Origin of the sequence: Halovibrio variabilis (assembly GCF_007991175.1) — a bacterium.
Classification (GTDB): domain Bacteria; phylum Pseudomonadota; class Gammaproteobacteria; order Pseudomonadales; family Halomonadaceae; genus Vreelandella; species Vreelandella variabilis.
Window position 1 is genome coordinate 344,447 of record NZ_BJXV01000001.1, and the last position, 57,671, is coordinate 402,117.

Sequence of the window (57,671 nt, forward strand, 5' to 3'; positions counted from 1 at the left end):
GCTTTACCGCTGAATAGGAGCGATTGATGTCTGACGCCCAGCAGGATTTCCGTGTTGCCCGCGATGACCTGGAGCGCTTTATGGCCGCGGTGCTCGCGGCGGCCGGTGCCGACGCTGCCTCGGTAGCGGCGGTTAACCGGGCCCTGGTGACCGCCTCGCGCATGGGCATCGACAGTCATTATGTCGACCCCGCGTAGGGTTGGGCATTTTTTCCTAGCCATGAAACCCGATGCGTTTGTAGACGAAGGTACCTTTGCGCGTGGGTTAGCGGACTATTTAGCCGACCTACGTTCCCAGCCAGCCGCCGAGGGAGCACAGGTAATGGCGCCAGGGGATAGGGAATGGCGCTGCCAGGCCAAACGCGATGCTGAAGGCATCCCACTTGATGCTGCCAATCAACAGGCCTATGCCGATATCGCTCGACAGTACCAAATAGCCCCGCTCACTCGGCTCGATTGAGGTCTGACTGAAGGCTTAGTTGAAGGCTGAGTTGAAGGATAATGGCGAAAAATGCAGTAAAATGGCGGCGAATTTCAGGTTAACCAGGGGTGACTGCCTATGAGCAGATACCGGATCGAGCGAAAAACGCTGTCCGAACAGGTCGCTGAACAGCTCGAGGCGGAAATTCTCGAGGGGCGGCTAAGTGAAAATGATCAACTGCCTTCAGAACGGGAGCTGATGGAGCAGTTTGGCGTGGGCAGACCCGCGGTACGTGAAGCGCTGTTTCACCTCCAGCAGCTGGGTTTAATTGCGATCAACAGCGGCACCCGTGCCAGGGTGATTCGTCCCACCGCCGAGGCGGTCATGGCCAGACTTTCCGGGGTCACCCGGCAACTGCTTTCCAAACCCGACGGCCAGCAGTACTTCCAGGAAGCGCGGGCCATGTTTGAAATATCGCTAGCCCGCTATGCCGCGCACAATGCCAGCGAGGAGGATTTGGGCAGGCTACGCGATGCGCTGGCCGATAATCGCGATGCGATTGGCGACGAAGCGCGTTTTAAGCGCTCCGATAACGCCTTTCACGGCGTGCTAGCCAGCATTGGCCGCAACCCGATCTTTGATGCCATTCACGTGGCGCTCTCCGAGTGGCTGGATGATCGTCGTGCACTGGTACTGCAGAAAAAAGATGAAGACATCGCCGCCACCGCTGCGCATAGCGAAATTATCGCGGCGATTGAATCCCGCGACCCGGATGCGGCCGAGGCCGCCATGCGGCGCCACCTCGACCGTCACTACGGCACTTATATGCAGCTTAAAAAGCGCCTCTCGGATGCCTCCTAAACAGTCCTAGCCCTCGCGTTTGCCGTCGACTAGCCGTGAAACGTTAAAAGGATTGTTGTCCTGCAACGCTTCAGGCAGTAGGCCCGCGGGTAGGTTCTGGTAGCAGACCGGGCGCAGGAAGCGATAAATCGCCGCGCTGCCCACCGAGGTGGTGCGTGAGTCTGACGTGGCGGGATACGGACCGCCGTGCACCATGGCGTGGCATACCTCGACGCCGGTAGGCCAGCCGTTAGCCAGAATACGTCCCGCCTTGCGCTCCAGCGTTGGCAGTAGCTGGCGGGCGCTTTCCAGGTCGCCGTCATCCATCTGCAGCGTAGCGGTTAGTTGGCCTTCCAAGTGCTCAGCAATACGCTGCATTTCATCGCTATCGCGACACTCGATCACCAGCGCTGTCGCGCCGAAGACTTCGCTTTGCAGGTCTTCATCGGTTAAGAAATCGCTAGCGCTAGCGACGAAAAGCCCTGGCTGGCAACCATGGGGGCTATCACCGGTTTGACCACGAGCGATCTCCTTGACGTTAGACTTGCTCGCCAGTGTTGATACGCCGTTTTGATAGGCGTCGTGAATGCCCGGCGTGAGCATGGTTTGGGCCGCGCTACCTTTAACGGCCTCGCCAGCCGCTGTCACAAACGCATCCAACTCGGCGCTTTTAATGCCAATCACCAGGCCCGGATTGGTACAGAACTGGCCCGCGCCCATGTTCAGCGATCCGACAAAGCCTTCTGCGATTTTGTCACCGCGTGCCTTGAGCGCTTCAGGCAGCAGGAACACCGGATTGATACTGCTCATCTCGGCGTAGACAGGAATGGGGTCCGGGCGAGCGTGGGCGGTGGCCATCAACGCTGTGCCGCCGCGACGTGAGCCCGTGAAGCCCACCGCTTTGATGTGCGGATTGGCGACCAATGCCTGGCCGATCTCATTGCCCGAGCCGAACAGTAGCGAAAATACCCCGTCAGGTAAGTCGCACTTGGCAACCGCGCGCTGAATGGCGCGTCCGACAAGCTCCGAGGTGCCGGGGTGCGCCGAGTGGCCCTTCACCACCACGGGGCAGCCTGCCGCTAATGCCGAGGCGGTATCACCCCCCGCGACGCTAAAGGCCAGCGGAAAGTTACTGGCGCCAAACACGGCGACCGGCCCTAACGCAATGTGGCGCTGGCGCAGATCAGTACGAGGTAGCGGCTGGCGTTCGGGCATTGCCGGGTCGTGGCGCAGGTCTAGCCATTCGCCCGCGCGTACTACCGAGGCGAACAGCCGCAGCTGACCGCAGGTACGCCCACGCTCACCTTCCAGGCGCGCCTGGGGCAGGCCGGTTTCGGCTACGCCGCGCTCGGTTAGCGCTTCACCAACGGCCTCTATTTCCTCGGCAATGGTTTCCAAAAAGCGGGCGCGGGTCTCCAGCGAAGTCTCGCGGTAGTGGTCAAACGCCGCTTCAGCAAGCTGGCAGGCTTTGTCCACCTCAACGTGGTTGCCGCCACGATAGTTCGGTGCCAGGGCTTCACCCGTGGCAGGGTTGATAGCATAAATCTCGGCTTCTGAGCCGGTGACGGCCTGTTGGCCGATTAGCAGTGAGCCTTGCAGTGTCATGATGGCCTCCCTTAAAGCGCGTTAACGTGCGTGGTTTCGAGTTCAGGTTGCACCTGTAGCGTATTGCGTAGTGGCCGACCAAAATCGCCAAGCGTGATTTCGAAGCGATCCCCTTCGCGTACCTTAATGCCGTCGGCGAAGCTTAAGGTGGCGGTACCGAAGAAGTGCACGTGGACATCGCCAGGACGACGAAAGCCCGGATATTTAAAGTGGTGGTATTCAAGGTTTGCGATGCTGTGGGCCATATTGGCTTCACCGGTCAGAAACGGCTTTTCCCACAGCGTTTGACCGTCGCGCACAATGCGGCTGGTGCCTTCTAAATGAGCGGGAAGGCTGCCGACCAGCAGTTCTGGGCCAACGCTGCACGCGCGTAGCTTGGAGTGCGCCAGCCATAGATAGTTGAAACGTTCGGTAACGTGATCGGAAAACTCGTTGCCGATGGCATAGCCGATCCGCCAAGGCGTGCCATCGGATGCGACAACATACAGCCCGGCCAGCTCGGGCTCTTCACCGGCATCCTCGGCGAAGGCGGGGCTGGGCATCTCTGCTTCCGGCGCGACGATGCAGTCACCATCGCCTTTATAGAACCACTCCGGCTGGGCGCCGACCGAGTCAGCGGCGGGTTTGCCGCCCTCGACACCGAGTTTGAACATGCGCATTGAATCCGTTAGCTCGGTCTCAGCGACTTGGGTTTTCGCGTGCATGGCTGAGCGGGTGTCGGCACTGCCTAAGTGGGTCAACCCGGTACCGGTTACCAGGCAGTGAGCAGGGTCGGGATGGGTAAGGGGTGGTAGCAAGCGGCGCTCATCAACCAGCTCTTGATAATCAATGAGCCTGTCTTCTAAGCGGGATGTAATGGCATCTTCAAGCGACTCCCCCGTGTTGATAGCCGCCTGAGCCAACGCGTAGGTGCCGCCGTCAATGGTAATGGGGCGAACTGCGTCGGCGCTTTCCACCAGGGCCACTCTCAGTCGGCGCTGGTCAAGGTACTGAATCAACCGCATCATGATCTCCTTGTTGTAGTGATAGTAAGGGTTGTCATTAATTGCCTCTCACGTCAGTGAGGTCAGGTAACCAAGTCACAATGCCGGGGAAGGCAATCAGGATGACCAGCACCACTAGCAAAGTAGCGTAGTAGGGCAGCATGGCCTTAACCAGCTGTTCCATAGAGACTTTGCCGACCCCGCAGCCGACATACAGGCAGGTGCCTACGGGCGGTGTCAAAAGACCGATGCCAAGAATAAACGCCATCAGCACGCCGAAGTAGACGGGGTCGACGCCTACTGAGGTGACAATGGGCGTTAGCATCGGTGCCATGATCACCATAGCGGGGGTCAGGTCCATCACAAACCCCACTAGCAGCAGTAAGCCCGCGACAATTAGCAGCAACAGGAAAGGATCTTGGGTGATCGCCTGGACTTGGGTAACCAGCGTCTGCGGCACCATATTAATGGTTAAAAACCACGCAATAACGGTCGCGAATGCCAGCAGTAGCAAGACCATGCCCGTCAAGCGGGCGGTGCGAATCAGCATGCCCCAGAGTGCCGTAATCTTGAATTCGCGGTAGACCACCAGCGAGATGAACAGCGAGTAAAGTAACGCCGCCACAGCGGCCTCGGTAGCAGTGAATATACCGCCAATAATGCCGCCGATGACGAGTACCGGCAGTACCAACGCCAGCCATGCCGCTTTGAACGCCTGCCATAAAACATCGAAACGGAATTTGCGCGTCTGCCCGGCGTGGCCGATGGTCGCCATGATGAAGGTTGTTGTCATTAAGCCAAAACCGATCAATATGCCCGGCACGATGCCCGCAATAAACAGCCGACTAATCGACGTTTCGGTCACAATGCCATAGAGAATCAGCGGAATAGAGGGCGGAATGATAATGCCGATCACCGACGAGACGGTGTTGATCGCCGTGGCTTGCGGGGCGGTGTAGCCCTGCTTGGTCATTGAGGGAATCATCATCGCGCCGGTCGCTGCGGTGTCGGCGACGGCAGAGCCGCTAATGCCGCCGAAGAACATTGAGCCGGTAATTGCTACCTGGCCGAGGCCGCCGCGCACAAAGCCGACCAGCGCTCCCGCAAGCTCCATCAGCCGGCGGGCGATGCCGCCGTTGCTCATCACCTCCCCGACCAGAATAAAGAACGGGATTGCCAGCAGCGGAAAGCTGTTAACGCCGCGAATCGACTGCTCAATCAATATCGAGAGCGGTATGTCAGAAAGTACCGCCATCACCACGGCGACGATGCCCAGGCCAAAGGCAATGGGCAGGCCTAGCGCTAGCGAAGCGAATAGAATGCCGAGAAAAATCCATAGCATGGTCTAGCGGCCTCCATCGGATGATGTCGTAACATCAGGCGAGCGTATCTGTTGAATACTTTGCCAAGCGCGCCAAATCGCCACCGCGCCGATAAAGATGGCGCAGAGCACGAGCGAGACGTTGACGAAGCTCCAGGGCACGTTGAGGATCGCAGTGCGACCGGAAGCGCGTGAAATCACCAAAAATCCTCCCCAGATGATGACCCCCATCAACCCGGTGATAATCAGGTGCTGGATCAGGTACAACGTATGGGCCGCACGCGGCTTTAGCCGCCGTACAAGGATATCCACGGCAATGTGTTCAAAACGGGCGAAGGCGGCAGCGGCACCGATAAAAATCAGCCAGATAAACAGCATGCGGGCCAGCTCATCGGCCCAGGGCACAGAATTATTAAGCAACGAGCGACCAATGACGTTGGCTGATACTGAGACGATCAGCGCCACCAGCAAGGCGGCGATAATGTGCTCCATGGCCAGCGTTAACCAACGAAATAGCGCAGGGCCCCGGCGCTCCTCAGTGTCGATCTCTAACGGTTTGCGCTGGGGATCGTCGAGAAATGCCGCGGTATCCGGAAGGGGGGTATTGGGAGTGTCCATAAGCGCTCCGAAGAGACGAATAAGATGGCAAGAGGCGCCTGCCTCTTGCCTGGTCTATTAATACGGCCTGTCGATGCAGCCTATTTAATAAAAGCGCGGCTACCGCAAGCCGCTTACTCTGCCATCGTCGATTCGACAATTTGCTGAATTTCAGCGACCAAATCTTCGCCAATGCGCGGGGCCCACTCGTCATAAACGGGCTGCACGGCTTCTTGGAAGGCGGCAATTTGGTCGTCATTAAGGCGGGTAATTTGCATACCGCGCTCTTCAAGCTGATTGCGTGCCCAGTCGTCGTATTCAGTGGCCAGCTGGATCTCGTAGGCGGCTGCCGCGCGGGCGGCTTCTTCCACGAGTTCCTGGTAGGCCGGATCAAGGCGATCCCAGGTACGTTCGGACATCATGATAATAAAGGGGGTATAAACGTGGCGTGTTTCGGAGCCGTAATCCTGCACTTCATGAAAATTGGAGGTCAGTATGGTGCTCCAAGGGTTTTCCTGGCCGTCGATAACCCCTTGCTCCATGGCCGAAAATACCTCGCCAAATGCCATCGGCGTTGGGTTGGCACCCAATGCTTCCCAGATGCTCAGCTGCACGGGGTTTTCCATGGTACGAATGGTCAGGCCGCCAACGTCTAATCCCGCCACATCCTCAGGCGACTCAACGGGTCGCACGCTATTGGTGAGTTGGCGGTAGCCGTTTTCATGATAGGCGAAGGCCTTAATACCGGTCCCGTCGAACTTGTCGAGCAGGTCCAGGGCAACATCGCTTTCTAGCACCGCCATGGCGGCTTCACGGGTAGGAAACAGGAACGGCAGGTCGAAAACGGCAAGCTCATCTACGTAGCTGGTCGCAGGCGAGGTAGAGGGAATGGTCATATCCAGGGTCCCCGTTTGTAGCATCTCCATCATTTGCGCATCGTCGCCCAGCTGACTGTTAGGAAATACATCAACCGTCAGCCGCCCTTCGGTGCGCTCGGAAAGGATGTCACCGAAATACTGAGTAGAGATATACAGCGGTGAGGACTCGGCTAAGCCAAGACCCACACGGATATTATGCGAACCAAGATCCTCGGTGATGACATCACCCTCGATCTCTGGTGGATCGGATAGATCAGGCGTTTGCGCGTAAACGGCCGTTGAGCTTAACAGTGTGGTGCCGGTCATTATCCCGGTCATTAACAGCGTATGCTTCCAACGATAATTCATAGTGATCGCTCTCCTGGCGTGCTGTAGATCGCTACGCTAAGGGTGTCTTCTCAGCGAACTACTCATTGAGCTACTCAGCGAACTACAGCAGGTCGTGTGTTGTTTTTGTATGTGTGCGGAACTGTCCTGTCGAGGAAAGTACCGCAATGCCCAGCTAAATGTCTAACGTTTCGGTCGTATGTTCAACATATACTTTTGTATGTGTCGACGTTGTCGAGAAGAAGGCGTACCGTTTTAGGACTGTCTTATGCGCAAAGCTCTATGCACAAAGCCCTATGCGCAATCAGTAGGCGATTAAAACGATAATGTTGGCGGCGTGGTTTTAGTGGTTGAGGCACGCCTTCTTTCCCTTGCATTTACTTTAGGCGTGGAGTGGCACCATGGCCAATTTTCAGCGAATAACTCCCGATCAGTTGCGTTCACGTTATTGGTTCGATAATCCTGATCACCCCGGTACGACGGCGCTATGCATTGAGCGCTACCTTAATTACGGCATCACCCTGGATGAACTAACCAGCGGTAAGCCGATTATCGGTATCTGCCAGTCAGGCTCTGATTTAACCCCGTGTAACCGCCACCATATTGAGCTGGTTAAACGGGTTAAAGACGGCATTCGCGCCGCGGGCGGCGTGCCGTTTGAATTCCCCATGCACCCTATTCACGAGAACGTACGCAGGCCCACCGCCGCACTGGACCGGAACCTGGCCTATTTGGGCATCGTGGAAGTGCTGCATGGCTACCCGTTAGACGGTGTGGTATTGACCACCGGCTGCGATAAAACCACCCCGGCGGCGCTGATGGCGGCGGCAACGGTGAATATTCCCGCTATCGTGCTGTCCGGGGGGCCGATGCTAAACGGCTGGCGCGGCGCTGAGCGAGTCGGCTCGGGCACGATTATCTGGGAGCTTCGTAAGCGCCTGGCGGCGGGGGATATCGACTACGCGGAGTTCCTCTCCCGTGCCAGTGATTCTGCGCCCTCAATTGGCCACTGCAACACCATGGGTACCGCTTCCACCATGAACTCCATGGCCGAAGTGCTGGGCATGAGCCTGCCGGGCTCGGCGGTGATTCCCGCACCCTATAAAGAGCGCGCGATGGTGGCCTACGACACCGGTACGCGGATCGTCGATATGGTCTGGGAGGATGTTAGGCCGCTGGATATTCTGACCCGTGAAGCGTTTGAGAACGCCATTGTGGCCTGCTCGGCGCTGGGCGGCTCCTCTAACGCGCCGGTACACATCAACGCCATTGCCCGCCATTCGGGCATTGAAATCGATAACGATGACTGGCAGCGCCTGGGTCATGAGATTCCGCTACTGGCCAACGTCATGCCCGCTGGGGCCTTCCTGTGTGAAGAGTTCTACCGCGCCGGGGGCGTGCCGGCGATCCTCCATGAGTTACAAACGGCGGGTAAGCTGCATAGCGATGCGTTGACGGTGAATGGACGCTCCATAGGCGATAACCTGCAAGGCCGTGAAACCCAGGATGCCGATGTGATTTGCCGCTATAACGATCCACTGGTGAACCACGCGGGCTTCCTCAATCTCAAGGGCAATCTATTCGATTCGGCGTTGATGAAAACCAGCGTGATCTCTCGGGACTTCCGCGAGCGCTTTCTGAACGATCCTGACGACCCGGAAGCGTTTGAAGGCAAGGTGGTGGTGTTTGATGGCTCGGAGGATTACCACGCGCGTATTGATGACCCGACGTTGAACATTGATGCACGCACCATCCTGGTAATGCGCGGAGCGGGCCCGGTAGGGCACCCCGGCGGTGCCGAAGTGGTCAATATGCAGCCACCGGAGGCGTTGATCAAACAGGGGATCGAATCGCTGCCGTGCCTGGGAGATGGCCGCCAATCGGGCACCTCCGGCTCGCCGTCGATTCTCAATGCATCGCCTGAAGCAGCGACGGGCGGCGGCTTGGCGCTGCTGGAGAGCGGCGACCGGCTGCGGGTCGATCTCAAACGGGGCGAGGTGAAACTACTGATTGATACCAGTGAGTTGGAGGCGCGTCGTGAGCGCTTGGCCCAGCAGGGTGGCTACCGCTACCCAGGCCACCAGACGCCCTGGCAGGAGATTCAGCGCACGATGGTTGAGCCGCTGGATCGTGGCATGACCTTGGAGCCCGCTACCAAGTACCGCGATGTGGCTCGCCAGCATCCGCCCAGGGACAATCACTAAGGACAGTCATTAAGGACAGCCTTTAAGAACAATCATTATAAAGGATAATCACTGATATGTCGGCGTTTGCATCCCTCTCGCATCGCCAGCAGGGCCTGCTGTTGACCGGTGGCGGCGCGCTGACCATGGCGCCGGATGCCTTGCTGATCAAGGTCGCCGACCTGCCCGATGCGGAAATCCTCATGTGGCGCGGTTTTCTCTCTGCGCTTGGTTTCCTGCTGATTGCCCTGCTGCGCTATGGCCGTGGCACCCTGGCGGCCTACCGGCGCTGTGGCTGGACAGGCATCGCCGTGGCGCTGCTGTTCAGTCTGACGACCTGCGGTTTTGTGCTGGGCAACCAGTACACCAAGGCGGGCAACGTGTTGATGATCCTGGCCAGCTCGCCGCTTATCGCCGCCGGGCTTTCCTGGGTAATACTTAAAGAGCGTTTGCCCAGGCGAACCTGGCTGGCGATTTGTTTCTGCATGGTGGGTATCGCCATGATAGCCCTCGATGACGCAGGCGCAGGCTCCTGGGTAGGCAACGGTTTTGCCTTAATGGCGGCGACGACCCTGGCGATTAACTTTACCCTGTGTCGCACCCGACCGGGGGTCGATATGAGCCCGATGCTGGTGTTCAACGGCCTTATTGTCGGCAGCGTCGCCGGGCTGTTTTGGCTGTCGGGGAGCGAGCCTTCCTTCCCAGCCGTCAACCAGCTTGCCGTGGTGATCCTACTCTGCCTGATCATTGTGCCCTGCGGTGTGACGCTGCTGCAGCGCGGGCCGCTGTACCTGCCGTCCGCTGAAGTAGGTTTGCTGATACTGCTGGAGGTCGTCGTTGGCACGCTGCTGGCCTGGTGGATACTCGGCGAGCAGCCCGCGCCGATGGCATTGGTCGGCGGCACCCTCGTCTTGGGTACGCTATTTGCCAAAGGACTCTATGAACGACGGTTGGAGCTCAGGCAGCGTGCCGTTACGGGCGCGGCGCTGCAGCACCCAGATGAGCGTGTGAAGACACTATGATGCCCCTTGGGTTTCGAGGTCGCTGTCGTCGAACTGATAGAGAAGTATGTCAATTTCTTGACTTAGTTGGCGGTTACGTTTGCGTCGAAAATGGTTATATCAAGTCGCTAGGCCCGTGAATCACATTAGCCAGTACTTGTGCGGCGGCGCCGCGGGCAGCAATGAACGTGGAGTCCTCAATGACGCGCAGGGGAACCTGGCGATGCGTACCAAGAAGGCGGTCCTGATGGGCTTTGAAATAGGCCAGAGCAGGGTCGAGAAGGGGAGCGCCAAGTTGGACCAGTGATCCGCCGAGAACGATTTCGGAGGGGTTCTGAGTGTGGTGGAGGTTGAGTAGCAAGGTGCCCAGCGCTTCACCTGCGCGGCGAAGTGTCAGCTGAACCTGCTCCTCATGCAGGCGTGGCAGTACGGCTTCGATAAGATTCTCTTCTTCGGCAATGCTGAGTGCTGCGCGGATAGACCAGCCGCTGACCAGCGTCTCGGCACAGCCGCGATTGCCGCAATGGCAGTAGAGCCCTCCAGGCTGCAATACCGTATGGCCGATCTCGCCAGCTAGCCCATGGAGACCGCGTGATATGAGCGGCGGATGGCTGCCCTCGACCATGCCACTGCCGATGCCGGTCCCGGCGCTGACATAGACCAGGGAGTCGGGAATCTGTCCCGTTCGGAAATAGATTTCGCCAAAGGCAGCTGATTTTGCTTCGTTATCCATCATCCAAATCCCGGTCATCTGGGGCAGAAGGGGGGATAATAATTTGAGGAAATTAATGTCGCGCCAGCCGAGATTAGGGGCGAGACGCAGTATGGGCGTGCCCGGGTCGATAGGGCCGGGCAGGGCGACGCCGATACCTAGGCAGTAACGTCCTGCTAGCGCAGACGATGCCATCAATTTGTGCAGCAGTTCAGCGAGCAGTTCGGCGGTCACTTCGGGTGTGGTCGGCACCAGGTGTTGATGATGTGAAGCCAGTAATTCCCCCGATAGCGAACAAGCAACCAGGCGTAGCCCATGTACACCGACCTCTGCGCCGAGCATGGCGTAGTGCTGATCATTCAGATACAGCGAGCGGCCCGGCCGACCGCCGTTGCTTTTTTGTAGTTCGCCTTCGCACAGCCATCCCTGCTTGAGCAGTGATTGCACGCCACCACCGACAGTCGCCTTGGTTAATTGAGCGTGAGTGGCAATATCGGCCCTCGTCAGCCCTGGCGTCCTGCGTATCAGCTCAAGAATGGCGCTGCGGTTGAGTCGTTTGAGGAAATGGAGATCGCCCGCCTTGTTCTGCTGATGATAGCTGGTTGGCATAGATGAATGGGGCCCTGAAGTCTGCACACCGGAGCGCAGTGGATTGATAGCTTGCCATGCACCCATAAAGCCTCTCAGCGAAGAGGACTGCCATGGCGGCCGGCACGAGCAAAAAAAACTTGGTTCCAAGCTTAAACGAATACCGCTCTATCGACTATGTCTGCGCGAGTCACAACAGGGTGTTACGCCAACGGCAATTGCGTCATTTTAAGCAATAAGTTTAAAGGTTGAACTAATGTCGCATTGCGGCTTCCCCACAGGAGTGTCCATTCTTACTTAGTAAATAGATAAAACTAAGTGGAGAGAGCATGAACAACGACGCGGCGGGTTACCCCAGCCTCGAACAGCAAGTGGTCTTCATTACCGGAGGGGGTAGTGGCATTGGGGCCGCTCTGACGCGAGCTTTTCATCTGCAGGGAGCTACGGTTGCGTTCGTCGATATCGATGATGCTGCCAGCAAAGCACTGGTGGAGACGCTGAAGGAGGAGACGGGACGGATGCCGCACTATCGGCATTGCGACATTCGCGATGTCGAAGACCTGCAGGCGGCGATTGCCGAGGTGGGGCGTGATTTAGGGGCGATACACACCCTGATCAATAACGCTGCCAACGACGACCGCCATACCTGGGAAGAGGTCGATGTTGCCTATTGGGATGAACGCATGGCCATCAATCTGAGGCCGATGTTCTTTGCCGCCCAGGCCGCGGCCCATCAGATGATCAAGGCCGGCGGGGGCTCAATCATCAATTTCGGTTCGATCAGCGTGAGAATGGCTATTGGCGACCTTTCCGCCTACATGACAGCGAAGGCGGCAGCACATGGCTTGACGCGCAGCCTGGCGCGGGATCTGGGTAAGCATAATATTCGTGTTAATACGCTGGTGCCCGGCTCGATCATGACCGAGCGCCAGTTGGAGAAGTGGATCGGTCCCGACGAGGAAGCTTCGATACAGGCACATCAATGCCTAAAGATACGCCTGGTCCCGGAACACGTGGCGCCGTTGGCACTGTTCCTGGCCAGCCAGCAAAGCCTGGCAATTTCCGGGCAGGAAATTGCCGTCGATGGCGGCTGGGGGTAACCGCCCACGCAAGGCAGTTAGCAGATATATAATAAGAGAGATGCGCCATGCTCTTACAATACAACAAGGAGTGCGCCATGAAACATTACATTAGCCACGCATACACACCAGCCTGCAAACGTGGATTAACGGCGGCCGTTGCCATTGCGGCAGCGCTGAGTTCCAGCATCGCCGCTGCGGATACCACCGTGAGCGTGCTGAGAGTCGAGATCAGCGATGTCGAGAAGCAGTATTACGACGATATCGTCGCCGAGTACGAGTCTCAGCATCCCGACGTCACTGTCGAGTTTGAGTACATCGCCAACGAGGCGTACAAAACGCGCCTGCCGACGCTACTGCAGTCCAGCCAGCGGCCCGATATCTTTTACAGCTGGGGTGGCGAGGGGCTGCGCGACCAGGTCGAGGCTGGCTTCGTGCGTGACCTTACCGAGGCGATGCAGGACGGCTGGCAGGACATCTACCCCGAATCAGCGGTGCGTGCCTTCACCCTTGATGAGCGTGTCTATGGCGCGCCGCTCTACGCCACCGTCGTCGGTTTTTGGGCCAACACCGCTCTGACCGAGCAGGCGGGCGTCGACATTGAAGCCATCGACACCTGGGAGGAGCTGGAGCAGGCGGTGATCGCTCTGCGTGAGAACGGCATTACGCCTGCCGTGGTGGGCGGCCAGGACGGTTGGCCGCTGCACTTCTACTGGGGTTACCTGGTGACGCGGCTGGCTGGCGGTGAGGGCATCGAAGCGGCCAAACAGGGCGAAAATGGCGGCTTTGAAGGCGAACCTTTCGTACGGGCCGGCGAGCTGTTGCAGTCTTTCGTTGAACTCGATCCCTTCCAGTCGGGCTTCATGGCTACCTCCTACGAGCGAGCCAGCGGCATGTTCGGCGACGGCGAAGCGGCCCTGCACCTGATGGGCGACTGGGACTATATCCCCTCTAAAGAGCGCTCCATGAGCGGGGAGGGCGTGCCGGACGAAGACCTTGAGTTTATTCGTTTCCCTCGTGTTGAAGGTGGTGCTGGGAATGACGACAGTTTCGGGGGGATGAACGGCTTTGCCGTCACGCGTGACGCCTCTGATGAAGCGGTGGACTTCCTGCGCTTCCTGCTCAACGAAGAGAATCAGCGCGAGGCCGCGCGGCTGGGTATCTTCGTGCCGGTGGCTGAAGGCTCCGAAGCAGAACTTACAACTCCTTACGCACGCAAAGTGGCAGAGATTCTCAACGCATCTAACTTCCATCAGGTGTTCCTTGACCAAGCGCTAGGTACGTCAGTGGGTGCTACGGTCAACGACATTAGCGGTGATCTGGCTCAGGACGCGATTACCCCCGAGGAGGCAGCCGCCCAGGTTGAAGAGGCCTGGATGTTCCGCTGAAGCCCTGACCCGCGCATGCCCGGTGCAGCGCTTTCGCTGCGCCGGATACTGACCCCTGAATGGAAGACGTCATGAGTACTCTGACCCGACCCGACGTGCAAAGGAGAAGCAACGCCGATCGCTTACGGCAATGGTTGGCCAGCGGCAAATTTACCGCTGTGCTGATCCTTTTGCCGCCAGCGCTGATTCTCTTCTCGCTGTTTGTCATCCTGCCGCTCGCCGATGCTGTCTACTATAGCGGTTTCTCATGGAACGGCTACGGTGCGCCTACCGACTTTGTCGGCACCCAGAACTACGAGCGACTGCTCGATCATTCGGTGTTCCATACCGCGCTGGGAAACACTGCCAAACTGATCCTCGTCTCGTTGATCATCCAGATGCCGCTGGCCCTGGGGCTGGCGCTGATGGTGTATCGCAAGACACCGACCAATACGCTATTTCGGCTGGTGTTTTTCCTGCCCTACATTCTCGCCGAGGTGGCCGCCGGGTTGATCTGGAGCTTTGTCTTCGACGGTGACTACGGCATCACCGCCATGATGTTCCAATCTCTGGGCCAGGAGTCGGTCTATGTGCTGGCCGATCGCCAGTGGGCCTTCCCGGCGATCATGACGGTGATCGTTTGGAAGTACTTTGGCTTCCACATGATGATCTATATTGCAGCGCTGCAGAGCGTGCCCAAAGATCTTATCGAGGCGGCCAAACTGGAAGGTGCCAAGCCGCGTCAGGTGGCACTGTTCGTGCAGGTCCCACTGATCAAGCACGCTATCGTGGTGAGCGGCTTCTTCGCCATCATCGGCTCGCTGCAAATCTTCGACATCATTATTCCGTTGACCAACGGCGGGCCGTCTAACTCGACCCATACCATCGTTACCTACTTGTATACCTTCGGTCTATCGCGGCTGAATATTGGCTTCGGTAGCGCCGCTGCCGTGGTGCTGTTTGTGCTCGCTATCGGCATTGCCATGTTCTACCAGCGGGCCACGAAGCAAGGGGAGCGCACATGACGACGACTACCCGAAACACGCTGCGTGTGATCGTACTGATCCTGGTCGCCAGTCTGGTTATCGGTCCGTTGCTCGCCTCCTTCTTCGGAGGTTTCAAGAGCAACGCCGAGTTGCGTACAAATCCGTTGTGGCTGCCGGCAAGCTGGAACCTGGAAAACTATATCGAGATCTTTCTCGATGGCAGCTTCTGGCGCTACATGGGTAACTCGTTCCTGATCTCGTCGATGACGGTGTTACTGACCCTGGTGGTGGGGGCTGCAGCGGCCTATGTGTTCTCGCAAATCCGCTTTTTCGGCTCGAAGATGATCCTCTCCTACCTGCTGCTGGGGCTGATGTTTCCCTTTGCGGCGGCGATCCTGCCGCTGTTTATCAAGGTGCGAGACCTGGGGCTGCTGGACACCTACTGGGCGGTCATCCTGCCGCAGACCGCCTTCGGTTTATCGCTGGCGATCCTGCTGTTCAAGGCGTTTTTCGACCAACTGCCTAAAGAGCTGTTCGAGGCCGCCTATGTCGATGGCTGCAGCTATTTGCGCTTTTTCTGGTCGTTCACCCTGCCGCTGTCAACGCCGATACTCGCTACCGTCGGTGTGTTCGTCTTCGTACAGAGCTGGAACAACTTCCTGCTGCCGTTGGTAGTGCTCAATGACCGCGACATCTATACCTGGCCACTCGGCATGATGCAGTTCCAGGGTGAGTATCTGACCCAGTGGAACATGATTCTGGCCTTCGTGACGCTGACCATCTTGCCGGCGGTGATTTTCTTCCTCGCCGCCCAGAAATACATTGTGGCCGGTCTTACCGGCGGCTCCGTCAAGGGATGAGGAACTACCGATGACCGACACCATCCGCAACCCGATACTCCCTGGTTTCAACCCCGACCCCTCGATCTGCCGGGTCGGCGAGGAGTACTACATTGCTAGCTCGACCTTCGAGTGGTATCCCGGCGTGCAGATCCACCGTTCCCGGGATCTGGCTAATTGGCAACTGGCCACTCGGCCGCTGGCCCGGGCCACCCAGTTGGATATGCGCGGCAACCCGGACTCCTGCGGTATCTGGGCGCCGTGCCTAACCCACGCTGATGGCCTGTTCTGGCTGATCTACACTGATATGAAGCGCTACGAGGGCAACTTCAAGGACGGCCACAACTACCTGGTCACCGCGCCTTCCATCGAGGGCCCCTGGAGCGACCCGGTGTATCTCAACGCCAGCGGCTTTGATCCCTCGCTATTCCACGACGAGGACGGCCGCAAGTGGCTGGTCAACCTCAAGTGGGACTATCGCCAACAGGAAGGTGGTGACCGCTTTGGCGGTATTCTGCTGCAGGAGTACGACGTCGAGCGCAAACGCCTCGTCGGGCCGATCCATAACGTTTTTACTGGCACCTGGATGAAGCTCACTGAGGGGCCACACCTTTACTGTCGTGACGGTTGGTACCACCTGCTGGTGGCCGAGGGCGGCACCGGCTACGACCACGCCGTGACCATGGCGCGCGCTCGCGAGATCACCGGCCCCTATGCAGTTCACCCCGACAACCCGGTGCTGACCACCCGCAATAATGCGGAGAACCCACTGCAGCGTGCCGGCCACGCTGACTTGGTCGATACGCCTGACGGCGAAACCTTCATGGTGCACCTGTGTAGCAGGCCGCTGCCCGGTACGCGCCGCTCGCCGTTGGGGCGTGAGACGGCGATCCAGCGGGCCGTATGGGGCGAGGATGGCTGGCTGCGACTGGCTCACGGCGGCAATACACCGGCTCTGGAGGTTTCCATGCCCGGCGTGGCGCAGCGTGCCCCGGCGGGCGAAGAAGTCTATGAGTTCAAGCCCGGCACACTGCCAGCGGACTTTCAGTGGCTGCGCACACCCTATCCCGAGCGGCTGTTCTCACTGAGCGAGCGGCCAGGCTTCCTGCGCCTTTATGGCCGCGAGTCGGTGGGCGCCTGGTTCGAGCAGGCGCTGGTGGCACGGCGCCAGGACAGTTGGATCTGCAGCGCCGATACCGAGCTCGAGTTCGAGCCGGACGAGATCCAACAGTTTGCCGGGCTGATCGCCTACTACAACCGCTTCAAGTTTCACTACCTCGCCGTGACCTTGAACGACAGCGGCGACAAGGTACTCAGCGTGATGAGCTGCCACGACGAGTGGCCCAGCGGGCGGCTCGATTTCGCCGCTAGCGGCGCTGTGGTGCTCGCTCCCGATCAACCGGTGCGTCTTGGCCTTGATATTCGCGAGCATGAACTGCAGTTCCGCTTCGCCCAGGGTGACGCGGATTGGCGGTCGGTCGGCCCGGTACTGGACGCTGGACTGCTATCGGACGAGGGCAGCGGTCGTGCGCATGGCTACTTCACCGGCAACTTCCTGGGTATGGCGGCCCACGACATCAGCGGGCGAGCGACGTCAGCGGATTTCGCTGAGTTTTGCTACCGGCGCCATATCCACTGAACCCAATTATCTGCGCATCAATAGCTACAACAAGCGCAAAAACGAGAGCACGCTATGGCTGAAGTGACACTGGTCGACATCGAAAAGACCTTCCCAGGCAATACCACGGTAATCCACAACCTCAACCTGCACGTCGAGGAGGGTTCCTTCACCGTACTGGTGGGGCCTTCTGGCTGTGGCAAGTCGACCCTACTGCGCATGATCGCCGGGTTGGAAACGGTGACGCGTGGTGCGATCTCCATCGGGGGAAACGACGTCACCACCGCTGAACCCAGCGATCGCAACATCGCCATGGTTTTCCAATCCTATGCGCTCTATCCGCATATGACGGTGGCGCGCAACATCGACTTCGGCATGCGCCTGGCCAAGGTGCCTGTTCAGGAGCGTAAGGACAAGGTGGCCGACGCGGCGCGCCTGCTCAACCTCGAGGATTTGCTCGAGCGCAAGCCTGCCGAGCTTTCCGGCGGGCAACGTCAGCGTGTCGCCATTGGCCGCGCCATCGTGCGTAATCCTGGCGTCTTTCTGTTCGACGAGCCGCTGTCCAATCTTGACGCGGCGCTGCGCAATCGCATGCGCGTGGAACTTGCCGAACTGCACCAGCGCCTCGCCGCGACCATGGTCTATGTCACTCATGATCAGGTCGAGGCGATGACCCTGGCCGACTGCATCGTGGTGATGAATGCCGGTCGCATTGAGCAGATGGGAACACCCATGGCGCTCTATCACCATCCCGAGACGCTGTTCGTGGCCGGCTTCATCGGCTCACCCAAGATGAACCTGATCGGGGGCGAGGTGGCCAAGGAGTACGGCGCCGCGACGATCGGCATACGCCCCGAGCATCTCGATGTGAGCCACGATGCAGGGGAGTGGCAGTGTCGGGTGCGGGTGGTGGAAATGCTTGGTGCCGATGCTTTCGCCTATGTCGACTGCGATGCCATTGGCCCGCTGACCGTGCGCCTGCCCGGCGATGCTGAGTTACGCAGTGGCGATACGCTCTACCTGACCCCGCGCCATGACCTGCTGCACGCCTTCGATGCTGATGGGGTGCGCCTGCCGAACGAGACGCTGGAATGGCCTCGGGCCAGCATGGCCTAAGCGGCACGCCATGTGTTTAGTCAATCCAGTTATATTTTTATCATTTTTTGTATAGCTGCCCTCGGCACCTTTTGTGCCGTGGTATCGGTGTTCTTTGTACTGCGTTTCGTCAATGAAAAGCGCGGCAAGGAGCTCGAAGCGATGGCTTACGAATGAGGGGATCAATCGCTCCAGCAACGCCACCGCTTCTCGGCCCTGAACGGAACCCATTTTTATGTATTGGAGTAAGTCGATATGACAGTTCTCTATAAAGATACAATGGCACCGCTTGATGAGCGGGTGCGCGACTTGTTAGCGCGCATGACACGGCAGGAAAAGCTGGCCCAGATCCATGCCCTATGGCTGCTGCTGGACCCCGAGGGGCAGCATCGACTGCGCGAAGATGGCTTTGCCGGAACGTCGAGCGAGGGCTGGCAGAGCCGCCTCGCCAACGGCCTTGGCCAGATCACTCGGCCCTTGGGCTCCCACGGGGTTGAGCCGCGACAGGGCGTCCAAGCGCTGAATGCCCTGCAGCGCTACCTGGTAGAGAACACCCGCCTCGGTATTCCGGCATTGCCCCATGAGGAGTGCCTAGTCGGGGTGATGTGTCGCGGCAGCACGCTGTTTCCGGGGCCGCTCAACCATGGGGCGACGTGGCAGCCTGAACTGGTGGAGGCCGTCGCCAGCGCCATCGGCAAGGAAGCCAGGAGCATCGGCTGTCGACAAGGATTGGCCCCGGTGCTGGACGTCTCGCGGGACGTGCGCTGGGGGCGTACTGAGGAGACCTTCGGTGAGGATCCCTACCTGGTCGGCGTCATGGGGACGCGCTATGTCCGCGGTCTGCAGGGCGAGGCGCGCGATATGCTGGCGACCCTGAAGCATTATGTCGGCCACTCGTTCAGCGAAGGGGCACGCAATCATGCACCGGTGCGTGTGGGCGAGTGCGAGCTTAACGATATCTTCCTGCTGCCGTTCGAGATGGCGATCAAGCAGGCTAACGCCGGCAGCGTCATGCCCGCCTACCATGATATCGATGGCCAGCCCGCTCATAGCGATCACCGGTTGCTGACACAGCTGCTGCGTCAGCAGTGGGGCTTCGATGGGCTGATCGTGGCGGACTATATCGGCGTGAGCCTGCTCTATCAGCATCACGGCACCGCTCGCGACGCCAAGGACGCCGCCGGTCAGGCCTTTGCCGCGGGGCTCGATGTCGAGCTTCCCGGGGATGACTGCGTCGGCAAGCTTGACGCCGAGGATCGCGAGGCTCTGCCCGATGCGACGCTGGACGCCATTGTTGCCCGGGTGCTGACCGAGAAGTTCCGGGTGGGACTCTTCGAGCGGCCCTATAGTGACGAAGACGCGGTCGACTTTCAGCGGCCGGAAACCCTTGAACTGGCGCGGCAGCTGGCCCGCCAGTCGCTGGTACTGCTGGAGAACGATGGTGTGCTGCCCCTGGAGGAGGAGCGCTATGGCAAGATCGCGGTGATTGGCCCAACAGCTGCCGACCCTTTGGCGCATCTCAGCGGTTACAGCTTCCCCGTCCACTCGCTGCATGAGGACACCCAGGAGAGCGCAGAGCAGGTTGTCACCCCGTTGCAGGCGCTGCAGCAGCGCTATGCCGGCAGGATCTCCTATGCCAAGGGGTGCGATATTCTCGCCTCGCCGCGATCCGGTGGCGCGGTATTCCCAGGGGACGTCGAGGATAGCGCTTCGCTGCAGATCGACTCCCCGATTAGCGAGGATCGCTCGGGCATCGAGGAGGCCGTGGTCTGCGCCACCCAGGCCGACATCGCCCTGGTCTTCCTGGGCGACCTGCCTGGCCTGTTCCAGAGCGGCACTGTGGGCGAAGGCTCAGACACGGATACCTTGGAGCTGCCCGGTGTGCAGCAGATGCTGCTCGCGGCGGTGGTCGCTAGTGGCACGCCCGTCGTGGTCATTCTCTCCGGCGGCAGGCCTTACTCCCTGGGTGGCCTGGAGGATAAGGTGGCCGCGCTGCTGTTCTCCTTTAGCGGTGGCCAGGAGATCGGCAATGCCCTGGTGGATGTTCTCAGCGGTGAGGTGAGCCCGTCGGGGCGGCTACCCATTTCGGTGCCCAAGAGCGCTGGGGCCATGCCCTATTTCTACAACCACAAGTTCAAGAGTAGCGGAACGCCGATCTCTCGCAGCTTCGGAGCCCGTTATCCCTTCGGCTATGGCCTTGGCTATAGCCGCTTTGCCTACCGCGAACTGAAAATCGAGACCCCAGAGGTGGCCATCACCGGCGAGATATCGATTGAGGTGACCATCGAGAATATCGGTCATCGCGATGGCGAGGAGGTGGTCCAGCTCTATGTACACGACCGCCTGGCCAAGCGAGTACGACCGGTCAAGGAGTTGAAGGCGTTCCGCAAGGTGGTGGTACCCGCTGGGGCCATCGCCACTGTGCGCTTTACGGTCCCGGTGGATATGCTCAACTACACGGACCGCCCCTGGGAGCGCATCGTCGAGCCGGGGGAGTTTGATATTGCGGTGGGCCCCTCCAGCAACGATCTGCCGCTCAAGGGCTGCATCAAGGTGGTGGGGGACGAGAGTCGCGTCCTGCCGACAACATGGAAAATGGAAAGCACCTCCACGGCTACCTTGTAGTTGGCGTGGTATTACCCCCTGGCGGTGATAAAACCACCCTGTGGTGCTTATCGCCAGCGGCGGTAGTCGCTAGCCCCGTGGGCTACTGTCGATGCTCGATAGGAGCAAGTACGTTATGATGAGTTTGAATCGAAACAGGGTCTCATCGCATTGACATCATCTCTCAGCAAACCCGTCGTTCGCCCTAGCGTCGCCGAATATCTCGCCGAAGAGATATTCGGTGGTCACTATCACCCCGGTGACTTTGTGCCGCGTGAAGTGGACCTGTGCGAGCGTTTCGGTATTAACCGTTCAGCGGTGCGTAGCGACCTGCGTCAACTGGTCGATGTCGGCATTATCGAGCGAATCTCTGGTCATGGCTCCAAGGTGCGTGAGTACTCGGAGTGGCATATTCTCGACGCCCAGGTGACCGACTGGTTGACCCGCTACGCCGCACCTAACCCGGATATTCAGCGTGAAATCCTCGCTTTCCGCCTGGATGTCGAGCCCTACGTGGCGATGACCGCCGCCAAGCGCGCCAAAGCACGTGATCTGGTGGCCATTGAAGAAGCCTTCGAAGGGCTAGGGCAGAATTTGCGCAATGCCACCTGTGAAGAGGAGCGACGGCTGCATAGCGAGTGCGATTTTGCCTTTCATGAAGCCATCTTCAAGGCGACCCATAATATCGTTTGGGCGCAGCTATCACATATTCTGCGCCCTTCGATTTATATGCTGATCTCCATGTCCAATGAGAGCGCGGCTGACCCGGAAGAAAGCCTTGAACGTCACCGTAGGCTGATGGAAAGTATCCGCCTGCGCCGTCCCAAAGAAGCTTTCTTGGCCGCCCAGGCGGTGCTGGCGGGTACGGCAGAGGCGTTAGGGCTTGAGCACAGTGCCAGTTCACTAGGGCGCAGTGTTGAGCTGCCACACACCGCCTCCTGAGCTTTTTTAATAGCCAATAATAAAGGTAAGCGTATGTCTGACTTCAACCTCGGCTTGGTAGGCGTGGGCAAAATCGTCCGCGACCAGCACCTCCCAGCAATCGCTGCCACCCCAAGCTGCCATCTGGTAGCCACTGCGGACCCTTACGCCTCGCTGCCGGATCTTCCTGCCTATCAAGGATTGGAGGCGATGCTGGATGCTCATCCTGACATTACCGCCGTCTCAATCTGCACGCCGACACACTTGCGCTACGCCCAAGCGCGGGCAGCGCTGATGCGTGGCAAGCACGTGCTGCTTGAAAAGCCGCCAGGGGCAACGTTAAGCGAAGTGGAGGACTTGATTGCCGTCGCTTCTCACCAGGGCGTTAGCCTGTTTGCCGCCTGGCACTCGCGGTTTGCCCCTGGCGTGGCCAGGGCTCAGCAGTGGTTAGCCCAGCGGCAGGTGCAGCGGGTGGAAATCGAGTGGAAGGAGGACGTGCGGGTGTGGCATCCCGGCCAGGCGTGGATCTGGCAGCCGGGTGGCATGGGCGTTTTTGATCCCGGCATCAATGCGCTTTCCATTGCGACTGAAATCCTGCCTCAGCCATTCTTTCTGCAACAGGCGCAGCTGCTGGTGCCGAGTAACGCGCAAACCCCGATTGCCGCCGAGCTTACGTTCACCGATCCGCAAGGCGCGTCGATTGAGGCAGCGTTCGACTTTCGTCAGAGCGGCCCGCCCACCTGGGATATGCATATCGACAGCGACGGCAGCCGTCTGAGTCTGACGCATGGCGGCTGCCGCCTGATGATTGATGACGAACTGATTATTGACGCCGAAGAGCGGGAGTATCAAGGCCTTTACGCGCGCTTTGCCGAGCTGATTGCCAGCAAACGTAGCGAGGTGGACATAGCCCCGCTGCGCCAGGTCGCCGATGCGTTTCTATACGGTCATCGTGAGGCTACCGAGGCGTTTATTGAGTAACGCCGGTGTCTCACTGGTCACCCTGGGCGATGAGTTCGCGCAGGGTGCTCATGAACGCGGCGGCCCCAGGCGAAAGCCGCTGGTGGCGTAAGCTCACCAGTCCATAGGGCTGCACACTAAGCGTTTCGCTGAAGGGCAACAGGTGAAAGCGCTGCGGGTTGCAGAGCAGGTTGGCGGCTTCACGCGTGGTCACCGTGATGGTGTCAGATTTATCCACCAACGCCAGCGACACCAGCAGATCGGCAGTATCAATTATCTGGCGGGGCGGTGCGACCTGATGGTGCAGGAACAGGCTATCCACTCGCTGGCGCATCAGCGCGCCGGCGGGCTGCAACGACCAGGGATAGACCGCCATATCCGCCAAGCTTAGCGACGCTTTATCCGCTAACGGGTGCCCCTCGCGACAGACAAAACACAGCTCCTCCTCGCCAATCTCCTCAAACACGAAGCGCTCTGCATCAACGCCTGCCGGTATTCGGGTAATGGCGAAATCCAGCTCGCCTTCGAGCAGGCGCGGTACCAGCACTTTGCTAACCGCCACCTCCACGCTGATTTTTAGTCCCGGCCGGTCGCGGTGCACCCGCTCTATCGCGCTGGTAATAAGCGTCACCGCCGGTGCCATCACCGTGCCAATTGTCACCGTTCCTGCATTACCCTCACGCAGTGCATTCAACTCCTCGCCGGTGTGGTGTAACGCCGAGAGCATGCTATGGGCATGGCGAATCATGATTTCGCCGTACCAGTTCGGCGTTAGCCCCCGCGGATGGCGATCAAAGAGCCGAATCCCCAGGTTAGCTTCCAAATCGCTGAGCAGTTTTGAGGCGGCGGGCTGACTCATATTGAGTTGCTCGGCGGCCCGGTGCAGATTACGTTGCTCGTCCAAGGCTAAAAATAGCTGAAAATGGCGCAACTTTAGTCGCACGTCTAAAAACCAGTTTTCGTCAAGAACGCCCATGGGATAGGCCTTGCGTTGTCATTGATAACTAAAAGCATATCGAAGCTAGTACGTTCGTATATTGGTTGGTTATGACGGAAGTGTCTACTGTAAGGGTCGTATACGCGGCGATGGCGTCGCTCTAATAACAACAAAGGAAGGAGCAAGTTCATGTCTCTCATGTACGCTCAAAGCGTCACTGCAGGACCAAAATTGCTGCTGAGTGCCGGTGTCGCGATGCTATTGCTTAGCGCGGCCCAGGCCCAGGCCCAGGGCGAACAAACGACCGCTGGAAATAGTGCCGGAAACAGTATCGAGAAATCGGTATTTGGCCACTTACCCGACGGCCGTCAGGTCGATGTCTATCGGTTTACCAACGCCAATGGCATCGAACTCCAGGTGACCAACTATGGCGGCATCATTCTGTCGCTGAAAACGCCTGATGTGGATGGCGAGTTTGACGATATCGCGCTGGGTTTCGACTCATTGGAAGCTTACCTCTCCGATACCTATCGTCAGGCCAATCCTTACTTCGGCGCGATTATCGGACGTTATGGCAACCGTATCGCTGGCGGTCAGTTCTCCCTCAACGGAGAAACCTATTCATTAGCGACCAACGATGGCAGCAACCATCTGCACGGCGGCCAACAGGGCTTCGACAAAGTGCTGTGGCAGGCCGAGCCGTTCGAGAACGATGAGGGAACGGGGCTTGTGCTGCGCTATATCAGCGAGGATGGCGAAGAGGGCTATCCAGGTAGGCTGGAAACTGAAGTTACCTACACCCTGACCGATGCCGACGAGTTAATGGTGGATTATCACGCCACCACCGACAAAGCCACGCCGGTCAACCTTACTCAGCATAGCTACTTCAACTTAAAGGGCGAGGGTAGCGACAGCATTCTTGATCACCAGTTGATGATTAACGCCTCTGAATTTACCCCGGTAAATGATTCGCTGATACCCACCGGCGAGCTCCGCTCGGTGGAGGGCACACCTTTCGACTTTACCCAGGCGACGCCGATCGGCGAACGGATCGACCAGGACAACGAACAGCTGGGTTTTGGCGGCGGCTATGACCACAACTTTGTGCTGGACCGCGATAACGCGGCGTCGGATGAGCTTGTCTTGGCCGCTAAGGTATGGGAACCGCAGAGCGGGCGCATGGTAGAAATTGCCACCACCGAGCCGGCCATCCAATTCTACTCGGGCAATTTTCTTGCCGGTGACCTGACCGGTAAACAGGGCCAAGCCTATGAGCACCGCTCCGGCTTTGCGCTGGAAACCCAGCATTATCCCGATTCCCCCAATCAGAAAGCATTTCCCAGCACGATCCTAGAGCCCGGCGATACCTATCGTTCGCGGACGGTATATCGTTTTTCCGCTCAAGCGTCCTTAGATTCATAACCCGTCAGGGCTTGCCCCTGACAACCTGAGCCATCGATCGGCATCAGCACAATTAACAACAAGATTTGCTAAAACATCAGGAGTACGACCATGCGATTAACCACTCATCTAACAACAAACCTAACCAAGACATTTACCCGTTTGGCCCTGGGTAGCGCGATTATGGTGGCTTCCCTGGGGGCAGTACAGGCACAGGATGACGAGGTGAAGATTGGCTTCATCGTCAAGAAGCCGGAACAGGCGTGGTTTATCAATGAACAGCGAGCAGCCACCGAAGTAGGGGAAGAGCTGGGTTTCGATGTGGTGCGCCTCGGCGGTGAAGACGGCCAGCAAGTACTCAGCGCGATTGATAACCTCTATGCCCAAGGCGCAGATGGGTTTGTGATCTGCCCACCCGACGTACGTCTGGGGCCCGCGATTATGAACCGTGCCAACCAGTACGATATGAAAGTCATTACCGTGGATGATCGGTTTGTTAATTCCAGCGGTGAGCCGATGGAAGGCGTGCCGCACCTGGGTATGTCCGGTTATAAAATTGGCCAGCAGGTAGGCGAAGCGATTGCCGCTGAAATGGAAGCCCGTGGTTGGAATCCAGAAGAGGTTGCCGCGCTGCGCATCACCAACGACGAGCTACCCACCGCCGTTGAGCGTACCACCGGCGCGACCAACGCCCTGCTTGACGCTGGCTTTCCTGAGGACAATATCTTCGATGCGCCCCAGCAAAACAGTGATACCGCCAGTGCCTTTTCCGCCGCATCGCCGGTGCTTGCCCAGCGCGGCGATTATGAGCATTGGGTGATTTATGCCCTCAACGAGGAGAGCGTTCTAGGGGGCGTACGAGCCACTGAGCAATACGGCCTGAAGGCCGAGGATGTGATTGGGGTGGGTATCAATGGCTCCGGCGCCGCCTTTGCGGAATTCTCCCGCAATGATCCGACGGGCTTCCATGGCACCGTGGCGGTTAGCTCCACCATGCACGGCCGCCAGACAGCCGAAGACCTCTACCGCTGGATTACTGAGGATCAAGAACCCCCGGCCAATACTGAAACTTCTGGCGTGTTGATGACCCGTGAGGACTGGCAGACAGTGCGCGAAGAGCTGGGTCTGTAAAAATAATTGGACCTGTAACGGTAAGTGTTCGGTGGAGTGCTCAAGCATGTCTGATCCATATCTACGTTTCGACGCGATTAGCGTTGTTTTCCCAGGCGTGCGGGCGCTGGATGGTGTGAGCTTTGCGGCTCACACCGGCCAGGTGCATGCCCTGATGGGCGAGAACGGCGCGGGCAAGTCAACCCTGCTCAAGGTGCTAAGCGGCGTTAATCGGGTGGCCGAAGGTGCGCTGTGGATCAATGGCCAGCGCCATGTGTTCAGTAACGCTCGGGAGGCGCTGCAGGAAGGGATTGCCATCATCTATCAGGAGTTGACGCTCTCGCCCAATATGTCGGTGGCCGAAAACCTGCTGCTAGGGCAACTGCCCACGCGGCAGGGGTTTGTTAACCGCCGTGAGTTAAAGCAAAAAGCCCTGGCGATTCTAGCTGATCTTGGCGAGGGTGAGATTCATCCATCGACCAAGGTGCGCGATCTTTCCATCGGCCAGCAGCAGATGATTGAAATCGGCCGTGCACTGCTGCGGGACGCCAAGGTGATTGCCTTTGACGAACCCACCAGCAGCCTCTCTATTCAGGAAATTCGCCAGCTCAAGCGCATCGTCAAACGGCTACGCGATGAAGGACGGGTGGTGCTTTACGTGACCCATCGCATGGAGGAGGTGTTTGAGATGTGCGATGCGGTCACCATCTTTCGCGATGGCAAGCATATTCGCACCCACGAGGATATGTCGTCGCTGAATCACGACCTGCTGGTGAGCGAAATGGTTGGCCGCGATATCGACGATGTCTACGGCTACCGCGCCCGCGAACATGGCGACGTGGTCTTGAGCGTGGAAGCCATCGAAGGGCGTGGCCTAAAGGCGCCGGTGAGTTTTTCCGTTAAGCGCGGCGAAGTGTTTGGGCTGTTTGGCCTGGTGGGGGCAGGGCGCAGTGAGCTGCTGCGGCTGGTCTGCGGTGTCGAGTCCCCAAAAGCCGGCAGTGTGACCTTTAACGGCGAATCTCGGCGCTTTAAAAGTCCCGGCGAGGCGATTCGTGCCGGTATTGCCATGTGCCCCGAGGACCGCAAATCCCAAGGTATCTTTCCAGTGGCAAGCGTGGCCGACAACCTGAATATCAGCTGTCGTCGCTTTTTCAAACGCTGGGGGATTTTCCGACACCCCGGTCGCGAACGGCGCAATGCCGAAGCCTATATCCAGCAACTCAGCATCAAAACACCGGGCCCGCGCTCACCCATCGGCAAGCTCTCCGGGGGCAATCAACAGAAGGTGATTCTGGCCCGCTGGCTGGCCGAAGAGATCGACCTGTTCGTCATGGACGAACCGACCCGAGGGATTGACGTAGGCGCACGGCGGGATATTTATTCGCTGCTCTATGATCTGGCCGATGAGGGCAAAAGCGTAGTGGTGATTTCCAGTGACCTCGCCGAAGTTAGCTCCATTTGTGACCGCATCGCTGTGATGCGCGATGGCGAGCTAGTCGAAGTGGTGCCACGCGAGTTGGCCACCCCGGAACGCTTGTTGGGGCTGGCGCTGCCCGCCTAAATTGGCATTTATTCAGAATAATCGCTGTTAAAAGAACAAGCTCAGGACAACGACCATGACAACCGACAATGTAGACCAAGGTGAAAAAAATGCACCTGCCCGGCCGTCGGGCCGCCAGGGGCTTATCAAGCCACTGCGCACGCTGCTCGATACTTCAGGGCTGATCGCAATTTTCTTGTTGCTGTTTGTGGCCCTCGCCGTACTTATCCCTGACTTTTTGACCGGCCGCAATATGGTTGGGCTGCTGCTTTCTATCACCCTGATCGGCAGTTTGGCGACCACCATGATGCTGGTGTTGGCGCTGGGCGAAGTGGATCTTTCGGTGGCTTCTACGGTGGCCTTTGCCGGTGTGGTCGCGGCGGTGGTGACCTCCAGTACCGGCAGCGTGTTTATCGGCGTGATTGGCGGTGTGGTTGCCGGTGGCGCAGTGGGGGCTTTTAACGGCCTGGTGATTGCCAAATTCGGCATTAATTCGCTGATTGCGACGTTAGCGGCCATGGAGTTTGTGCGCGGGCTGGCCTATATCACCTCCGGCGGCGACGCGGTAATGATTACCGTGCCGGGCTTTTTTGATCTGGGTAGCGCCTCCTTTCTGGGCCTAACGTTACCGGTGTGGACCATGCTGGCCTGCTTTGTGATTTTTGGCGTGGTACTCAATATGACCGCCTTTGGCCGCAATGTACTGGCCACCGGTGGCAACTCAGAAGCAGCGTCGCTTGCTGGGGTTAACGTCCGCCGTCTCAAAATTATTGTGTTTGGTTTGCAGGGCGTTGTTGCCGGCGTGGTCGGTGTATTGCTGGCATCGCGCATGGGCCTGGGCGACCCCAATACCTCCATGGGCTTGGAGCTGGCGGTGATCTCTGCCTGTGTGCTGGGCGGCGTGGCGCTATCGGGCGGTGTTGCCACGATCACTGGCGTATTGGTCGGTGTACTGATTATGGGCTGCGTGCAAAACGCCATGGGCCTTCTCAACGTGCCGACCTTTTATCAATACCTGGTGCGCGGTGCGATTCTGCTGCTGGCAGTGATGTTTGACCGCTGGAAGCAAACCCGTCGTCAGCAGGCCTGACGCTTCAATCGTTAACCCTTTATTTTTTAGTTACTTTTTACCGGTTGTACGGAGACTTTATTATGCCCGATCGTAAGCCACCATTACGCTCTGCCCAGTGGTTTGGCACCGCCGACAAAAACGGCTTTATGTACCGCAGCTGGATGAAAAATCAGGGCATCCCCGACCATGAGTTTCAGGGCAAGCCGATTATCGGTATCTGTAATACCTGGTCGGAATTGACCCCCTGCAATGCGCACTTTCGCAAGCTGGCGGAACACGTGAAGCAGGGCGTACTGGAAGCGGGGGGCTACCCAGTCGAGTTTCCGGTGTTCTCCAACGGCGAATCCAACCTGCGCCCCACGGCGATGTTTACCCGCAACCTGGCCAGCATGGACGTGGAAGAAGCCATTCGCGGTAACCCCATCGATGCCGTGGTGCTGCTGGTGGGCTGCGACAAGACGACTCCGGCGCTGCTGATGGGCGCGGCGAGCTGCGATATCCCTACCATCGTGGTCACCGGTGGGCCGATGCTCAACGGCAAGCACAAGGGCAAGGATATCGGCTCCGGCACCGTGGTGTGGAAGCTCTCCGAGCAGGTCAAAGCCGGTGAGATATCGCTCCACGACTTTATGGCCGCTGAAGCGGGCATGTCCCGCTCCGCGGGCACCTGCAACACCATGGGCACCGCCTCCACCATGGCCTGCATGGCTGAAGCGCTGGGCACCTCGCTGCCTCATAACGCGGCGATTCCCGCGGTGGACTCGCGCCGTTACGTGCTGGCGCATCTGTCGGGTAACCGGATTGTTGAGATGGTCAACGAAGACCTGCGGCTTTCTAAGATTCTCACCAAGGAAGCCTTCGATAACGCCATTCGCACCAACGCGGCCATCGGCGGCTCCACCAATGCGGTGATTCACCTCAAGGCGATTGCCGGGCGCATCGGTGTTGATCTCACTCTGGACGACTGGAGCCGGGTGGGGCGCGGCACGCCCACGGTGGTCGATCTGCAGCCTTCCGGGCGCTTTCTGATGGAAGAATTCTACTACGCCGGTGGCTTGCCCGCCGTGCTAAAACGCCTGGGTGAGGCTGACCGCCTGCCTTTCAAGGACGCCTTAACCGTTAACGGCAAAACGCTGTGGGAGAACGTTCAGGACGCCCCGCTGTATAACGATGACGTCATCCGCCCGCTGGATAACCCCCTCACCGCGGACGGCGGCATCTGCGTGGTGCGCGGCAACCTGGCTCCCAATGGCGCGGTGCTTAAGCCCTCGGCAGCGACGGCGGAGCTCATGCAGCATCGCGGCCGGGCGGTGGTATTTGAAGACTTCGATGATTACAAAGCGCGCATCAATGATCCAGACTTAGACGTTGAAGCCAACGACATTCTGGTCATGAAACACTGCGGCCCGCGGGGCTATCACGGCATGGCCGAGGTGGGCAATATGGGCCTGCCGCCCAAGATCCTTGCCCAAGGCATCACCGACATGGTGCGCATATCCGACGCCCGCATGAGCGGCACGGCGTATGGCACGGTGGTGCTGCACGTGGCCCCGGAAGCCGCGGCAGGTGGCCCGCTGGCGGCAGTGCATAATGGCGACTGGATCGAACTCGACTGCGCAAGCGGGCGGCTGCATCTGGAGATCAGCGATGAAGAACTGGCCTCGCGCCTAGCCGAAAGCGACCCCACCGCTGCCTCGACGCTTATCGCTAGCCAGGGCGGCTACCGCCAGCTCTACATCGAGCGCGTACTGCAAGCCGATGAAGGTTGCGACTTCGACTTCCTGGTCGGCTGCCGGGGATCGGAGGTTCCCCGTCACTCGCATTGATTGATCAGCAAAAAACTGACCAACCCGCCCCGGTATGGCTAAGCTTTGCGGGCGGTTTGGCTTTCTAACAGCGTCTCGGTATCCGTGGCCTGCAGCGTCATGGCGATGCCGCCCATGCAGGTCATGTCGCGGTCCCAGGCGCAACTTTCAATGCGGGTGGTGCCTTTCAATTCCGCCACCAGGGCATCATCAATGGCAGCGTGCATGGCGGTTTGCATCGCCTCAAAGCCGCGCACGCCGGAACCGGTAATCAGTACCAGGTCGGGGTTGAACAGCGCCATCACGTTGGCGATGCCGACGCCTAGCGCACGGCCCGCCTCGGCATAGATGCGCTGGGCCACCGGGTCGCCTGTTAATGCCAACTGAGTCAGCGCCTGCATTTGCTGTTCTGAGGGGTGGGCGCTGTCGGTGGCGGTGAGTTCTAACTGTCCGGCGGCGGCGCGATAGAGCGCGTAGTCGCTGGCGTAGGCCTCAATGCAACCGCGTCGCCCGCAGGCGCACAGGGCGCCATCGGGCTGGTACTTGCTATGCCCAAACTCGGCTGCGGAGCCATTGGCACCCAAAAATGGTACGCCGTTGATCAGCACCGACATACCGATGCCGTAGCCCAGCATGATGACCACTAAATTGGCGCAATCCGCATAGGCGGACCGTGCGGCCAGCACATTGGCGATACAGTTGGCGTCGTTTTCCAGCAGCACGCTACAGTGAAAGTGATCGGCTAAACGTGTCGATATTGGCGCGTTACGAAAGCTCAACGCGGGCGACCAGACAATCGTTCCGCTTTGCGATGATACCACCCCCTGAACCGCTAGGCAGATTGCCGCTAAGCGTTGAAAACCATCTAGTTGTTGAGTGCAAACAGCGCTTATTTTCGCTTCCAGCATCATAGCAAAATCGTCGGCGCTCAGCGCCAACGTGGATACCGCGTGGTGCTCGCTATGGCGGACTCGGCCCGCGAAATCCCCCACCACCAGTTGGATTTCATTGATTGATAACTTAATGCAGACCACACAGGCGGCTTGCGGATTGAGTTGTATCAGTGTTTTCGGCCGACCGCGACCGTTGGGGCGGCCTGTTTTGGGCGGTTGTTGCGTGATCAAGCCCTGCTGGAGTAACTCGGCGCTGATCGAGGTCACGGTGGCAGCGCTAATGCCATTGAGCGCCCCCAGGTCGATGCGTGCAACCGGCCCATGCTCGCGCAGGGTATGAATCACCGCCAGGGTGTTGTCGGGGCGGCTGGAGTCACCGGACGGAAGGGCCATAGAATCGCCATTATCAATTAAGGAGAAAGCGGCTATTAACGATTGTGCGCCTCGCGCCCTTATCCTGGGGCGTTTACGCAATGGCCAAAATACGACCTAAGTTGCATACGCAGGTATTTAATTTAGTGACTAAAGTAAATGTAGCATTACGTTATTTGTCTTCAATGCTGGCAAGTATCCACACAATAATAACAGTAACAATAGGTGGCCCATGCTTTTATCAGCGCGCAAACTCTGCCGCTCGTTTGGCGACAACCAGGTGTTATTCGGCGTAGACCTTGACCTGCAGGCGGGCGAAGTGCATGCCCTGCTGGGTGAGAATGGCGCTGGTAAATCGACCCTGGTAAAAATCCTCGCTGGGTATCTTCGGCCCACCTCGGGGGAAGTGTTTCTCGACGGCAAGCAACAGCACTACCGCTCAAGCGGTGACGCGGAGGCTGACGGGGTGGTGATGATTCACCAGGAGCTGGCGCTGGCGGAACAGCTTAGCGTGGAGGAGAACATCTTCTTGGGCCGCGAGTTGCGCCGAGGGCTGTTTCTGGATCGGCGAGCGATGCGTGAGCGTAGCCGGGCGGCGCTGGCGGAGCTTGAAACCCATGTTGACCCCCGCGCCCGAGTGAAGGATTTAAGCACCTCTGATCAGCAAATGGTGGAAATCGCCAAGGCCATCACCCGCGATGTGCGCGTGCTGATCATGGATGAGCCCACCGCCACCCTGACCGAAAACGAAGTAAAGGTACTGTTTGAGCTGATTGCCCGTCTGCGCGAACGGGGTGTGGCGATTCTGTATATCTCCCACAAGCTGCGCGAAATTGAGCAGATTGCCGACCGCGTCACGGTGCTGCGCGACGGCCACTTGGTGGATAGCGGACCCATGGCCGGGCGCAGCAAAGAGGAGCTTGCGCGGCTGATGGTAGGCCGTGAGATCAACGAGATGTACCCGCCGCGCACGCAGCTTCCAGCTGATACGCCGGTGGTGCTGGAAGCGCGGGGCTTCGTGGTGCCTGGGGCCGTTAAACAAGCCAGTTTTACTCTACGCCGGGGCGAAGTCCTTGGGTTCGGCGGCGTGGTAGGCGCCGGGCGCACCGCCTTGCTTGAAGCTGTATTGGGCCTACGCCAAAAAAGTGCTGGTCAAGTGCTACGTAACGGCCAGCCGGTAGTGTTGCGCCACCTGCGTGACGCGGTGCATCAGCGTATTGCCTATCTCACCGAGGATCGTAAAAACAAAGGGTTGGTGCTCAATATGGACCTGCGCTCCAATGTTACGCTGCTCAATTTGCGTGCTCACTGCCACCCACTCATCGACCGTCGTCGCGAAGAGCAAGCCTTCCAGCAGGCCATTCAACGCTTTGATATCCGCCTAAGCGCGGCGGTACGCACCGCTGCCGAACTCTCCGGCGGTAACCAGCAGAAGCTGCTGCTCGCCAAAGTGATGTCCATCGACCCCGAAATCGTGATTATCAACGAGCCGACCCGGGGCATTGATGTGGGTACCAAGCATCAGATTTATCACTTTATCCATGAATTAACCGAGGCAGGCTGCTCGGTGATATTGATCTCTTCCGAGATGGGCGAGCTGATTGGGCTTTCCCACCGGGTGGCGGTGATGTGCGCGGGTGTGCTCACCGGGGTGCTCGAAGGCGAGCACATTAACGAACAAGAAATCATCCAGTACGCAGCTGGCATTAAGGGAGTAGGGGTCGATGAGCAGCGCCATGCCTAATAATCAAACAACCAACAACAAAACCCTGACTTCGAAAGGCTTCTCCGTGGACCTGAAAACCTGGGGGCCCTTTGTAGCGCTGGTGGTCTTGGCGCTGCTGGGCGTGCTGATCAACCCGGCGTTTCTGGGACTGGATAATCTCTCGAACATGCTGACCCGCAGTGCCTTTATCGGCATTATCGCCATCGGCGCTACCTTCGTGATTACCGCTGGCGGCCTGGATCTGTCGGTGGGGTCGATGGCGGCGTTTATCGCCGGGGTAATGATTATTCTGATGAACAGTCTGGTCGAGCAGTTTGGCGCGGGGGTGACCACTGTGCTGTTCGGCGTGGGCGCCTCGCTGCTGCTGGGGCTGTGCGCTGGCTTTATCAACGGCGTGGTGACCACCAAAGGTAAAATTGAGGCCTTTATCGTCACCCTTGGGACCATGGGGATTTACCGCTCGCTGGTCACTTACCTCGCCGATGGCGGCACCCTGACACTGGATTGGGCGGTGCGCGATATCTATCGCCCGGTGTATTACGGCAGCTTTTTGGGTATCACCATACCCGTTTGGGTCTTCTTTTTTGTAGCCATTATTGGCTACATCCTGCTCAACTACACCCGCTTCGGGCGCTACTGCTTTGCCATCGGCTCCAATGAAAAAGTCGCCGAATACAGCGCCATTCACGTCGACCGTATCAAGACCATGACCTACATGCTGCAAGGCGTATGTGTGGCCTTGGCGACGATTATCTATGTGCCGCGGCTGGGCTCTGCCTCGGGGGCTACCGGGGTGCTATGGGAGCTAGAGGCGATTGCCGCGGTGATCATTGGCGGCACCATGCTGAAAGGGGGGCATGGACGCATCTGGGGCACGGTGGTGGGGGCCATCATGCTCACCATGATCGGCAATATACTCAATTTGACCGACGCCATTTCCAACTATCTCAACGGCACGGTGCAGGGGATCATCATCATCGTGGCGGTCTATCTGCAGCGTGCCTCGTGGAGGAAAGCTGGGCCATAAGGCCTCTTAACAATTCAACCGCAGCCAAAAGCTGCTCATAACCACACGAGTACAAGCAGCAAAAACAATCATCAAAACAATCATCAAAACAATGACAAGCACGAAAGGAGTATCACCATGCCAATGATCAAGACAGCTGTGGCAACCTTTGTCAGCGCAGCAGCGCTCACGTCTGCAATAGGGCTATCCAGCGCTGCCGTTGCGCAAGAGCATACGATCGGGGTCTCGATTCCCGCCGCTACCCACGGCTGGACCGGCGGGGTCAACTACCACGCCGAGGAGGCGAAAAAGCGCCTTGAGGCGCTCTACCCGGATATTGAAATCACCATCTCCACGGCGAGCACGCCCGGTGAACAGGCCAACGATCTGGAGGATCTGGTGTCGCTGCGCAATATTGATGCCTTAGTCGTGCTGCCGTTTGAATCCGGTCCGCTGACCGACCCGGTACGGCGCGTCAAAGATTCTGGCGTGTTCGTTACCGTGGTGGACCGGGGGCTTAATCAAGAAGGCATCGAAGACCTCTACGTAGCGGGCAACAATCATGAGTTAGGCCGCGTTTCCGGCGAGTACATCCGCGAGCGGCTTGATGGCGAAGGCGACATTGTCGTACTGCGCGGCATTCCTACCGTGATTGATGATGAACGGGTGCAAGGCTTCCAAGAGGCCATTGAAGGTTCCGACGTCAATATTCTCGATATGCAGCACGCCAACTGGAATCGCGACGACGGCTTTGAAGTCATGCAGGACTACTTGGCGCGCTTCGATAACATCGACGCCGTCTGGGCACAGGATGACGATATCGCCCTCGGTGTCATAGAAGCGGTACGCCAGGCGGGGCGCGAAGATGAGCTGTTTATCGTCGGTGGTGCGGGCATGAAGGACATTATCAAGCGTGTCATGGACGGCGATGAATTAGTGCCCGTCGATGTGCTCTATCCGCCCGGTATGATCGCGACAGCCATGGACCTGACCGTGCAGCACTTTGTCTCCAATGGCCCGGTGGTGGGTGAGTATATTCTGGGCTCCCCGCTGATCACCCAGGAGAATGCCGAGCAGTACTACTTCCCCGACTCTCCGTTCTGATCGCGGTCTGATAGCAAGTACTGACAGATAGGCGCGGGTAAAAAGCACTACTCCCTCCCGCGCCTACCCAAGCACTTAATCAAAAACAATAGTGAGAGAGTCCTATGAAAACGATCCAAGGACCAGCGCTCTTTCTCGCCCAGTTCGCCGGTGATGAAGCCCCCTTTAACAGCCTGGATAGCATCGCCGCCTGGGCAGCGGGGCTTGGCTATCAGGGCGTGCAGATTCCCAGCTGGGACGCGCGCATGATCGATTTAAAGCGCGCCGCCGAGAGTCGCACGTATTGTGATGAGATCAAAGGCACACTGGCCGAACACGGTTTGACGCTCACTGAACTTTCCACCCACCTGCAGGGCCAACTGGTGGCCGTGCATCCGGTTTACGATGAGATGTTCGACGGCTTTGCGGTCCCCGAGGTGCGCGGCAACCCCAAGGCGCGCCAGGCGTGGGCGGTGGATCAGCTCAAGCTGGCGGCTAAAGCATCGCAAAACCTGGGGCTCACCGACCACGGCACTTTCTCCGGGTCGCTGGCGTGGCCGTTTGTCTACCCCTGGCCCCAGCGCCCTGCGGGCTTGATCGAAACGGCATTTGACGAGCTGGCGAACCGCTGGCGGCCGATTCTGGACGCCTTTGACGAGGCGGGCGTGAACCTCTGCTACGAAATCCATCCCGGCGAAGACCTCCACGACGGCATCACCTTTGAAATGTTCCTGGAGCGGGTCGGCCATCATCCGCGCTGCCACATTCTCTACGACCCCAGCCATCTGATTCTGCAGCAGCTCGACTACCTGGGCTTTCTGGACGTCTATCGCGAGCATATTCAGATGTTTCACGTTAAGGACGCCGAGTTTAATCCCAGCCCCAAACAGGGCGTCTACTCTGGCTATCAGTCGTGGACAGATCGCGCCGGCCGTTTCCGCTCCCTGGGCGATGGCCAAATCGACTTCAAGTCGATCTTCTCGTGGATGGCCGCCAACGACTACCACGGCTGGGCGGTGCTGGAGTGGGAGTGCTGCTTGAAGCACCCGGAAGTCGGTGCGCGTGAAGGCGCAGCCTTTATCCGCGACCACATTATCAAGGTCACCGAGCGAGCCTTTGACGACTTCGCTGGCGGTGGTTCCGATGAAACCGCCAACCGGCGCATCCTCGGTCTTTAAGGAGAGCAATACGACATGAGCAATCAGCACGACACGCCGCGGCGGCTACGCCTGGGCATGGTTGGCGGCGGCCAGGGGGCGTTTATCGGCGGGGTGCACCGCATCGCCGCACGGCTGGACGACCATTATGAACTGGTCGCCGGGGCCTTTGCTTCTGACCCCGAGCGTAGCCGGGCCGCTGGCGCGGAACTGCACGTGGCGGATGACCGCGCTTACCCCGACTACCAAACCATGGCTGAAGCGGAGGGCAAGCGCTCGGATGCGATCGACGTGGTCGCCATTGTGACGCCTAACCACATGCACTTCGATGTCGCGCGCACCTTTCTGGAAGCGGGTTTTCACGTCATCTGCGACAAGCCGATGACGATCACCCTGGAGGAGGCGCAAGCGCTATCCGACCTGGTGGAACGCAGCGGGCTGTTCTTTGGCTTGACCCATAACTACTCCGGCTACTCGCTGGTGCGCCAGGCGCGAGAGATGGTGGCCAACGGCGAGTTGGGTGATTTGCGCGTGGTGCAAGTGGAGTACCCGCAGGATTGGCTTTCCACCCGCCTGGAAGACAGCGGTGTGAAGCAGGCGGAGTGGCGCACCGACCCCAAACGCAGTGGCCCGGCGGGCTGTTTAGGTGATATCGGCACCCACGCCTACCACCTGGCGCGCTATGTGACCGGGTTGGAGCTCGAATCGCTCGCCGCCGATATGCACACCTTTGTGGAAGGCCGTGCGCTGGATGACAACGTGCATATGCTGCTGCGCTTCAAGGGCGGCGCACGGGGCATGCTGTGGTCGAGCCAGGTCGCGGCCGGTAATGAAAATGGCCTGCAGCTGCGTGTTTATGGCAGCCAAGGTGGCCTTGAGTGGCGTCAGGAAAATCCCAATCAGCTTGTGCATTCGCCGCTGGGCGAGCCGCCACGCATCCTGACGCGTAATGGCCCCGGCCTGGGCGATACAGCGCTGGCGGCGGCGCGTATTCCACCGGGGCATCCGGAAGGCTATCTCGAAGCGTTCGCTCAGCTTTATTGCGATTTCGCGGTGCAGATCCATGCGCATCAAGACGGCACAAGCGCCAATGCGCTTGCCGCGCCAACGCCGGGTGTAGCTGATGGCGTTGATGGTCTGAGATTTATCACCCGCGCGTTGGCCTCGTCCGCCGCCGGTGGTCAATGGATAGACGTTTAGTCGCAGGAATCGACAATCAGCGCGTTATGCGAGCATTGAGCAGTGAAGTGGATAGTTACCCGATTAGCTACTACATTACGAATGAACGTATAAAAACGCATAGGTAGCAAATGGGTGGCATTTCACTACCATGGTCGTGAGAAAGCCAAAATATCGACTAATGCTACTTGACTGATACAGGATTAGTTACTAGTGTGATTGTTGTACAAGGTAAGTGGTTTGATGTTCTTACCCGTAAAGCAAAGTCAAATAGGAGATGGCATGATGATGAAGAAGGAATTTTCCAAAAAACTAGGTACTTTAGGCGTATCTTTTGCTCTGATGGCCAGTCCTTTGGCTTTTGCAGATATGCATGAAGAAGATGAGCCACCTACTGGAACACGTCAACAGAGTGATCAGATTGATCTAGAGGACCAAGAACATGCGGCTAATCCTGAACCAGGCGAAGGCGTAACGATAGGGCAAGACGAAGAGCCCAATATTGGCACTAGGCAACAAGCTGATTTGGACGATGAAGAAGGTACTGCAAGCTCTGTTGAAGGCGATGATGATGATACCGCCATTCCTGGTACCGGCGCTGAATCCGAGCCACCGACTGGAACCCGTAGACAGCCTGCTTTAGATGAAGAGTAAGATGGCATTATAGGTTTTGAGGAGATTTACCAACATATAGTTGGAAACTAAAGAGTCATTCATTGAAAGATTTCAACTGATAATTGTTGGTATGTTATCCGCCTATAAACGGTTGACTCCTCAAATACCAATGCTAAGCCTCAAATGCCCCGCCCTTGCGGGGCATTTCTCGTAGGGAGTCATGAACTGCCTATTCAAGCGCCGTCTATTCAAGGACCGAGCACGTAAGCGTTGACCGGCAAGCATGTATTGGGTTCATAATTGATGCCAAATGCGGTATTAACTTATTGACTGAAGCAGGATTAGCGCAGGAAATAAGGACATGCCAATGGCGATTGCCTGGAAAGAAACACCCCAACTCCCCAAGGCCGAAGGCCGCATAGACGCCATTGATTTGGCCCGTGGCATCGCCATTGGATTAATGATCGTGAGTCATTCGGTCAGCGGATTAGTGGGTATTCGTAATGTGCCCGACTGGGGCATGGTGCCGATCCATTTTCTGACTAAATTCTCGTCATCGCTATTTATCGTGGTCTTTGGGATCGCTTTAGCCGTCGCGTTTCTCTCCCATACCCAAAGCGGTGACTGGCCTAAGCGGCGCTTAAAGCTGTGGCTACGTGCGGTAGAAGTATGGTTTTGGTACAAGGCGCTGTTGATTGTTGAAATGCTGCCCTTCAATACGCCGAGTGAAATTGTCGATGCGCTGCTCTATGGCCGCTTTGGTATCTGGGTGGAAATCCTGGGCTTTTACGCCATCGCGCTATTATGGGTGCCGCTGATGCTGCCGCTTTGGGCGCGGGCGCCACTGTGGAGCCGCCTAGCCACCATCGGCGTATTAACCGCGCTGACCATTTGGCTGCAAAGCCTGACGTTTGGCGGTAACGATATTCTGAAAGCGCTGCTGGTCGATCATGAAGACCACTACACCTGGGGGCAGGTTAGCCGCGCGCCGTTGATCCTGGTGGGGCTGCTCATCGGTGAAGCACTGTTGCGCTGCTACTTTGAGCCCGCCATGCGGCGACGCTTAGTGCTCACTCTGCTGGGGTTGGGTGCGCTGATGGTCGGCGGGTTTTATGCCCTGGCGCTGGCTAGCGGTGATGTGTACGCGGCGATGCGGGCAGTGGCCAACAACGTAGGCAAACACCCGCCAGGGCTGGAATTTATGCTGTTTAGCCTGGGCGGCGCGCTGGTGTTATTAGCCCTGGCGCTGGCGGGCGGCGCCAAGGCCGCCAAGGCCGCCAAGGTACTTTTGCCGCTAACCATTGTCGGTTCTGATGCCCTCAAAGCGTTTATTTTCCACATTGTGATGATCTTTTTGGTGCTGCGCTTTTTGTGGGAAGGCGAAGGCGTGTACAGCTATCCACAGGCGCTTGGCGTTGGCGGCCTGTTGATACTTGGCGCTGCGGCATGGATTTGGGTGATCCGGTGGATGAACGCTCACCGCTAACGTCAATATTGGAGTTCTTCTTTGCGACACTGGATTCAACGCAGCCTAGTCATCGTGGCAATACTGATAGCGCTACCCATTCATGCGCAGGGGGACGATACAAATGGGTACGATACGCATCGGTATGACACAAACTGGTACTTTGAGGTGGATAAACAGAGCCCCTGGCAAGGCGACTTAACCGCTCGCTTACAGGCTATCGAAGAGGTTTTTGGCGGTGAGCTGGGCGTTTATGTACAAAACCTCGCCAGTGGCGAAGCCTACTCCTGGCGGGCGGGTGACCCTTGGTACCTGGCATCGCTAATTAAAATACCGGTGGCGGCGCAGGTACTCGCCGAGCGCCAAGCAGGCACGCTTTCCCTGGATGAACGCTTGACGCTGACGCGCAGTGACTATGTGGATGGCGCCGGGCCCACCAACTGGCACGACCCCGGCACGCCGATTTCCATCGGTTACCTGCTGGAGCACATGATCACCGTCAGCGATAACACCGCTACCGATATGCTGATTGATCGCGTGGGGCTTGAGGCCGTCAATGAACGTGCCGGTCGCATGGTCGCGGCAAGCGGTGGCAATCCCGCTGAGATTGGGCCTATCTCCAAGCTGGTGGGCGTGCGCCAAGGCGTTTACGGCGAGCTGCACCCTGATGCCCGCAAACTGGGCGGAATGGATTTTATTGCCCTGCGCCAGCATAGCGTTAATCAACGCGCCCAGGCATTGGCCCGCACGCTGGGCGTCAGCACGGCGTCTTTCACGCAGCCCGATTACGACCACGCCTTTGACGCTTATGAAGCCACCGGCGAGAACGTGGGTGCTCTTAGCGCCTATGGTGATCTTTTGGCCAGCCTGCATGATGGTCGAGAAAGCGTTCAACAAGGGCATGGCGGTATGGACGATTTAGATGCCCTGCAGCGCGAACGGTTGTTAGCGATGATGCAGCGAACCCGTTCCGGTCAACAGCGTCTTAAGGCGGGCTTGGGTGACGGCATAAGCTTCGCGCATAAAACCGGCACGCAGCAACGGCGCAGCTGTGATGCAGGCATTGCCCAACGTGAGCCAGCCAGTGCGGATAATGCCAGCGCGGGGCCATGGGTGATTGTTGCCTGCGCCCGTGGGCCGGCGGCAGTCAGTGCCCACGAACGCGCGCTAGCCGGTGTGGGTGACGCCATACGCCGCAGTGGTGCTATGGGCCCGCCGTGATAAACTACGGCCCCTTTTGGGTATAAATTCCCAACGGACCATAACCCCCAAACGATCAACCCCCAAAAAATCTCAGGAGCAACGTATGACACAAGCCAGCGCCCGCCACATTTTGGTCAGCAGTGAAGAGCAGTGCCTAGCACTCAAAGACGAAATCCAAAACGGCCGCGACTTTGCCGAAGTAGCCAAAGAACACTCCAGCTGCCCTTCTAGCCGTCAAGGTGGCGATCTGGGTAGTTTTGGCCCCGGTCAGATGGTGCCCGAATTCGATAAAGTCGTTTTCAACGACGAAGTAGGCCAAGTACACGGTCCGGTAAAAACCCAGTTTGGCTACCATCTGTTGGAAGTCACCAGCCGCAGTTAATTTCGCCTCGAAGCGCCGCGGCCATGGTGTTGCCACTATAGTCGCGGCGTGAGGAGTACGCCTTGAACGACCCCATTATTAGCATTAACGGTCTGAATAAAACCTACCAAGGTGGCTTTCAGGCGTTAACCCGGGTGGATTTAACCATTCAGCGCGGTGAAATATTTGCCCTGTTAGGCCCCAACGGGGCGGGTAAAACCACCCTGATCAGCGTGGTGTGCGGTTTGGTTAACCCGACCGAAGGCCATGTGCTGGTCGACGGCTTTGATAACGTCCGCAACTACCGCCAAGCGCGTGAACGTATTGGTTTGGTGCCGCAAGAGCTCACCAACGAAGCGTTTGAAACCGTCTGGAACACGGTCAGTTTTAGCCGTGGCCTGTTTGGCAAAGCGCCTAACCCCTCGCATATCGAAAAAGTGCTCAAATCGCTGGCGCTGTGGGATAAGCGCAACAATCGGCTGATAACGCTTTCGGGCGGTATGAAGCGCCGCGTGCTGATTGCCAAAGCGCTCTCCCATGAGCCACGCATTTTGTTTTTGGATGAACCCACCGCCGGGGTCGACGTTGAGCTACGCCGCGAAATGTGGGAAGTGGTGCGCCAACTGCGCGACAACGGCGTGACCATTATCCTCACCACGCATTACATCGAAGAAGCCGAAGAAATGGCCGACCGTATCGGGGTCATTAATCGCGGTGAGCTGGTGCTAGTGGAGGAGAAAGCCGCCTTGATGAGCAAGTTGGGCAGCAAGCAGCTAACGCTCAATCTGCACAGCCCACTAACCGAGCTGCCCGCTAGCCTGCAACGTTTTGAGCTAAGCTTGGCCGCGGAAGGGTATGAATTGATATATACCTACGACGGCAGCAAGGAAGAAGAGGGGTACGGCATTTCAGAGCTGTTAACCACGCTAGAGCGTGAAGGCATTACCTTCAAAGATCTGCACACTCGGCAAAGCTCGCTGGAGGATATCTTCGTCGACCTGGTGAACCCCAAGGAGTATCCATGAACCTCTACCCCATTCGCGCCATCTATATGGCGGAAATGGCCCGCACGCGCCGCACTTTGCTGCAAAGTGTCGTCTCGCCGGTGATCTCCACATCGCTCTACTTTGTGGTATTTGGCGCCGCGATTGGCTCACGCATCAGTGAGGTTAACGGGGTCAGCTACGGCGCTTTTATCGTGCCCGGCTTGATCATGCTGATGCTGCTGAACCAGAGTGTCTCCAACGCTTCCTTTGCCATTTTCTTTCCCAAATTTTCGGGCAGCATTTATGAGTTACTTTCCGCACCTATCTCCCATTTAGAAATCGTTTTGGGCTACGTAGGTGCATCGGCCTCCAAGTCGATTCTGCTCGGGCTGATTATTCTGGCCACCTCGAACTTATTCGTACCGCTGGAGGTTGCCCATCCGTTTTGGATGCTGACGTTCTTGGTGCTGACCGCGTTCACCTTTAGCCTGCTCGGTTTTATCATCGGCATTTGGGCCGATGGCTTTGACCGGCTGCAGCTAGTGCCCCTATTAGTGATCACGCCGCTAACGTTTTTGGGCGGCAGCTTCTACTCTATTGATATGCTTCCGCCGTTTTGGCAAATCGTTACTTTAGCCAACCCTGTGGTGTACTTGGTCAGCGGCTTTCGCTGGAGTTTTTACGGCGTCAGCGATGTCAGCCTCGCGGCGAGCGTGGGCATGATTATACTCTTCCTGGCTGTGTGCCTTGCCACCATTAGCTGGATTTTCCGCACCGGCTATCGCCTTAAACCCTGATTCATTTATATACCCTGGACGCTAGTAAACCCCTATGCCGCTACTGCAAAGCATTGTGCACCGCCTCGACCCAACGCTTGACGGTGAGCGCTTAACCCTTACCGCCGCGCCCCATACCCCAGAGCCCGGCGATGACCCGGTGATGGCAAGTTTGGTGGGCGCGTTGAACGACACCTATAACACCAAGCCCAAAGGCTGGGGGCGCTTTGCCGAAGAGGGCGAACAGGCCGGGCCGCTGGTCATGTGGCTGCGTGACTACCTCGCCGGTGAACAGAGCTTTGCCGAGCTGTCTGTTGCGCTAGCCGAGCGGCTCGTTAAGCAACTTCAAGAGCAGCTGTCAGTAAGTGGTTACTTAGTGATCAGTCACCAGCGCCAGGGCGATACTGAAACCCTGCTGATGGCGTTAGTACACCAGCGGGAAGGTATTGGCATTGACGCGGAACACCAGGCAGTGCCCGCTGCGCAGCTCAATACCCGCCAGCTGACCCTGGCCGCGCGTATCAACCTTACCCAATGGCAGAGCGATGCGCCCAGCGCTCAGTACGTGTCGTTCCTAAAAGATCGCGGTGGTAAAAAGCTCGCTGAAGGGCTGGTCGCGCTGCTGGGCATGGAAGAGGGCGTCGATGCCCCGGCCGAAACCCGCACGCTGCTCAAGGCGTTTAGCGACTACGTCGAGAAAGAGGATTTCGATGACGAGGTCAGCCGCGAAAAGACCGACACGCTGGTCGATTACGCCAACGAACAGCTGCGCCGGGGCGAGCCGATGACGCTAGACGAGCTTTCCGGGCTGGTCAATGAACAGCAGCCCAAGGCGTTTTACGAGCATATCCGTAACGCCGATTACGGACTCTCGCCGGAGATCCCGCCCGATAAGCGCACCTTAAGCCAGTTCCGCCGCTTTACCGGGCGCGCCGGTGGCGTCTCAATCAGTTTTGACTCCCACCTGCTAGGCTCAAGCATTGAGTACGACGCCGCCCAGGACCGCTTGATTATCAAGCAAGTCCCCAAGCAGTTAAGAGAGCAGCTCACCAAGCAGGATTGAGTGAAGAACGAAAAGGACGAAGCTGGAATCTGACTCTACCCAGGAGAAACCGTATGCTGAACGCCATTAGTGATTTTTTTCAGCGCACCCTGGCGCAGCCAGAGCAGCGTGAAAACCAAACGCTGACCCTGGAGCTTGCCACTGCCGCGCTGCTGTGTGAAATCGTCCGCGCCGACTACGACACCACCGATGAAGAGCTTGCCACGCTGCGCAGCATGCTGATTGAGCGCTACCGGTTAAGCGAGAGCGATGTGGAAGAGCTGATGGCGCTGGCCCAGGCAGAAGTGGATGACGCCGTCGATCACTACCAGTTTGTTAGCCTAATCAAAGACCATTATGGCTATGAGCAGCGCTGTGAGCTGGTCGCATTAATGTGGCAACTGGCCTGGGTCGACGGTAATGTCGACCCCTTGGAAGAGCACCGGATTCGGCGTTTGGCGGACCTGCTGCATGTCAGCCACAGCGACTTTATCCGCACTAAGCTACAGGTTGAAGAGCGCCGTAACGACAATGTATAACCGCAACGAAGACACCAATTTAATGGAGTTAATTGACTCACTGGAGCGCATGGAAAAGGACGCTTCACGGGTCAGCGTTGATAATGTCGTTCGGGCGGTAGGCAGGCGTTCGTTTGGGCCGCTGTTGCTGGTGGCGGGGCTGATTACCCTTACCCCGATTATCGGCGATATACCCGGTATGCCGACGCTGATGGCCGCGCTGGTGGTGCTTGTCTCAGTACAGCTGCTGTTGGGGCGCGAAGCCTTTTGGCTACCTAACTGGCTGCTGAAGCGCTCCATTTCTCAGCAAAAGTTTGATAAAGGCATTCAGTTAACGAAAAAGCCTGCGCGCTGGATAGATGGGCTGTTGCGGGTACGCTTGCCGTGGCTGACCGGTTATATCGGTATCCGGGTAACGGCTGTCGTTTGCCTGCTGATCGCCTTCGCCATGCCGCCGATGGAGTTTATTCCCTTTTCAGCCAATGGCGCAGGTTTGGCGCTCTCCCTGCTGGGCTTAGGCCTGGTCGCTCGCGATGGGGTAGTCTTACTGCTGGGGTTTGCGCTATTTGCTGCCACCTGCGCGTTAATTGTGATGAACCTGCTTTAACAAGGAACTCTGCCATGACCGATGCTTCACCACCCACGGTGCCTAAACCGCCTGAAAACCAGGGCCGCTGGGAGCGGCGTATTGAAACGGCGCTGTGGAATTCGCGCTTTTTGGTCATGCTCGCGGTCGTGCCTAGCCTGCTGGGGTCATTGATGCTGTTCATCGTCGGCACCGTGGATATTTTAAGCGTCGTCGTTGAGGTCATCCGCTACTACTTATTCGGTAGTAGCCAAAACATTCATGACAGCTTGGTACCTGATATTATTATCGCGGTAGATATCTACCTGATTGCTATCGTGTTGCTGATTTTTGGCTTAGGCGTCTACCGGCTGTTTGTCTCCCACATTGACCAAGCCGAAGTGAGTAACCTGCGCCACCCCTTTAATGTCGTCTCGCTGGATCAGCTAAAAGACAAAATCGCCCGCGTAGTGATTCTGGCGGTGATTATTGAGTTTTTCCGCGCCGTGGTGGATATCCGCTTTGCGACCCCGCTGGACGCCATCTATTTAGCGCTTTCGGTGTTAGCGCTAGCAGCCGCGCTCTACTTGATGAGCCTTGGCCACAAAGGCGAGTAAGCGGGTTTGAAATGCTAAAACCTGGGGAGGCACCCGCCTGCAATTAGCTGATGTTATGGATTTTGTAGCGCGGCGTAAGCGTCAGCGCACCCGCGACTGGCTGTGCTACTCACCATTTTCGGCTAATAAACCTTCTACCAGCTTGTTTAACCGTTGTTGGAACTGCCCGCCCGGTGAGGGCGGGTTAGGGTCTGAGGTGATCACCACGGTCATCTCACGTTCAGGAATAACGAACAGCGCCTGACCACCGTAGCCGCGCCCGTAATAAACATCTTCCCCCGCCAACTGGGTAATAAACCAACCGTAGCCGTAGCCATCGCCGGTCCACTGCGATGTGCCCCGCGCCTGCCACGATTCTTCCACCCAGCCTTCAGGCAGAACGCGCTCACCATTGCCTGCTTCATCAAATACGACACCATCATTCCGATACAGCTCACCTACTTCAATCAGCGCCCGGGGTGAAAGCTGCATATCATTGCCGCCAAAATAGATGCCTTGCGGGTCGCGCAGCCAAGGGCGAATGGTGATATCGAGCGGATCACCCAATAGCCGCTGGGCAAGCGCGTGGGTCGTCTCGCCGCTGGCATGGGTGAGCGCAGCGGAAAGCAGATGGCTGGTGCCGGTGGAGTAGAGCATGCGCCCGCCGGGTTCATCCACAAAGGGGCGCGTAATGGCATCGTTTACCCAGTTGGCACTGGCCACCCAGGCGCCATAATTGCTGCCCGAGGTGCGCTCAAGCCCGGCTTGCAGGGCGAGTAAATGCGCCACGGTAATCTCGCCAACACGCGGGTCGGTGCCGTTTGGCACCTGATCGCCCAGCAAAGTGACCAAACGCTGCTGAACGGATTCGATAACGCCCGCTTCAATCGCCGCACCGGTAATGGCGGCGAGTACCGTTTTGGATAACGATTTAATGTTGGCAGGCGACGCCACGCCCGGGCCACCCTGATGGTGCTCGTGGATAATCTCACCCGCGTGGGCCACCACCACGCTGTGTACCCGTTCAAGCGCTGCGGTTTCACGGTCAAGTGCTGATAGGGCCGAGGGGCTAGGCGCAACCGCATAAACAGGCGATGCGCCCAATAGCGGTAGAACGCTGAACGTTAGCAAAAGCAGTAGACGCATCGTCATACCTCAAGGCAGGGTGGGTTTGTAAAAGACACGGGACTTGGAAGCAACTGGCATGGAAGAAAGTGGCTTGAAAGCAAATAGCTTGGAAAAAACAGCTTTGAAAAAATAGCCACGAGAAGGTTCCATCAGCGCGTTCAACGCCTGATTAGGCAAAAACCGCGAAGGACTGCTACGCTACAAGGATCATCTCAAGGCTGAACAAGCCTTTGATTTCCTTAAAACGCAAAAGCAAGGAGAGCCCTAATGCGTAATATTATTTACATTATTGGTCTTATCGTAGTGGTGCTGTTTATTCTTTCGCTGCTCGGTCTGCGCTAAGCCAAAGAAAACCAGACGCTAGAAAAATAAGCCCCGCAAAAAAAAACAAAACCGCCCGCAAGCAACAGCTGCGGGCGGTTTTATTACAGGCAATACATGGTAAAGCACGGTTTAAAAGCAGGGTCTAAAAACAGGTTTTAAAAACAGCTAGGCGCAGTCGGCGGCACCCTGCCCAAACATATCAAACATCAATTCACGCCCTAGGCGGGTCAACACAAAACGGCCATATTCATTAAACGTGGCGGCTTCACTGGCTTCCATCACTCGCTGGCAGGTTGCCCAGGTGGGCGCGGTCGCGCTAAGCGCTGAAAGCTCACGGCGAACCAAGCCGCGCTGGGGAAGGGTAATGGTTTCCAGCACATGGCCATGGTCGTATAATAATTCAGCCGCAATCGATAAACACTGGCGAAGGCTGCGTTGAACGTTGGCCGCAGTGGATAATCCATTGGGCGAAAGTGGGGGGCGTTCTTCAGAAAGCTCGGAAGGCATCGGTTCTGAAGGCATACGATATTCTCCTGCGGGCAGCGCCAAAATGGGCTTGTTGCAGCGCATTATAAACCACTGGGCGTATTAGACCAAGGTCTATAAGCGAAGAGGGCACTCCTGCCGGTGTGTCACGCTAGCTATCAAACGCCGGGTAATGGGCTCAAAACGATTATTTCGCCACTTGCAAGGCCTATTCATAAAACGGCAATATACGTTAGGTTAATCTTTAAAAGGCATGATTTCGCTTGGTTAATCACATGTAGCGACATAATGATATTACGGACCGTTACTGGATATTACGTTTTAATACGAAAAAAATAGCCTAATATTCAAGTTATAATTCACTTAGCCGTTAATTTAGGATAGTTGTATAAAAGGGGTTGTATTAAAAATAGTGCTACGTATCGCTTCATGGTAATCAGTAATGAAGGGCCTTAAACGTAGTAAAATGTATTTCAAAAAGGCACTGGTTTTATGTCTGCTATTACATCGCTAGGTATTGGTTCTGGCTTGGATCTCAACGGGTTGCTTGGTCAGTTGAAAGAGGCAGAGCAAGCAAAGCTTGAGCCTATTCAGGAGCAGCTTCAGTCTGAAAATACGAAAATATCTGCTTATGGTACGTTGCAAAGCGCGCTTGAGCAGTTTCAAAGCTCTGCTCAAGCCCTGAACGACACGGCCTCCTTTGAGAGCCTAACAACCAGCGTTGAAGGTAGTGCAGTAGGGGCCGTTAGCAGCAATGAAGCCCAGTCAGGCCAATATGAAGTGCAGGTCGGCCAGTTAGCGACAGCCAGTAGCTTGGTGACTGAGCGCCTGGAAACAGCAGATGAAAGCATTGTGACTGGCGAGCAGTCCCTAAGCTTTGCCCTCGCTGATGGGGCCATGGACCCCATTACCATTGCCGATGGCAGTTCACTGGAAGGTATGCGAGACGCTATCAATGAGCAAAGCGATGGCCGCTTAAGCGCCTCGATTATCAACGATGGTGAAGGTTTCCGGCTCTCAGTCAATGCCACTGATACCGGCGCAGATGCCAGTATTGAAAGCACCAATTTTTCAAACATTCTAGCGGGTGATGTACAAACCACCGACGTGCAGGTAGTTCAAGCGGGCCAGGATGCGGAATTTAACGTCAATGGTATCGATATCGTTAGCCCCACCAATCAAGTGGAAGGCGCTATTCAAGGTATTACCTTAAACCTCGCTGAGGCAGGCGCTACCAGCACCGTAACCGTTGAGCAGGACAGTAATGCCATTCGCGAGCAGGTCACGGCCTTTGTTGACGATTTCAATACGCTCAAGGACACCATTACCAGTTTGACTGCTTATGACGCAGAGTCGGGGCAATCGGCGGGGTTGAACGCTGATGCCACGACTCGTGCGGTTGAAAGGGAGCTGCGTCAAACCATTAGCAGCGTTGTTGGAGGTGATGGCTTTAGCGTATTGTCTGATGTCGGTATTTCGCTTCAAGTAGACGGCAAGCTGGAGATTGATGAGAATAAGTTAGACAGCATCGTGGCCAATCAGCCGGATCAGCTTGCTAACTTTTTCGCCGGGGATAGCGAGGAGGGTGGCATGGCAGGCCAAATTGCCTCATCGCTTGAAAACTTGGTGGGAGCAGGTGGCCGTCTTGAAAGTGCCGTTGATTCTTCTGAAAGGCGCTTTGCTTCGTTAGAAGACCGTTTTGCGACCACTGAAAGCCGTATCGAACAAACCGTAGAGCGTTATCGAACGCAGTTTCAAGCAATGGACAGTATGGTGGCGCAAATGAACCAAACCAGTTCCTATTTGACCCAGCAGTTTGCAACGCTGGGGCAGCAAAACCAAAGTTAAGCAGATAAGCTAGCTAAATTAATGGCTTACCAAATGCCCGGCACTATGTGTTGGGCATTTTTTTGATAGCTTCAATTAGTAATAGCTTTTTTAAGAAGCATGATCGCTAAAGTTTTTCACTCAGCCGCCGATAATTAATTCAGATACTTTTATCTACTACTACAAGGAATTCAGCCCCATGGCTTCGATTACTTCACTTGGTGTAGGTTCTGGCTTGGATCTCTCTGGTTTGGTGGATCAGCTTCAGGCGGCTGAACGCCAAAAGCTTGTACCTGTTCTAGAGCAGCAAAGCGCCCAGAAAACCAAAATTTCTGCCTATGGGCGGCTTGAATCAGCCATGGATAGAGTGCAAACCTCTATCGCTGCGCTGAATGATGCTTCTACATTTAAGCAACAAAAAAGCACCGTGACGGGCGACGGCGTGTTAGCGACCGCAGGCGAAACCGCTAATACGGGTCGCTATGAAGTAACCGTTTCCCAATTGGCCCGCTCAGGCAGTGCTGCTTCCAACGGCGTCACGCTGGAAGAAACGATATCCACAACGGCAGAGACACTGACGCTTAATTTTGGTGCTGGTGAAACGCAAACAAGTACCACCGTTGCTATTGCAGCAAACAGCACACTTGCTGATGTTCGTGACCAAATCAACGCGGACAAAGAGTCTGGCGTCACCGCGTCTATCGTTAATGACGGCACTGGGTACCGTTTAGCGCTGAGTTCAAAGGAGACAGGCCAAGATGCTTCACTGGAGGGCTTCTCAGGCTTGGCATCGCTGACCATGGATGCAGCCACCCAGCGTTCCGGTCAGGATGCTGAACTGAATGTTAATGGCATTGCTATCACCAGTAAAACCAATCGCGTTGAAGAGGCGATTCAGGGGGTAACCCTTGACCTCACGGCGGTTTCTGGTGATCCCGTTACGCTGGTAATCGAGCGTGATGAAGAGTCGTTAAGAGGAGCGATTGACGAATTCGTTAGTAACTATAACGAAATGAAATCTACCGTTGGTCGAATGACCGCCTACAACGGTGAAGGCGAAACATCCGGCGAGCTAGTGGGCGACCGCACTGTGCGCACCATTGAAGACCGCCTGCGCCGGGATATTACAGACAATCTAGGCACCGGCGATATTTCGCGGCTTTCTCAACTAGGGATTGCGATTGATGAGCGCGGCCGGCTCAAGGTAGACGAGGCGAAACTGGACGATGCAGTAGCCAACAACCCCGAGGGCATTTCCAGCTTTTTTGCCGGTGATACCGAAGAAGGCGGCTTTGCAGGGCGTTTAAATGCCACGCTTGAAGGGATCACTTCCGATGAAGGTATTATTCAAAGCTCGGTGAATAGCGCTGAGTTGCGAGTGGATAGCCTTGAAGATCGCAAACTACGTATGGAGGCTAGTATCGAGCGAAGCGTAGAGCGCTACCGCAAGCAGTTTGGACAATTAGATGGCTTGCTCGCCCAAATGAACTCAATGAGTAGCTACCTTACCCAGCAGTTCAGCATGATGAGCTCAATGCAGAGCAGTAATTAAGCGAGTATTTAAGAGAGCAATTAAGAAAGCAGTTGGGAAGGTAGTTGAGATAGCAGTTGAGATGATGGTTGAAAAAGTTACAGATATTTACATAAAAAAGAGTAATTTTTTCTAAAGAATTTGGTGGGGCTGCCGTTAATTAATATAACGGCGACGCAAGCGCCGCTAAGCAGGCCACTAGGCCAGTTAAATTTCGAGGAGCACTCACATGTCTGTAATCAACACGAACATTACTGCGCTGATCGGCCAGAATAACCTGTCCAACTCTCAGTCCATGCTGGCCAATGCGCAAGAGCGTTTGTCTTCTGGTCTGCGCATCAACAGCGCGTCAGACGATGCCGCTGGCCAAGCCATCGCCAACAAAATGACCGCCCAGATCCGCGGCATGGAGCAGGCAAGCCGGAACGCCAGTGACGGCATCTCCTTGGTGCAAACCATGGAAGGCGGTCTTGACCAAGTTAACGACAACCTGCAGCGTATTCGTGAGCTAGCAGTTCAGGGTGCCAACGACACCAACGCCGATGAAGACCGTGATGCAATCATCACCGAGATCAATGAGCGTTTGGAAGAAATTGATCGTGTGGCTGGCAGCAATAACTTTAACGGCACAAACCTGTTAAATGTAAGTGGTGGCGGTACTCTTAATATTCAAGTTGGTTCTAATACGGAAGATGAAGATGTTATTTCCGTTACTACGCTTGACGCCACCGTTGCAGGACTGGAATTGGATCAAGGTAGTGGCGCTAGCGTAATTACAGCTGCTACTGCTACAACTCCCTCAGAGTTCGCTATTGATGGCTCTGGAGCCAGTGCTGCGCATGATAGCTTCCAAAACTTGGTTGATGCAGTTGATACTGCAACTGAGACACTAGATACCAACCGTGCGACGCTGGGTGCTACGCTTAACCGTTTCGACTCAGTGATCGACAATTTGGCGACGACGTCTACCAACCTTTCCGAAGCCCGTTCGCGTATCGAAGATGCCGACTACGCGGTGGAAGTATCTAACATGACGCGTGCTAATATTCTCCAGCAGGCTGGCACTTCCATGCTGGCACAGGCTAACCAGACGCCGCAGTCTGTACTGTCTCTGCTGGGCTAATATTCCAGCTGGTAAAGCTACAAAAGAATATAGCGACGGGGCCAATCGGCCCCGTTTTTGCTTGCTCCATTCCTTGCAATAACTGATCGAGAGAATACCTACTTAAATACAGGCGGATTCGCGCCTTTGCCCACTGTGCTAGCACGGTAAGCTAGCTACATTGTCTTATTTCCGTGTGAGCCACTTAATGGTCAAAAATAACTCTTCATCTATTACTCAAAAACGCAAACCCCGCGTACTTTGGGCTAATCCTTTTTGCTTATTGGATACCTCTAGCGGCGCGAGCATGACCGTGCGGCAAATGTTGCTGCAACTGGTGGCCCATGGCTATGAGGTTCAAGTGTTGGGTGCGACGGTATTCGATAACCCCAAGGGCATGGGGCGGTTAAAGGAGCAATTCCCAGACCTAAGCGCTCACCAGCATCAGCTAATCGAAGCCGAGGATGGCCCGCTGACCCACCAATTGGTAGTGAGCTATAGCCACAACCGTAACCACTTTACGACGCACGAAGAAGGACTTTGGTACAGCCAGTACCTCTACATGCTGGATTCCTTTAAGCCGGATATGGTGTGGTTCTACGGTGGCCAAACCTTGGACATGCTGATTGCTGATGAAGCGCGCGACCGCGGTATTCCTGTCGCCTTCTACTTAGCCAACGGCAACTATAAAGCGCCGCGCTGGTGCCGTGATGTGGATTTGATCCTCACCGACAGCCAAGCCACGGCAGATATGTATCGTAAGGAAGTTGGTTATGTAGCCAAACCAGTGGGTAAGTTTATCGCGCCGGAAAGCTTTGTTGCCGAGCACCATGAACGTAAGCGCCTGCTGTTTGTTAACCCTAGTTGGCAAAAAGGCGCCAGTGTGTTTGTCCAACTGGCAGAAAAGCTGGAGCGAGAAAGGCCCGATATTGAGCTTGAAGTGGTAGAAGCCAGGGCTGATTGGCCAGCAGTACTGCGAGAAACCACACGTAAAATGGGGAAACAGCGTAGTGCTTTAAGTAATGTTGTGGTGACCCCAAATACCAGCGATATGCGCGGCCCTTACAGCCGAGCCCGTGTGGTGGTGGCGCCCAGCCTATGGTGGGAAAGCTCAGGGCGCATGCTGGCAGAAGCTATCCTGAATGGTATTCCGGCGCTAATTACCAACCGCGGCGGTATGCCTGAAATGATCGGCAACGCCGGTATCACCTTTGACTTCCCTGACGCTTGTTATGAAGAGCCCTACCAACACCTACTTAGCGACGAAGAGCTTCAACCGCTAATGGATGCAGTCATCAGCTTTTTCGATGACGAAGCGCTTTACCAAGATTATGTAGATCGTGCTTGGAAGATAGGTGAAGAGAAGCATCACCTTGATCGCGCCACTGACCGGCTGCTTACTGCGCTAGCGCCTTTAGTGCGTCAACACGCTGGCAACAAAGACTTCACTATTAGCCAGAAAAAGCGCCACCGCCAGCGTTTAACCTATCGGGCAACCAAGCCCGAATTTAAGGTTGATAATTCTCTACAGCAGTTGGTTAGCCCTAAAGCTGGAGCCAAACAGGTCAATGAGCCAGAAGCTAACCGCTTGTGGCTTACCGATAATTTTACCTGGGAAATTATCGGTAAAATTATGGTGCTCGATAACCGCGCCAGCCTGATCAAAAGTGGCTTTGCCGAACAAATGGCGGCGACAGAAGCCTTTGGTATTGTCGCTTTTGACCCCGCCAGCGAAATTAAAGATCCCAAGCAGTATGAAGGCAGCGATTATATCCAGTTATTCCAGCACGCCCTGCTAGGCGATGGAAAGGCGACAACCCTGCACGCCTGTGTATCTCCAGAGATGAGCAGTATTCTTTCACCCCTACCGGTCGAGAAACTTCCCAAGCGCCACCATCTAGGTGCCAAGCCGCTGGCGGAATTGCCCATTACTACAGTGGCGCTAGACAGTATTGACGGCTTGGGAAATCTTGACTGGCTGATTCTTGATGAGCTAAGCGATGCCATGGCTGTGCTCGAGCATGGCAAAAAGTCGCTTACAGACACGCTGCTGATTCAGGCGCGTGTTGCCTTTCAGCTAACCCATGAAAAACAGCCCAACCTGGCAGAGCTACAACACTGGGCCAGCCGCAATGGCTTCCGCTTCTACCGCTTCCATAACATTAGCCACTACAGCCATTTGCCTGACGAACTAAACGCGAGAGTGCCCTGCGCAACTGAGCAAGAAGGTGCCGATGTACTATTTCTTCCCAGCCATGAGCGGATTGCGGCGCTGAGCAATGAAAATAAGACGAAACTCGCTTTTATATTAAGTGCAGTCTTTGCAGCGCATGATATTGCTTTTGATTTGATAGCAGACGTTAGTAAGGAGAAAGCGCTGGAGTTGCTTGAAGCCCAAGGGCTACTTCCACCGCCTGTAGCAAAAGATAATAATGAATTAAATGGAAAATTTCCAAAAAAAGAAACCGCTTTTTTAGGTCAGGATGATAATTTTTTAGAGTTGCTTAATTGATGCCCTTAGGAGGGAGTAATTTTATGCTTGCTGATGAAACATTTGATATTTATGACGAAATTGTTTCCAGTCTTCCTAATGACTATGCATTAACCTATTCTCCGCTTATAAGGGAGGGGTTTAAGTTTTGTCTTAAAGAGGTGAATCGGAAACATGCGCCTATTGCTAAGGGAGAACTAACATTTTCTGGCGTAAGTTCTGATAACTACCCTCAAAAAAGAAATATAAATAGAGTTGGTTACTTTTTTGACGAAAATTTTTTAAGGAGTGTTACTGAAGGGTTTATGGAAAAGGGAATTGAAGTGGTCAAACTTGAGCTTCTTCCTGCCCAATTTAAAAACTTGTTAAGTAATAAGCAAAAAGAAGAGATCGAATTTTTTGATTCTAGGCTAAAAGAGAGCTTTGGTACTAGTATTCGTTCTAGTTTGGAAAATAGGTTTTATCTGATGAATGGCATGGTGGCTAAATACTATGAATTATTGAAAAGTTCAGGCGTCGATGCTCTTGTTTTTAGAGTTTATTATGGTTTGTATTATTTCCCTATTATTTTTGCTTGCAAAATGTTAGGTATTACTGTTATTGATGTACAGCATGGGATTAATGGTTTTAAGCATCCATGTTATTCAAAATTTAAGAGAAATGAAGTAGATAGTCCATTGCTTCCAGATGTTTTTTGGACCTGGAGTGATATGTCAACTAAAATGCTAACGAAAGATAGTTTTATTGAAGAGGGAGCTCGTGTTGTAGAAGGTGGTAATCCTATTTATTCGGTACCTAGTACAGTTACCACTGACAACGGCGCAAAAATTACATACGTAAAAGGGAATCGAATTCTTTATACACACCAACCTAAATCAAAAGGGGCTCCTGTCCCGGTTGATGAAATTAAATTGCTTTATAAAATAAAAAGGCAAAAGGTTATCATAAGGCCTCATCCTCTTCATATGGAAGAAGCAATTGAAGTTCAGGCATTATTAAAAAAGGAAGGTGTGAAATCTAAGATCGAGGACTCTGTTAAAGTGCCGATTAATGAGTCGCTTGCTCAAGCTAGTGTCCATGTTACCTACTCGTCTACTTGTGCATTAGATGCTCTAAATTTCGGTATACCATCGGTTTATTGCTCTGACTATATTGGGGAAGTTGAGGCCGAGTTCTCTACAGGACTTCTTTTTAGGATAGATGAAGTTAAAAAAGAAAAATTAGAGCCAATTCCTGAAAAGGCTATAGGATACAGTTTAGGATCTAATGATAAAGTCTCTTATGCTATCTCCCAGATATTATCTAGATCCAAAAGGGCGGAGTTATAAGTGTTTAATGATCAGACAATACTCATCACAGGTGGCACTGGTTCCTTTGGCCATACGTTTATACCTATGCTTTTGGCGCGATATAATCCAAAAAGTCATAATTTTCTCCCGCGATGAAATGAAACAGTGGGACATGGCCAAGAAATTTGAAGGAGACTTACGCGTATGTTTCTTTATTGGAGATGTACGCGATCGCGAGCACCTCTATCGTGCACTGGATGGAGTGGACTATGTTGTTCAAGCTGCGGCGACTAAGATTGTACCTACTACTGAATACAACCCATTTGAATGCATCAAAACTAATGTTTTGGGAGCAATGAACTTGGTAGATGCCTGCATCGATAAGGGTGTAAGAAAACTCGTGGCGCTTTCAACTGACAAAGCTAGTAGCCCGATTAACCTTTATGGGGCAACGAAATTAACCTCGGACAAGCTCTTTGTGGCAGGTAATCATTATGCTGGCCCTGACCCTTCGCGTTTTTCTGTGATTCAGCATGGAAATGTAATGGGCTCTCGCGGTTCGGTAATCCCATTCTTTATATCGATTAAAGATAAAGGCTGACGGATCCCCACGAAATAAGTAACTAAATCAGAATGATATAATTGAAAAAGCCTGCATGGGTCGGCATGTTATAAGTCGCCAAACACACAACTATGTCAAATGAGACCCATGCAGGCCCCTCAATTCTTGCATAATCTGCTGACCTCATCATAGTGATCCAACTCTAAACACTACACGCCCCCGAAACTTCAGGCTAAGCACTTAGTGTGATGCACATAAACTAGGCATAAGTTGAGCATTTTTAAGCTGTATAAAAGAATCGATTGATAGAGTGAAAGACTGGTATGGTGAGAAACTAGGCAAATACTGTCCGTTACAGAAGGTTACAAATTAATGTTTAATAATAAATAAAAATCGTGCTTGTCAAACTTAAATCTAATCTATAATATTAGACTTACCATTAAACAATAGAAGGGTGAGATTAAATCTTATAACGAATTGAAAGCTGACATAGCAGCTATGCAACAGCAGATAGTTGAAGCTAAGAAGAACGAACGTGCGAATGCACTTCAAGAAGCAAAGCGTCTTTTCAAAAAGTTTTGCTTTACTGCAGGGATGTT

Annotated in this window: 51 protein-coding genes (1 of these 51 cut by a window edge); 41 read left to right on the forward strand and 10 right to left on the reverse strand. The window is 56.1% G+C overall.

All coding sequences use genetic code 11. The features are described from left to right. From HVA01_RS17735 to nanR, 4 genes are all read left to right on the forward strand, one after another. On the forward strand, positions 1-13 hold the end of the coding sequence (locus HVA01_RS17735) for a hypothetical protein (RefSeq protein ID WP_281288454.1). It extends 122 nt beyond the left edge of the window; the window shows 13 of its 135 coding nt (coding positions 123-135); its start codon lies beyond the left edge, outside the window; it ends in the stop codon at positions 11-13. A gap of 13 nt (positions 14-26) precedes the next feature. After that, entirely contained in the window at positions 27-197 is a 171-nt protein-coding gene (locus HVA01_RS17360) for a hypothetical protein (RefSeq protein ID WP_170243452.1), read from the forward strand. Further along, the gene (locus HVA01_RS01490; protein WP_246129378.1) at positions 181-459 is read left to right on the forward strand and encodes an Ldh family oxidoreductase; all 279 of its coding nucleotides are present in this window, start codon (positions 181-183) and stop codon (positions 457-459) included. Before HVA01_RS17360 ends, HVA01_RS01490 begins: the two co-directional genes overlap by 17 nt. A gap of 99 nt (positions 460-558) precedes the next feature. Continuing rightward, complete coding sequence (nanR, locus tag HVA01_RS01495) at positions 559-1,281, forward strand: transcriptional regulator NanR (RefSeq protein ID WP_146872751.1); 723 nt, start codon at positions 559-561, stop codon at positions 1,279-1,281. Between the two features lie 6 nt (positions 1,282-1,287). Here the strand turns inward: nanR and HVA01_RS01500 are convergent, their stop codons facing one another. The 5 genes from HVA01_RS01500 to HVA01_RS01520 form a co-directional block, all read right to left on the reverse strand. Beyond that, positions 1,288-2,865 carry an aldehyde dehydrogenase (NADP(+)) gene (locus HVA01_RS01500; RefSeq protein WP_146872752.1) on the reverse strand — a complete coding sequence of 526 codons (1,578 nt, stop codon included), beginning with the start codon at positions 2,863-2,865 and terminating at the stop codon, positions 1,288-1,290. A gap of 11 nt (positions 2,866-2,876) precedes the next feature. Continuing rightward, complete coding sequence (gene araD1 / locus HVA01_RS01505; protein WP_146872753.1) at positions 2,877-3,869, reverse strand: AraD1 family protein; 993 nt, start codon at positions 3,867-3,869, stop codon at positions 2,877-2,879. Between the two features lie 37 nt (positions 3,870-3,906). Next, complete coding sequence (locus tag HVA01_RS01510; RefSeq protein ID WP_146872755.1) at positions 3,907-5,190, reverse strand: TRAP transporter large permease; 1,284 nt, start codon at positions 5,188-5,190, stop codon at positions 3,907-3,909. A gap of 3 nt (positions 5,191-5,193) precedes the next feature. Continuing rightward, a complete protein-coding gene (locus tag HVA01_RS01515; RefSeq protein ID WP_146872757.1) occupies positions 5,194-5,787 on the reverse strand; it encodes a TRAP transporter small permease in 594 nt (197 codons plus the stop codon). A gap of 113 nt (positions 5,788-5,900) precedes the next feature. Continuing rightward, positions 5,901-6,992 (reverse strand): TRAP transporter substrate-binding protein, encoded by a 1,092-nt coding sequence (locus tag HVA01_RS01520; protein WP_146872759.1) that lies wholly within the window; start codon positions 6,990-6,992, stop codon positions 5,901-5,903. A gap of 380 nt (positions 6,993-7,372) precedes the next feature. On the opposite strand from HVA01_RS01520, the gene HVA01_RS01525 reads away from it, so the two are divergent. Continuing rightward, a complete protein-coding gene (locus tag HVA01_RS01525; RefSeq protein WP_146872761.1) occupies positions 7,373-9,175 on the forward strand; it encodes an IlvD/Edd family dehydratase in 1,803 nt (600 codons plus the stop codon). A gap of 56 nt (positions 9,176-9,231) precedes the next feature. Then, entirely contained in the window at positions 9,232-10,176 is a 945-nt protein-coding gene (locus tag HVA01_RS01530) for a DMT family transporter (protein ID WP_146872762.1), read from the forward strand. A gap of 94 nt (positions 10,177-10,270) precedes the next feature. On the opposite strand, the gene HVA01_RS01535 is transcribed toward HVA01_RS01530, so the two are convergent. Continuing rightward, a complete protein-coding gene (locus HVA01_RS01535; RefSeq protein WP_146872763.1) occupies positions 10,271-11,476 on the reverse strand; it encodes an ROK family transcriptional regulator in 1,206 nt (401 codons plus the stop codon). A gap of 308 nt (positions 11,477-11,784) precedes the next feature. On the opposite strand from HVA01_RS01535, the gene HVA01_RS01540 reads away from it, so the two are divergent. The 9 genes from HVA01_RS01540 to HVA01_RS01580 all read left to right on the forward strand — a co-directional run bounded on the left by HVA01_RS01540 (position 11,785) and on the right by HVA01_RS01580 (position 22,945). After that, complete coding sequence (locus HVA01_RS01540; protein WP_146872764.1) at positions 11,785-12,555, forward strand: SDR family NAD(P)-dependent oxidoreductase; 771 nt, start codon at positions 11,785-11,787, stop codon at positions 12,553-12,555. A 77-nt stretch (positions 12,556-12,632) separates the two neighbouring features. Then, on the forward strand, positions 12,633-13,922 hold the full coding sequence (locus HVA01_RS01545; protein ID WP_146872765.1) for an ABC transporter substrate-binding protein: 1,290 nt from the start codon (positions 12,633-12,635) through the stop codon (positions 13,920-13,922). A 71-nt stretch (positions 13,923-13,993) separates the two neighbouring features. Then, positions 13,994-14,926 carry a carbohydrate ABC transporter permease gene (locus tag HVA01_RS01550; RefSeq protein WP_146872766.1) on the forward strand — a complete coding sequence of 311 codons (933 nt, stop codon included), beginning with the start codon at positions 13,994-13,996 and terminating at the stop codon, positions 14,924-14,926. Continuing rightward, on the forward strand, positions 14,923-15,747 hold the full coding sequence (locus tag HVA01_RS01555) for a carbohydrate ABC transporter permease (RefSeq protein WP_146872767.1): 825 nt from the start codon (positions 14,923-14,925) through the stop codon (positions 15,745-15,747). The genes HVA01_RS01550 and HVA01_RS01555 overlap by 4 nt, the downstream gene beginning before the upstream one ends. Positions 15,748-15,757: 10 nt before the next feature. Then, positions 15,758-17,365 carry a glycoside hydrolase family 43 protein gene (locus HVA01_RS01560; RefSeq protein WP_146872768.1) on the forward strand — a complete coding sequence of 536 codons (1,608 nt, stop codon included), beginning with the start codon at positions 15,758-15,760 and terminating at the stop codon, positions 17,363-17,365. 54 nt (positions 17,366-17,419) lie between these two features. After that, the gene (locus tag HVA01_RS01565) at positions 17,420-18,460 is read left to right on the forward strand and encodes an ABC transporter ATP-binding protein (protein WP_146872769.1); all 1,041 of its coding nucleotides are present in this window, start codon (positions 17,420-17,422) and stop codon (positions 18,458-18,460) included. Positions 18,461-18,694: 234 nt separating this feature from the next. Further along, positions 18,695-21,064, forward strand: coding sequence for a glycoside hydrolase family 3 N-terminal domain-containing protein (locus HVA01_RS01570; RefSeq protein ID WP_146872770.1), 2,370 nt, complete (start codon positions 18,695-18,697; stop codon positions 21,062-21,064). A gap of 150 nt (positions 21,065-21,214) precedes the next feature. Continuing rightward, entirely contained in the window at positions 21,215-21,985 is a 771-nt protein-coding gene (locus HVA01_RS01575; RefSeq protein WP_146872771.1) for a FadR/GntR family transcriptional regulator, read from the forward strand. Positions 21,986-22,018: 33 nt separating this feature from the next. Beyond that, positions 22,019-22,945 carry a Gfo/Idh/MocA family protein gene (locus HVA01_RS01580; protein WP_146872772.1) on the forward strand — a complete coding sequence of 309 codons (927 nt, stop codon included), beginning with the start codon at positions 22,019-22,021 and terminating at the stop codon, positions 22,943-22,945. Positions 22,946-22,955: 10 nt separating this feature from the next. Here the strand turns inward: HVA01_RS01580 and HVA01_RS01585 are convergent, their stop codons facing one another. Beyond that, positions 22,956-23,900 (reverse strand): LysR substrate-binding domain-containing protein, encoded by a 945-nt coding sequence (locus HVA01_RS01585; protein ID WP_146872773.1) that lies wholly within the window; start codon positions 23,898-23,900, stop codon positions 22,956-22,958. 150 nt (positions 23,901-24,050) lie between these two features. On the opposite strand from HVA01_RS01585, the gene HVA01_RS01590 reads away from it, so the two are divergent. The 5 genes from HVA01_RS01590 to HVA01_RS01610 all read left to right on the forward strand — a co-directional run bounded on the left by HVA01_RS01590 (position 24,051) and on the right by HVA01_RS01610 (position 30,810). Beyond that, positions 24,051-25,283 carry an aldose epimerase family protein gene (locus tag HVA01_RS01590; RefSeq protein ID WP_146872774.1) on the forward strand — a complete coding sequence of 411 codons (1,233 nt, stop codon included), beginning with the start codon at positions 24,051-24,053 and terminating at the stop codon, positions 25,281-25,283. Between the two features lie 90 nt (positions 25,284-25,373). Further along, positions 25,374-26,393: an arabinose ABC transporter substrate-binding protein gene (locus HVA01_RS01595; RefSeq protein WP_146872775.1), complete on the forward strand. Its 1,020-nt coding sequence runs from the start codon at positions 25,374-25,376 to the stop codon at positions 26,391-26,393. 46 nt (positions 26,394-26,439) lie between these two features. Beyond that, the gene (araG, locus tag HVA01_RS01600) at positions 26,440-27,933 is read left to right on the forward strand and encodes an L-arabinose ABC transporter ATP-binding protein AraG (protein WP_146872776.1); all 1,494 of its coding nucleotides are present in this window, start codon (positions 26,440-26,442) and stop codon (positions 27,931-27,933) included. Between the two features lie 55 nt (positions 27,934-27,988). After that, the gene (gene araH / locus HVA01_RS01605) at positions 27,989-29,002 is read left to right on the forward strand and encodes an L-arabinose ABC transporter permease AraH (protein ID WP_146872777.1); all 1,014 of its coding nucleotides are present in this window, start codon (positions 27,989-27,991) and stop codon (positions 29,000-29,002) included. A gap of 62 nt (positions 29,003-29,064) precedes the next feature. Continuing rightward, positions 29,065-30,810 (forward strand): IlvD/Edd family dehydratase, encoded by a 1,746-nt coding sequence (locus tag HVA01_RS01610; RefSeq protein WP_146872778.1) that lies wholly within the window; start codon positions 29,065-29,067, stop codon positions 30,808-30,810. A 38-nt stretch (positions 30,811-30,848) separates the two neighbouring features. Here the strand turns inward: HVA01_RS01610 and HVA01_RS01615 are convergent, their stop codons facing one another. Continuing rightward, complete coding sequence (locus HVA01_RS01615; protein WP_146872779.1) at positions 30,849-32,075, reverse strand: ROK family transcriptional regulator; 1,227 nt, start codon at positions 32,073-32,075, stop codon at positions 30,849-30,851. Between the two features lie 211 nt (positions 32,076-32,286). Here HVA01_RS01615 and HVA01_RS01620 point away from each other — a divergent pair, with 211 nt between their 5' ends. From HVA01_RS01620 to HVA01_RS01690, 15 genes are all read left to right on the forward strand, one after another. After that, on the forward strand, positions 32,287-33,798 hold the full coding sequence (locus HVA01_RS01620) for a sugar ABC transporter ATP-binding protein (RefSeq protein ID WP_146872780.1): 1,512 nt from the start codon (positions 32,287-32,289) through the stop codon (positions 33,796-33,798). Next, complete coding sequence (locus HVA01_RS01625) at positions 33,791-34,807, forward strand: ABC transporter permease (protein ID WP_146872781.1); 1,017 nt, start codon at positions 33,791-33,793, stop codon at positions 34,805-34,807. The genes HVA01_RS01620 and HVA01_RS01625 overlap by 8 nt, the downstream gene beginning before the upstream one ends. A gap of 117 nt (positions 34,808-34,924) precedes the next feature. Then, positions 34,925-35,890 (forward strand): ABC transporter substrate-binding protein, encoded by a 966-nt coding sequence (locus HVA01_RS01630; protein WP_146872782.1) that lies wholly within the window; start codon positions 34,925-34,927, stop codon positions 35,888-35,890. A gap of 104 nt (positions 35,891-35,994) precedes the next feature. Beyond that, complete coding sequence (locus HVA01_RS01635) at positions 35,995-37,047, forward strand: sugar phosphate isomerase/epimerase family protein (protein ID WP_146872783.1); 1,053 nt, start codon at positions 35,995-35,997, stop codon at positions 37,045-37,047. 15 nt (positions 37,048-37,062) lie between these two features. Beyond that, a complete protein-coding gene (locus HVA01_RS01640) occupies positions 37,063-38,226 on the forward strand; it encodes a Gfo/Idh/MocA family protein (RefSeq protein WP_146872784.1) in 1,164 nt (387 codons plus the stop codon). A gap of 261 nt (positions 38,227-38,487) precedes the next feature. Next, positions 38,488-38,859: a hypothetical protein gene (locus HVA01_RS01645; RefSeq protein WP_146872785.1), complete on the forward strand. Its 372-nt coding sequence runs from the start codon at positions 38,488-38,490 to the stop codon at positions 38,857-38,859. Positions 38,860-39,181: 322 nt separating this feature from the next. Then, complete coding sequence (locus HVA01_RS01650) at positions 39,182-40,306, forward strand: heparan-alpha-glucosaminide N-acetyltransferase domain-containing protein (RefSeq protein WP_146872786.1); 1,125 nt, start codon at positions 39,182-39,184, stop codon at positions 40,304-40,306. 21 nt (positions 40,307-40,327) lie between these two features. Beyond that, positions 40,328-41,506, forward strand: a complete 1,179-nt coding sequence (locus HVA01_RS01655) for a serine hydrolase (RefSeq protein WP_146872787.1) — start codon at positions 40,328-40,330, stop codon at positions 41,504-41,506. 85 nt (positions 41,507-41,591) lie between these two features. Next, positions 41,592-41,870 (forward strand): peptidylprolyl isomerase, encoded by a 279-nt coding sequence (locus HVA01_RS01660; RefSeq protein ID WP_146872788.1) that lies wholly within the window; start codon positions 41,592-41,594, stop codon positions 41,868-41,870. Positions 41,871-41,932: 62 nt separating this feature from the next. Beyond that, positions 41,933-42,874, forward strand: a complete 942-nt coding sequence (locus tag HVA01_RS01665) for an ABC transporter ATP-binding protein (protein ID WP_146872789.1) — start codon at positions 41,933-41,935, stop codon at positions 42,872-42,874. Then, positions 42,871-43,632 (forward strand): ABC transporter permease, encoded by a 762-nt coding sequence (locus tag HVA01_RS01670; protein WP_146872790.1) that lies wholly within the window; start codon positions 42,871-42,873, stop codon positions 43,630-43,632. The genes HVA01_RS01665 and HVA01_RS01670 overlap by 4 nt, the downstream gene beginning before the upstream one ends. A 34-nt stretch (positions 43,633-43,666) precedes the next feature. Next, complete coding sequence (locus tag HVA01_RS01675) at positions 43,667-44,674, forward strand: nucleoid-associated protein (protein ID WP_146872791.1); 1,008 nt, start codon at positions 43,667-43,669, stop codon at positions 44,672-44,674. Between the two features lie 53 nt (positions 44,675-44,727). Then, positions 44,728-45,192: a tellurite resistance TerB family protein gene (locus HVA01_RS01680; RefSeq protein WP_146872792.1), complete on the forward strand. Its 465-nt coding sequence runs from the start codon at positions 44,728-44,730 to the stop codon at positions 45,190-45,192. Continuing rightward, positions 45,185-45,778, forward strand: a complete 594-nt coding sequence (locus HVA01_RS01685) for an exopolysaccharide biosynthesis protein (RefSeq protein WP_146872793.1) — start codon at positions 45,185-45,187, stop codon at positions 45,776-45,778. Before HVA01_RS01680 ends, HVA01_RS01685 begins: the two co-directional genes overlap by 8 nt. 14 nt (positions 45,779-45,792) lie before the next feature. Next, positions 45,793-46,353 (forward strand): YqhA family protein, encoded by a 561-nt coding sequence (locus tag HVA01_RS01690; protein WP_146872794.1) that lies wholly within the window; start codon positions 45,793-45,795, stop codon positions 46,351-46,353. Positions 46,354-46,458: 105 nt separating this feature from the next. Here the strand turns inward: HVA01_RS01690 and HVA01_RS01695 are convergent, their stop codons facing one another. After that, positions 46,459-47,478 (reverse strand): serine hydrolase domain-containing protein, encoded by a 1,020-nt coding sequence (locus HVA01_RS01695; protein ID WP_146872795.1) that lies wholly within the window; start codon positions 47,476-47,478, stop codon positions 46,459-46,461. A 471-nt stretch (positions 47,479-47,949) separates the two neighbouring features. Further along, positions 47,950-48,291 carry a hypothetical protein gene (locus HVA01_RS01700; RefSeq protein WP_146872856.1) on the reverse strand — a complete coding sequence of 114 codons (342 nt, stop codon included), beginning with the start codon at positions 48,289-48,291 and terminating at the stop codon, positions 47,950-47,952. 471 nt (positions 48,292-48,762) lie between these two features. Here HVA01_RS01700 and fliD (HVA01_RS01705) point away from each other — a divergent pair, with 471 nt between their 5' ends. From fliD (HVA01_RS01705) to HVA01_RS01730, 6 genes are all read left to right on the forward strand, one after another. Next, the gene (gene fliD, locus HVA01_RS01705; protein ID WP_146872796.1) at positions 48,763-50,118 is read left to right on the forward strand and encodes a flagellar filament capping protein FliD; all 1,356 of its coding nucleotides are present in this window, start codon (positions 48,763-48,765) and stop codon (positions 50,116-50,118) included. A 178-nt stretch (positions 50,119-50,296) separates the two neighbouring features. Further along, entirely contained in the window at positions 50,297-51,649 is a 1,353-nt protein-coding gene (fliD, locus tag HVA01_RS01710; RefSeq protein WP_146872797.1) for a flagellar filament capping protein FliD, read from the forward strand. 208 nt (positions 51,650-51,857) lie between these two features. Beyond that, positions 51,858-52,751, forward strand: a complete 894-nt coding sequence (locus HVA01_RS01715) for a flagellin N-terminal helical domain-containing protein (RefSeq protein ID WP_146872798.1) — start codon at positions 51,858-51,860, stop codon at positions 52,749-52,751. Between the two features lie 286 nt (positions 52,752-53,037). After that, positions 53,038-55,242, forward strand: coding sequence for a glycosyltransferase (locus HVA01_RS01720; RefSeq protein ID WP_218031520.1), 2,205 nt, complete (start codon positions 53,038-53,040; stop codon positions 55,240-55,242). A gap of 23 nt (positions 55,243-55,265) precedes the next feature. Further along, on the forward strand, positions 55,266-56,549 hold the full coding sequence (locus HVA01_RS01725) for a polysialyltransferase family glycosyltransferase (protein WP_146872799.1): 1,284 nt from the start codon (positions 55,266-55,268) through the stop codon (positions 56,547-56,549). 133 nt (positions 56,550-56,682) lie between these two features. Then, complete coding sequence (locus tag HVA01_RS01730; RefSeq protein ID WP_246129380.1) at positions 56,683-57,111, forward strand: polysaccharide biosynthesis protein; 429 nt, start codon at positions 56,683-56,685, stop codon at positions 57,109-57,111. The last annotated feature ends 560 nt before the right edge of the window (positions 57,112-57,671 follow it).

Excerpts from the sequence above, each read along its gene's own strand:
- HVA01_RS17360 (WP_170243452.1), top strand. The coding sequence starts at position 27 with ATGTCTGACGCCCAGCAGGATTTCCGTGTTGCCCGCGATGACCTGGAG.
- HVA01_RS01490 (WP_246129378.1), top strand. The coding sequence starts at position 181 with ATGTCGACCCCGCGTAGGGTTGGGCATTTTTTCCTAGCCATGAAACCC.
- nanR (WP_146872751.1), top strand. The coding sequence starts at position 559 with ATGAGCAGATACCGGATCGAGCGAAAAACGCTGTCCGAACAGGTCGCT.
- HVA01_RS01500 (WP_146872752.1), bottom strand. The coding sequence starts at position 2,865 with ATGACACTGCAAGGCTCACTGCTAATCGGCCAACAGGCCGTCACCGGC.
- araD1 (WP_146872753.1), bottom strand. The coding sequence starts at position 3,869 with ATGCGGTTGATTCAGTACCTTGACCAGCGCCGACTGAGAGTGGCCCTG.
- HVA01_RS01510 (WP_146872755.1), bottom strand. The coding sequence starts at position 5,190 with ATGCTATGGATTTTTCTCGGCATTCTATTCGCTTCGCTAGCGCTAGGC.
- HVA01_RS01515 (WP_146872757.1), bottom strand. The coding sequence starts at position 5,787 with ATGGACACTCCCAATACCCCCCTTCCGGATACCGCGGCATTTCTCGAC.
- HVA01_RS01520 (WP_146872759.1), bottom strand. The coding sequence starts at position 6,992 with ATGAATTATCGTTGGAAGCATACGCTGTTAATGACCGGGATAATGACC.
- HVA01_RS01525 (WP_146872761.1), top strand. The coding sequence starts at position 7,373 with ATGGCCAATTTTCAGCGAATAACTCCCGATCAGTTGCGTTCACGTTAT.
- HVA01_RS01530 (WP_146872762.1), top strand. The coding sequence starts at position 9,232 with ATGTCGGCGTTTGCATCCCTCTCGCATCGCCAGCAGGGCCTGCTGTTG.
- HVA01_RS01535 (WP_146872763.1), bottom strand. The coding sequence starts at position 11,476 with ATGCCAACCAGCTATCATCAGCAGAACAAGGCGGGCGATCTCCATTTC.
- HVA01_RS01540 (WP_146872764.1), top strand. The coding sequence starts at position 11,785 with ATGAACAACGACGCGGCGGGTTACCCCAGCCTCGAACAGCAAGTGGTC.
- HVA01_RS01545 (WP_146872765.1), top strand. The coding sequence starts at position 12,633 with ATGAAACATTACATTAGCCACGCATACACACCAGCCTGCAAACGTGGA.
- HVA01_RS01550 (WP_146872766.1), top strand. The coding sequence starts at position 13,994 with ATGAGTACTCTGACCCGACCCGACGTGCAAAGGAGAAGCAACGCCGAT.
- HVA01_RS01555 (WP_146872767.1), top strand. The coding sequence starts at position 14,923 with ATGACGACGACTACCCGAAACACGCTGCGTGTGATCGTACTGATCCTG.
- HVA01_RS01560 (WP_146872768.1), top strand. The coding sequence starts at position 15,758 with ATGACCGACACCATCCGCAACCCGATACTCCCTGGTTTCAACCCCGAC.
- HVA01_RS01565 (WP_146872769.1), top strand. The coding sequence starts at position 17,420 with ATGGCTGAAGTGACACTGGTCGACATCGAAAAGACCTTCCCAGGCAAT.
- HVA01_RS01570 (WP_146872770.1), top strand. The coding sequence starts at position 18,695 with ATGACAGTTCTCTATAAAGATACAATGGCACCGCTTGATGAGCGGGTG.
- HVA01_RS01580 (WP_146872772.1), top strand. The coding sequence starts at position 22,019 with ATGTCTGACTTCAACCTCGGCTTGGTAGGCGTGGGCAAAATCGTCCGC.
- HVA01_RS01585 (WP_146872773.1), bottom strand. The coding sequence starts at position 23,900 with ATGGGCGTTCTTGACGAAAACTGGTTTTTAGACGTGCGACTAAAGTTG.
- HVA01_RS01590 (WP_146872774.1), top strand. The coding sequence starts at position 24,051 with ATGTCTCTCATGTACGCTCAAAGCGTCACTGCAGGACCAAAATTGCTG.
- HVA01_RS01595 (WP_146872775.1), top strand. The coding sequence starts at position 25,374 with ATGCGATTAACCACTCATCTAACAACAAACCTAACCAAGACATTTACC.
- araG (WP_146872776.1), top strand. The coding sequence starts at position 26,440 with ATGTCTGATCCATATCTACGTTTCGACGCGATTAGCGTTGTTTTCCCA.
- araH (WP_146872777.1), top strand. The coding sequence starts at position 27,989 with ATGACAACCGACAATGTAGACCAAGGTGAAAAAAATGCACCTGCCCGG.
- HVA01_RS01610 (WP_146872778.1), top strand. The coding sequence starts at position 29,065 with ATGCCCGATCGTAAGCCACCATTACGCTCTGCCCAGTGGTTTGGCACC.
- HVA01_RS01615 (WP_146872779.1), bottom strand. The coding sequence starts at position 32,075 with ATGGCCCTTCCGTCCGGTGACTCCAGCCGCCCCGACAACACCCTGGCG.
- HVA01_RS01620 (WP_146872780.1), top strand. The coding sequence starts at position 32,287 with ATGCTTTTATCAGCGCGCAAACTCTGCCGCTCGTTTGGCGACAACCAG.
- HVA01_RS01625 (WP_146872781.1), top strand. The coding sequence starts at position 33,791 with ATGCCTAATAATCAAACAACCAACAACAAAACCCTGACTTCGAAAGGC.
- HVA01_RS01630 (WP_146872782.1), top strand. The coding sequence starts at position 34,925 with ATGCCAATGATCAAGACAGCTGTGGCAACCTTTGTCAGCGCAGCAGCG.
- HVA01_RS01635 (WP_146872783.1), top strand. The coding sequence starts at position 35,995 with ATGAAAACGATCCAAGGACCAGCGCTCTTTCTCGCCCAGTTCGCCGGT.
- HVA01_RS01640 (WP_146872784.1), top strand. The coding sequence starts at position 37,063 with ATGAGCAATCAGCACGACACGCCGCGGCGGCTACGCCTGGGCATGGTT.
- HVA01_RS01645 (WP_146872785.1), top strand. The coding sequence starts at position 38,488 with ATGATGATGAAGAAGGAATTTTCCAAAAAACTAGGTACTTTAGGCGTA.
- HVA01_RS01650 (WP_146872786.1), top strand. The coding sequence starts at position 39,182 with ATGCCAATGGCGATTGCCTGGAAAGAAACACCCCAACTCCCCAAGGCC.
- HVA01_RS01660 (WP_146872788.1), top strand. The coding sequence starts at position 41,592 with ATGACACAAGCCAGCGCCCGCCACATTTTGGTCAGCAGTGAAGAGCAG.
- HVA01_RS01670 (WP_146872790.1), top strand. The coding sequence starts at position 42,871 with ATGAACCTCTACCCCATTCGCGCCATCTATATGGCGGAAATGGCCCGC.
- HVA01_RS01675 (WP_146872791.1), top strand. The coding sequence starts at position 43,667 with ATGCCGCTACTGCAAAGCATTGTGCACCGCCTCGACCCAACGCTTGAC.
- HVA01_RS01680 (WP_146872792.1), top strand. The coding sequence starts at position 44,728 with ATGCTGAACGCCATTAGTGATTTTTTTCAGCGCACCCTGGCGCAGCCA.
- HVA01_RS01685 (WP_146872793.1), top strand. The coding sequence starts at position 45,185 with ATGTATAACCGCAACGAAGACACCAATTTAATGGAGTTAATTGACTCA.
- HVA01_RS01690 (WP_146872794.1), top strand. The coding sequence starts at position 45,793 with ATGACCGATGCTTCACCACCCACGGTGCCTAAACCGCCTGAAAACCAG.
- HVA01_RS01695 (WP_146872795.1), bottom strand. The coding sequence starts at position 47,478 with ATGCGTCTACTGCTTTTGCTAACGTTCAGCGTTCTACCGCTATTGGGC.
- HVA01_RS01700 (WP_146872856.1), bottom strand. The coding sequence starts at position 48,291 with ATGCCTTCCGAGCTTTCTGAAGAACGCCCCCCACTTTCGCCCAATGGA.
- fliD (WP_146872796.1), top strand. The coding sequence starts at position 48,763 with ATGTCTGCTATTACATCGCTAGGTATTGGTTCTGGCTTGGATCTCAAC.
- fliD (WP_146872797.1), top strand. The coding sequence starts at position 50,297 with ATGGCTTCGATTACTTCACTTGGTGTAGGTTCTGGCTTGGATCTCTCT.
- HVA01_RS01715 (WP_146872798.1), top strand. The coding sequence starts at position 51,858 with ATGTCTGTAATCAACACGAACATTACTGCGCTGATCGGCCAGAATAAC.
- HVA01_RS01720 (WP_218031520.1), top strand. The coding sequence starts at position 53,038 with ATGACCGTGCGGCAAATGTTGCTGCAACTGGTGGCCCATGGCTATGAG.
- HVA01_RS01725 (WP_146872799.1), top strand. The coding sequence starts at position 55,266 with ATGCTTGCTGATGAAACATTTGATATTTATGACGAAATTGTTTCCAGT.
- HVA01_RS01730 (WP_246129380.1), top strand. The coding sequence starts at position 56,683 with ATGGCCAAGAAATTTGAAGGAGACTTACGCGTATGTTTCTTTATTGGA.